Raw genomic sequence first — 55,938 nt, forward strand, 5'->3', positions numbered from 1 at the left:
ACGATGCGCTGGGCGGCCTGGTCCAGCAGCGGTTGGCCGGAGGACTCCAGCACCTGCACTTCATAGAGCGAACCGTCACGGTTGATCGATACCAGCAAACGCAAGTTGCCATAAATCTGCTGACGCCGGGCTTCGTCCGGGTAATTGAGGTTGCCGATGCGCTCGACCTTCTTGCGCCACTCGTCTTTATACCAGGCGCCTTTGTCGCGCATGGTCGACGCGGCGTTCAGGCGGTAGATGCGCGGGCGCTTGGCATACAGCTGTTGTTCGTGGGCCAGTTCGGCTTCCAGGCTGGAAATTTCGTCGGACAGCGTCGAACTGTCGAAGGTTGGCGCGGGCTTCACCGGCTCGGGCTTGGGTTCAGTCCTGGTTTTTTCGCGCTGGGTCGGGGCCTTTTGCGGCTTGGGCGCAACGGTGGTCACGGCGGCCTTGGGCGTTGCCTGCTTGACCTCGGGCTTGGGCACCGGCGGCGGGGTGACCTTATTGACCTTGTTGTCCTGGAAGGGCGCTACTTCAGTGGTCTTGGGCACGGCTTTCTTGTCGAGCGTACCGCTGCCCTGCTGGTTGTCCTGGGCAAGAAAGTCGGCCTTTTCGGGCTTCTTCTCACTTTTGAACGTAGCGAGGGTGATTTCCAGGGTCTTGGTGATCTGCTTGGGCTCGACCATGGTGAAGCCCACGCCCAGCAACAAGGCGAGGTGAATCAATGCGGCGAGAAACAGGGTAAATCCGAGCCGATCAGCCGGGCGCACGCCTCTGTGGGTGAGTTCTGGGGGCAGATCGGACGGGAGTGTCATGACAAGAAAACCAACATCGCGCGTTTCACAGGTGGCGCATGATAACGCAATGTTGGTGTGTGTCCGGCTGTTCTATGTCACTTGGCTTGTAGCTTGCGCTCAATGGCGGCCATCAGCATTTCGCCGATGTTCGTGCCAAATGCATTGTCGATCTCGCGAATACAGGTAGGGCTGGTGACGTTGATTTCCGTGAGGTTCTCACCAATTACGTCGAGTCCGACAAACAGCAGACCTTTTTCGCGCAGGGTCGGGCCAACTTGAGCGGCGATCCAGCGGTCCTTGTCCGACAACGGCCGTGCTTCACCACGACCACCGGCCGCCAGGTTGCCACGGGTCTCGCCCGCTGCCGGGATGCGCGCCAGGCAGTAGTCCACCGGCTCGCCGTCGATCATCAGGATGCGCTTGTCGCCATCCTTGATCGCCGGCAGGTAAGCCTGGCCCATGATCTGCTGGGTGCCCAGCGCAGTCAGGGTTTCGAGGATCACCGACAGGTTCGGGTCGCCAGCGCGGTGGCGGAAGATCGAAGTGCCGCCCATGCCGTCCAGCGGTTTGAGGATCACATCGCCATGCTTGGCAGCGAATTCACGCAGTACATCGGCGCGGCGGCTGACCACGGTCGGCGGCGTGCACTGCGGGAACAGGGTGGCAAACAGCTTTTCATTGCAGTCGCGCAGGCTCTGCGGCTTGTTGACGATCAACACGCCGGCGCATTCGGCCTGTTCCAGCAAGTAGGTGGAGTACACAAACTCCATGTCGAACGGCGGATCCTTGCGCATCAGGATCACATCGAGGTCGCTCAGGGGGCTGTCGATTTCATCCGAAAGCTCGAACCATTTCTCGGGGTTGGCGAATACCTGCAACGGACGCATCCGCGCCCGCGCCTCGCCGTCGCCCTGGTACAGGTCGCGCTGTTCCATATAGAACAACGTCCAGCCGCGGGCCTGGGCGGCCAGGAGCATGGCCAGCGAGCTGTCCTTTTTATAGGAAATGCTGGCGATTGGGTCCATGACAATGCCGACGCGAACGCTCATGGGGGATTTCCTCTAGCAAATTAGGGCGCATAAAAGTGGCGTCAGAGTGGCGCTGTGGTTGTTGTGGGTCAAGGAAAAACCACCGGGTGGGTGCCTCGATAGATTGCGCCCGGAGACTGTGCTAAAAAGACTGCCACGGCGTAGCAGCCCTTGAATTCCAAGGCTTGCGGCGCTCGTCCTGTGCAACATCAGGCAGTACACACCGAAAACCGATTCGCTGTGGCGATGGTAGAGCAGATATGGAACAGCATTCCAACGCCTTGAGAGTGATGGTGATCGACGATTCGAAAACGATCCGCCGCACCGCCGAGACACTGTTGAAGAACATGGGGTGCGAGGTCATCACCGCCATCGACGGTTTCGATGCCCTGGCGCGGATTGTGGATCATCACCCGCACATTATCTTTGTCGACATCATGATGCCGCGCCTGGATGGCTACCAGACCTGCGCCCTGGTGAAGAACAACCCGGCGTTCAAGGCGATCCCGGTGATCATGTTGTCCTCCAGGGATGGCCTGTTCGACAAGGCCAAGGGGCGCATCGTGGGTGTCGATCAATTTTTGACCAAGCCTTTCAGCAAGGAAGAACTGCTGGGTGCGATCAAGGCCTATGTGCCTGCCTTCGCCGCAGTAGAACAAGCACACTGACGCCACCTCACAAGGGCCGGCGCCGACCAATGTAGTGGGGAAAACCATGGCACGTGTTCTGATCGTCGACGACTCGCCGACCGAAATGTACAAACTGACCGGCATGCTGGAAAAGCACGGCCATCAAGTCCTGAAAGCCGAAAACGGCGCGGACGGCGTAGCGCTGGCTCGTCAGGAAAAGCCCGACGCCGTGTTGATGGACATCGTGATGCCGGGCCTCAACGGCTTCCAGGCCACCCGCCAGTTGTCCAAGGAGCCGGAAACCAACGGTATTCCGATCATCATCATCACCACCAAGGACCAGGAAACCGACAAGATCTGGGGTGCACGCCAGGGCGCCAAGGATTACCTGACCAAGCCGGTGGACGAAGACACACTGATCGCCACCCTGAACAAGGTACTGGCCGGCTAAAGGCTCGCGATCATGACCGAGTCGCAAACCGCCTTCGAGCTGCTGCTGGACATCGACCGCCGTTGCCGCCTGCTGGCCGCCGACCTGCCGTCCCAGGAAACCCGCCTGCAACGCTGGAGCGGTATCGGCTTTCGCCTGGGGCCACACTGGTACGTGGCGCCCATGGGCGAGGTCGCCGAGGTGTTGCATGAACCGCGCTGCACCTTGATGCCGGGGGTCAAACCCTGGGTCAAGGGCGTGGCCAACCTGCGCGGGCGCTTGCTGCCGGTGCTGGACCTGGGCGGTTTCCTTGGCCTTGAGTTATCCAAGGCGCGCAAGCAAAGGCGGGTGCTGGTCGTGGAGTTCAATGACGTGTTTGTCGGGCTGCTGGTAGACGAAGTGGTCGGTATGCAGCACTTCCCATTGGATGCCTGGATGGCCAGCACCGCGTCCGGCGCGCCGTTTATCCAGGGCCAGTTCGACGGCGACCCGCAGTGGCAAGTCTTCAGCCCCTTCGCTTTGGCCCAGGCCCCTGGCTTCATGGATGTCGCCGCATGAGCACCGTTACTACGCCCAAACCCCAGGCCGCTTCGCGCAGCCGTTCGCAGATCATTGTGCTGTTTATCGCCTTGATCGTGTTCATCATGTTGCTGTTCGCCAACTTTGCGTACCTCAACACCCAGTCCACCTACGACAAGCAGTACATCGGCCACGCCGGTGAGCTGCGCGTGCTGTCCCAGCGCATTGCCAAGAACGCCACCGAAGCCGCCGCCGGCAAGGCCGCCGCGTTCAAGCTGCTGGGCGAGGCGCGCAACGATTTTGCCCAGCGCTGGGGCTACCTGAAAAAGGGTGATCCGCAAACCGGCTTGCCCGCCGCACCCAGCGCGGTGCGCGCCGAAATGCGTGCCGTGCAGACCGACTGGGAAGCGCTGCTGAAAAACACCGATGCGATCCTCGCCAGCGAGCAGACCGTTCTGTCCCTGCACCAGGTGGCTGCGACCCTGGCCGAAACCGTGCCGCAACTGCAAATGGAGTCGGAAAAAGTCGTCGATATCCTGCTGCAACGCGGCGCCCCGGCCAGCCAGGTGGCGTTGGCCCAGCGCCAGTCGCTGCTGGCCGAACGGATCCTGGGGGCGGTCAACACCGTGCTTGCGGGCGATGAAACCGCCGTGCAGGCTGCCGATGCCTTCGGTCGCGACGCCAACCGTTTTGGCGTGGTGCTCAACGGTATGCTCAACGGCAACCCCGGGCTGCGTATCACTCAGGTCGAAGACCCTGACGCCCGTACGCGGCTGGTGGAGATTGCCGAGCTGTTCGAGTTTGTCTCAGGCTCCGTGGATGAAATCCTCGAAACCTCGCCGCAGTTGTTCCAGGTGCGGGCTTCGGCGAGCCATATCTTCAACCTGTCGCAAACCCTGCTCGATGAAGCCTCGCACCTGGCCACCGGTTTTGAAAACCTCGCCGGCGGGCGCAGTTTCGACACCATCGGCGGCTATCTGCTGGGCCTGCTGGCGCTGGCCTCGATCATCCTGATCGGCTTGGTGATGGTGCGCGAGACCAACCGCCAACTGCGTGAAACCGCCGAGAAGAACGAGCGCAATCAGAACGCGATCATGCGCCTGCTGGATGAAATCGAAGACCTGGCCGACGGCGACCTCACTGTCACCGCCTCGGTTACCGAAGACTTCACCGGCACCATCGCCGATTCGATCAACTATTCCGTGGATCAATTGCGTGACCTGGTCGCCACCATCAACCTGACGGCCGGGCAAGTCGCCGGTGCGGTGCAAGACACTCAGGCCACCGCCATGCACCTGGCCCAGGCGTCGGAACATCAAGCGCAGCAGATTGCCGAAGCGTCTACCGCGATCAACCAGATGGCGCAGTCGATCGACCAGGTATCGGCCAACGCCGCCGAGTCCTCAGCGGTGGCAGAGCGCTCGGTTGAGATCGCCAACAAAGGCAACGAGGTGGTGCACAACACCATCCATGGCATGGACAACATTCGCGAACAGATCCAGGACACCGCCAAGCGCATCAAGCGCCTGGGCGAGTCATCCCAGGAAATTGGCGACATCGTCAGCCTGATCGACGACATTGCCGACCAGACCAATATCCTCGCCCTCAACGCCGCGATCCAGGCCAGCATGGCAGGCGATGCCGGGCGCGGTTTTGCGGTGGTGGCCGATGAGGTGCAACGCCTGGCCGAGCGCTCGTCGGCGGCCACCCGGCAGATCGAAACTCTGGTGCGGGCGATCCAGGCCGACACCAACGAAGCAGTGATCTCCATGGAGCAGACCACCTCCGAGGTGGTGCGCGGCGCACGCCTGGCCCAGGATGCCGGGGTCGCGCTGGAAGAGATCGAAGGCGTGTCGAAAACCCTGGCGGCGCTGATCCAGAGCATTTCCAATGCGGCGCAGCAGCAGACGTCTTCGGCCGGGCAGATTTCCCTGACCATGAATGTGATCCAGCAGATCACCACACAGACGTCGTCGGGGTCGACCGCGACCGCCGAGAGCATTGGTAACCTGGCGAAGATGGCCAGTCAGTTGCGCAGGTCGGTGTCGGGTTTCACCTTGCCGCCACCCAAGCAGGTGGACGATTGAAATACGACCTGAAGAACGCAACAGTCCAATTGTGGGAGCTGGCTTGCCTGCGATAGCGGTCTGTCAAATACAGATGTATTGCTGACCCACCGCTATCGCAGGCAAGCCAGCTCCCACATTGGATCTCCATTGTTTGTGAGATACCAGCAACCCACGAATTCTAAGCGGAGCAGTTATGGTTGATCGGCACGACTACGTGGCCCTCGAATGGGTCAAGGGCGACATTGCCGAAACCCTGAAACAGGCCCGTTCGGCGCTGGACGCTTACGTTGAAACCGGCGACGGCGACACCCTCGACAATTGCCTGGCCGGGATCCACCAGGTGCATGGCGCGCTGCAAATGGTCGAGTTCTACGGCGCGGCGCTGTTGGCCGAAGAGATCGAGGAACTGGCCCTGGCGCTCCAGACCGGTCGCGTCAGCCAGCGCGAAGAAAGCATCCGCCTGCTGCAACAGGCCCTCGGCCAGTTGCCGCTGTACCTGGATCGCGTACACAGCGCCCGCCGCGACCTGCCGCTGGTGGTACTGCCGCTGCTCAACGACCTGCGCACTGCGCGGGGTGAAAGCCTGTTGTCTGAAACCAGCCTGTTCAGCCCGCAACTGCTGTCGATCGCGCCGCTGCCTGATGAAACACTGGCCCAACGAGCAACGCCGCAGTTGCATGAGCAGTTGCGCCAATGGCACCCCTTGCTGCAACAAGCCCTCGCCGGGTTGCTGCGTGAAGACCACGGCCCGAGCAACCTGGAAGATATGGCGCGGGTGTTCGCACGCCTTGAGGCGTTGTGCCAGGGCGCGCCGTTGTTACCGCTGTGGCAGGTGGCGTCGGCACTGGTCGAGGGCATGTTGACCGGCGTGGTCGCCAACAGCCCGGCGCTGCGCAGCCTGCTCAAGGCCAGCGGCAAACAACTCAAGCGCCTGCTGGCCCAGGGCATTGACGGCATCAATCAGCCTGCGCCGGATGAGCTGCTCAAAAGCCTGTTGTTTTACGTGGCCAAAGTCACCCGGCCGACGCCGCGCATGCAAAGCCTTAAAGAGCGCTATGGCCTGGATGAAGCTTTGCCCGACAGCGCCGTGGTCGACGCCGAGCGTGCGCGCATGGCCGGGCCGGACCGCAATGCCATGGGGTCGGTGCTCGGTGCCTTGTGTGAGGAGCTGGTGCGGGTCAAGGAGCGCCTCGATCTGTTCGTACGCAGCGACCGCCAGCACATCGACGAACTCGACGCACTGCTGGCGCCCCTGCGGCAGATCGCCGACACCCTCGCCGTACTGGGTTTTGGCCAGCCGCGCAAAGTGATCATCGACCAGTTGGCCGTCGTGCTGAGCCTGGCCCAGGGGCAACGCGAACCCAATGACGCGGTGCTGATGGACGTGGCAGGCGCGTTGCTCTACGTCGAAGCCACGCTGGCGGGCATGATCGGCACGGTGGAGCCGCAAAGCCGCGAAGAAAGCCGGCTGCCCACCACCGACCTGACCCAGATCCATCAGTTGGTGATTGCTGAATCCTGCCAGTGCCTCAAACAAGCCAAGGAACTGGTGATCGACTGCGTCGAAGCCCATTGGGACCGCCAGCGTCTGGAATCCTTGCCGCAATTGCTGAGCCAGGTGCGTGGCGCGCTGGCGATGATCCCTTTGCCGCGTGCGGCGAGCCTGATGCGCGGCTGCACCGATTATGTCGACGAGCAGTTGATGATCAGCGACGTCGCGCCTTCGCCGGTGCAATTGGAGCAGTTCGCCGATGTGATCAGCAGCCTGGAGTATTACCTGGAACGCATGCTCCAAGACCCTGACGCCGCTGGCGAGCGTGTGCTGGAGCGGGCCACCCAAAGCCTGGCGGCGCTGGGTTATCTGCCGGCCGAAAAACCCTGGCGCCAGGCATTGATCGCGCCCGATGGCGCACTGTCGACCGAACAGGCACCGAGCCAATCCCAATTTGACGCACTGGCAAGCCCCACGTCAGGCCTTAATCCTCCTGCCCTGCAACGCCCCGGCAGTCTGCTGCCACCGCCGGCGGGTGAAGAGCCGATTGACGATGAGCTGCGCGAAGTCTTCCTCGAAGAAACCGACGAAGTTCTCGACGTGCTGCACCGCAACCTGCCCAACAGTGCGGACAAAACCGCCCAGGGCGAAATGCGCCGTGCCTTCCATACGTTGAAGGGCAGCGGTCGCATGGTCCGTGCCCTGGTGCTGGCCGAACTGGCCTGGGCCGTGGAAAACCTGCTCAACCGTGTGTTGGAACGCAGCGTCGCCCTTGGCGCCGAGGTGCAGCAGGTGCTGGATGAGGCCGTGGCTGTGCTGCCGGAATTGATCGCCGATTTTGCCATCGACGACCAACGCCAGCGCGACGAAGTCGACGCCCTGGCCGCCCGCGCCCATGCCTTGGCCAGTGGCGCGGCAACAACCGCTGGCGAGCCCCATGACCCGATGCTGATGGAGATCTTCCGCAACGAAGCCCAGAGCCATCTGGACAGCCTCAACCACTTCCTGCACCACGCCGCCGAACAGGTGCCGTTGCAGGTCAGTGATGAACTGCAACGCGCCCTGCATACGCTCAAGGGCAGTGCCTACATGGCCGGGGTGTTGCCCATCGCGGAACTGGCGCGCCCCCTCGACCACCTGACCCGCGAATACAAGGCCCATCGCTTGCCCCTGGACCTGGACGAAGTAGAGTTGCTGCTGGAAGCCGAAGGGCTGTTCCAGCGTGGCCTGCGCGACCTGGACAGCGATCCCCTGGCACCCATCCAGGGCGCAGCGGATCTGATCAGACGCACCCAAAGCCTGTTGGACCAGCAGCTTGCAGCGCTGCTCGAAGCCCCTGGCAGCGGCCTGCCGATCAAGCGCGATCGGCATCTGATCACCAACTTCCTGGCCCAGGGCATGGACATTCTGCTCGACGCCGACAACCTGTTGCGCCGCTGGCAGCAACATCCCGGCGAACGCCAGGAACTGACCGCCTTGCTGGATGAGCTGACCACGTTGGGGGAGGGCGCGCACATCGCCGACCTGCACGCCATCGACGCGTTGTGCGAGGCCTTGCTCGACCTGTATGGCGCTGTGGAAGAAAGCAGCCTGGCGGTCAGCGAGCGGTTTTTCCATGAGGCGGAACAGGCCCATGAGGCGCTGATCAACATGCTCGACCAACTGGCTGCCGGCCAGGAAATCAGCCCGGCACCTGCGCGGGTACAAGCCTTGCACGCGTTGCTGGATGACGCGCTGGACCCGTCCGCCACCGGCCTGATCAAAAGCGACGGCAGCCGCGCCCTGAGCATTTCGGAACTGGGTGCTGCCACTGCGCAGTTGGATCAGCAAACAGCCATGGATGATGAGATTGTCGACATCTTTCTTGAGGAGGCCGTGGATATCCTCGACAGTGCCGGGCAGTCCCTCAAGCGCTGGTTGCTGGAGCCCGAAAGCGCCGCGCCGTTGTCCTCACTGCAACGGGACCTGCACACCCTCAAGGGCGGTGCGCGCATGGCCGAAATCGACCCGGTGGGTGACTTGGCCCATGAGCTGGAGTGCCTGTACGAGGGCCTGGTGGACCGCCGCTACAGTTACACCCCCGAGCTGTCCCAGGTGCTGATGGCCAGCCACGAACGGTTGGCTTTGCAACTGGAAGAACTGCAACAGCAGCAGCCTTTGAGCGACGCTGCCGAGCTGATCGCCAAACTGCGTGAGCTGCGCCAGAACAGCGCGCCGGCGACTCCGGCTGCGGCGGCGCCGGCCTCAGGTGCAGACCCTGAATTGCTGGATATCTTCCTCGAAGAGGCCGCCGATATCCTCGACAGTTCAGGCAGCGCGTTGCTGCGCTGGCAGGCCGAGCCGGGCAACCGCCAGGAAGTCGAAACCCTGCTGCGTGACCTGCACACCCTCAAGGGCGGGGCGCGCATGGTAGAGATCGGGCCGATTGGCGATTTGGCCCATGAGCTGGAGTTTCTCTACGAGGGGCTATCCGCCGGGTTGCTGGCGCCGACCCCAGAGCTGTTTGCGCTGCTGCAAGGTTGCCATGATCGTTTGGCACAGATGGTCGACGCTGTAGCGGATGGGCTGCCGGTGGGGGCGGTGGACAAACTTATCGAGCGCATCAAAAGCCTGGTGCACCCCAGTGTAGAGCCGGTGGTGCCCGTGGCGTTGCCTGCGGGCAAGGCTGAAGCGGTGGTCGACCCCGCAGCCGACATGGTGAAAATCTCCGCCGAACTGCTCGACGACCTGGTTAACCTCGCCGGTGAAACCTCGATTTTCCGTGGCCGTATCGAGCAGCAAGTCAACGATGCGCGCATTGCATTGAATGAAGTGCAAACCACCATCGAGCGGATGCGCGATCAATTGCGCCGGCTCGACAGCGAAACCCAGGGGCGCCTGCTCAGCCGTCAGCAGGCCGAGGCCGAACGCCTGGGCTACGAAGAGTTTGACCCACTGGAAATGGATCGCCATTCGCAGTTGCAGCAGCTGTCCCGCGCGCTGTCCGAATCGGCCTCCGACCTGCTCGACCTCAAGGACACCCTGGAGCAGCGTCATCAGGATGCCCACGATTTGCTCCAGCAACAGGCGCGCATCAACACCGAATTGCAGGAGGGTCTGATGCGCACGCGCATGGTGCCTTTCGAGCGGATGCTGCCACGCCTCAAGCGCATCGTGCGCCAAGTGGCGCAAGAGCTGGGCAAGGACGTGGAGTTCATCGTCGGCAATGCCGAAGGCGAGATGGACCGCAACGTGCTCGAACGCATGGCGGCGCCACTGGAACATATGCTGCGCAATGCCGTCGACCACGGTCTGGAATCGCGTGAGGTGCGGTTGCAGGCGGGCAAGCCGGAAAAGGGGCGCATTACCCTGGACCTGACCCACGAAGGCGGCGACATCGTCTTCGACATGCGTGACGACGGCGCCGGCGTGCCCCTTGAAGCGGTGCGGCGCAAGGCGATCAAGCGCGGCCTGCTCGGCCCGGATCAAACCATCAGCGACCGCGACGTGCTGCAGTTCATCCTGCAGCCGGGCTTTTCCACGGCAGAAAAAATCACCCAGATCTCCGGGCGCGGCGTGGGCATGGACGTGGTGCACGAAGAAGTGCGTCAGCTCGGCGGCTCGATGGTGATCGACTCGACCCCAGGCGTGGGCGTGCACTTTCGTATTCGCCTGCCGTTTACCGTGTCGGTCAACCGTGCGTTGATGGTGCAATGCGCAGACGACCAGTACGCAATTCCCCTCAACACCCTTGAAGGCCTGGTGCGCGTACTGCCCCACGAACTGGCCGGGCACTACCAGCAAGATCCGCCGCATTATGAATACGCCGGCCAGCGCTACGAGTTGTTTTACCTGGGTGATCTGCTGCACACCGTCAGCCGCCCGAAACTGCTCGGCCAATACCAACCGCTGCCGGTGTTGCTGGTGCATTGCAATGAACGGCGCGTAGCGGTGCATGTGGACGCCATGGCCGGCACCCGCGAGATCGTGGTCAAGGGCCTGGGGCCGCAGTTTGCCGGGGTACAGGGCGTGCCCGGTGCGACCATCCTCGGTGATGGCCGCGTGGTGTTGATCATTGACCTGCTCGCGCATATCCGCGCCCGCCAACCGGCCTTGCCGGCCCAGGCAGTGGATGTGTCACTGGTCCTCAACGACCCGCTGAAAAAACGCCCGCTGCTGGTACTGGTGGTGGACGACTCGGTCACCGTGCGCAAAGTCACCAGCCGCCTGCTGGAGCGCAATGGAATGAACGTGCTTACCGCCAAGGACGGCATTGATGCCCTCGCGGTGCTTGAAGAACACACCCCGGACCTGATGCTGCTCGACATCGAAATGCCGCGCATGGACGGCTTCGAAGTGGCCATCCAGATCCGCAACGACCCGCGCCTGATGCGCCTGCCGATCATCATGATCACCTCGCGCACCGGCCAGAAACACCGCGACCGCGCCATGGCCATTGGCGTCAACGACTACCTCGGCAAGCCGTACCAAGAGTCGGTGCTGCTGGAAAGCATCGCCTACTGGAGCAAGTCCCATGCTTGACCACCGCGCCAGCCAACTCACCGGCCTGCTGCTGCCCCTGGCCGACCGCCACCTGGTGCTGCCCAACGTGGCCATCGCAGAGCTGATCGACTTCCAGCGCGGCGAACCGGCCAGCGATGCACCGCCGTGGTACCTGCGGCAAGTGACCTGGCGTGATCGGCAAATCCCCTTGATCAGCTTTGAAGCCGTGTGCGGTGAAGCCAGCGTGACCGGCGAACGCTCGCGGATCGTGGTGTTGAATGCGTTGGGGGGCAGGCCCACGTTGAAATTCATTGCGCTGGTTATTCAGGGCATTCCCCGCTCGTACAAACTCGATAGCGAGTTGAGCTATGTGGATGTGCCGCTGTGCCCGCTGGAACTGGCGGCAGTGCAGGTAGGGGAGCAGGTGGCGAAGGTGCCGGATTTGATGGGGTTGGAGGCGCTGTTGGTTGAGTCCGGCCTGGCCTGAACATAAGCCTTGTGAAATTCCAATGTGGGAGCTGGCTTGCCTGCGATAGCGGTGGGTCAGCAATACATCTGTATTTGACAGACCGCTATCGCAGGCAAGCCAGCTCCCACACTGAATTGTGCTTGGCCCAAGATCTCAATCAATCCGCGCAAACCGCTCAATTACCGGTTGCTCCCGATGCTCGGCCTGCCATAAGTCGTAGGCACTTTGCATCGACAACCATAACTGGGCTTTACTCACGCCAGCCCGTTCCAACCGAACGGCAAGGTCCGGGCTGATCGGGGCGTGGCCATGCAAGATCCTTGAAAAAGTCTCGCGGGCGAAGCCAAGACGTCGCGCCATCTCGGTAATGGTGATGCCCAAGGCTGGGATAACGTCCTCAAGTAAAATTTCACCTGGGTGAGTTGGGTTGTGCATCGGCATGTTGGTACGTCCTTCGACTATGGGCATTCAACCGCGAAGGCTAGAAGGACCAGTTCCAAGCAACAACCCCAAAACGCTGTATGAAATTTCCTGCGCGCCCTTCGACATAAAAGGCTTCGGATTTTTCCTGCAAGATTTTGGGCCGCGCATGAACTTGTGGTGAGAGGTCCGCACGCCTAGTCTTCGTCCCGTCATCGCAAAAAACGGTGACACGGACGTGCAAGTCCGGTTACATGTCGGCGCACCAACGCCCATAGCCATTCAACGGGCGTTTTTTATGCCTGCTGTACTCGTTATGGCGGCTGTGCGTGGGAGACTCTTCGGAGTCTGCCGGGGTCCGATATGCCCGGTCTTGCACACCTGCGCACAGCTGCCACCTTGATTCGCGTGCAAGCGGAAGAGGGCAGCTTCCATCACATATCGGAGCTGTAAATCATGATCAAACCTACCCCCAATCCACCCCTTTTCACCGTCAACCCCCACCAAACCACCGAAACCCTGCTGGTCAACGCCAGTGAAACCCTGTCCTCCCTCAACGCACTCACCTGCAACCTGGCCTTTGACCTGGACACTTCCCAGCGCGCCATCATGCTCGGGATTCAGCAAATGGCAGAGTTTGGTCAGTTGTTGGTCGATAGGGCACTTGAGCAAATCAGCCATTCGCCGGAATTTTCAAACGGTCCCAAATAGGGACTGATCGGTCCTTGTTTGGGACCGATATCTAACAAGCAACACTGAGCAAATGTGGGAGGGGGCTTGCTCCCGATAGCGGTGTGTCAGTTGACAAACTTATTGCTGACCCACCGCAATCGGGAGCAAGTCGAATCGTCGCACCGCCCCTCCCACATTTTCAGCTTCGTTACTCCAGGCGTAACGGTCTGCCGCTGAGCTTGATTGATAGCACCTAAATTCACTCCTAAGGTACAGCCCCACGACAGCAAACCCCGTGGAGCGACCATGACAACAACCATCACCCCCGACTCGCGCTGGACGCGGCGGCGCGACGAGAAGCAGCGGCGGCTCGGGCTGGTCAAACAGTATGCAGACGGGGCGGTGTTGCCCAGTGACAAGATCGTCGCGGCCCTGGAAGCGCTGATCCTCCCCGGCGACCGCGTGGTGCTGGAGGGCAACAACCAGAAGCAGGCCGACTTTCTCTCGCGCTCCCTGGCCAAGGCTGACCCGGCCAAGCTCCACGATTTGCACATGATCATGCCCAGTGTCGGGCGCGCCGAGCACTTGGACTTGTTCGAGAAAGGCATCGCCCGCAAGCTCGACTTTTCCTTCGCCGGCACTCAATCCCTGCGCATCAGCCAGTTGCTGGAAGACGGGCTGCTGGAAATCGGCGCGATCCATACCTACATCGAACTCTATGCGCGCCTGGTGGTGGACCTGATCCCCAACGTGGTGCTCTCGGCCGGCTTCATGGCCGACCGCGCCGGCAATATCTACACCGGCGCCAGCACCGAAGACACCCCGGCGCTGATCGAACCCGCCGCGTTCAGCGATGGCATCGTCATTGTGCAGGTCAACCAGTTGGTGGACGACGTCACCGACTTGCCCCGTGTGGACATCCCCGCAAGCTGGGTGGATTTCGTGGTGGTGGCCGACAAGCCTTTCTACATCGAACCGCTGTTCACCCGCGACCCGCGCCATATTAAGCCGGTGCATGTGTTGATGGCGATGATGGCGATCCGTGGCATCTACGAAAAACACAATGTGCAGTCGCTCAACCATGGCATCGGCTTCAACACCGCCGCCATCGAATTGATCCTGCCCACCTACGGCGAATCCCTGGGGCTCAAGGGCAAGATCTGCCGCAACTGGACCCTCAACCCACACCCCACGTTGATCCCGGCGATTGAAAGCGGTTGGGTCGAGAGCGTGCATTGCTTCGGCACCGAGCTGGGCATGGAAAACTACATCGCCGCCCGCCCGGATGTGTTCTTCACCGGCCGCGATGGCTCGATGCGCTCCAATCGCATGTTCTGCCAACTGGCCGGCCAGTACGCGGTGGACCTGTTTATCGGCGCCACCCTGCAAGTGGATGGCGATGGGCATTCCAGCACCGTGACCCGTGGCCGCCTTGCCGGTTTCGGTGGTGCGCCGAACATGGGCCACGACCCACGTGGTCGTCGGCACGGCACACCGGCCTGGCTGGATATGCGCCATGACGATGCGCCCGAGGCCTTGCTTGAGCGCGGCAAAAAACTTGTGGTGCAAATGGTCGAGACCTTCCAGGAGGGCGGCAAACCGACCTTTGTCGACACCCTCGACGCAGTAGAAGTGGCCCGCAAAAGCGGCATGCCGCTGGCGCCGATCATGATCTACGGCGACGACGTTACCCACTTGCTCACCGAAGAAGGCATCGCCTACCTCTACAAGGCGCGCTCCCTGGAAGAGCGCCAGGCAATGATCGCTGCCGTCGCCGGGGTGACGGCCATCGGTATGCGCCATAACCCCAAGGACACCGCCCGTATGCGTCGCGAAGGCTTGATCGCCTTGCCCGAAGACTTGGGTATCCGCCGCACCGATGCCACCCGCGAATTGTTGGCCGCCAAGAGTGTGGCCGATCTGGTGGAGTGGTCCGGTGGCTTGTACAACCCGCCCGCCAAATTCAGGAGCTGGTAAATGCGCGCTCTAAAACAGCATGAATTGAGCCTGGCCGATCGCCTGGCGGATATGGCCGTCGACGCGCTGATCGATGAAGCGGATTTGTCGCCTAAACCCGCCTTGGTTGACCGGCGCGGCAACGGCGCCCACAGCGATTTGCACCTGGGCCTGATGCACGCCTCGGCGCTGTCGCTGTGGCCGATGTTCAAGGAAATGGCCGAGGCCGCCCTTGAATTCGGTGAAGTCGGTGTGCCCTTGCGTGAAGCACTCGGCCGTCTTGGCCGCGAAGGCGAGCAAGCGATGCTCATCACTACCAACGGCGTAAATACCCATCGCGGCGCAATCTGGGCTCTTGGTTTGCTCACCGCAGCAGCGGCCCTGCAACCACGCGCCGTAACCCTGACCGCGGCCAAACTAGCTCTGCTCGAAGACCGCTTCGCGCCGCAACCGCTGAGCCACGGCGCACAGGTCGCCCAGCGCTACGGCGCACGCGGTGCCCGTGAAGAAGCGCAACTGGGCTTCCCCGCTGTGATGCAACGCGGCCTGCCGCAACTGCATAAAAGCCGCGGGCAAAACGCCGGTGAGCAAAATGCCCGCCTGGATGCCTTGCTCGCGATCATGACCGAGCTGGCCGACACCTGCGTGCTCTACCGCGCCGGCACTGAAGGCCTCCAAGCCATGCAGCAAGGCGCCCAGGCCGTGCTCGACGCTGGCGGTAGCGCAACCCTCGCGGGCCGTCGCCAACTGCACGCACTGGACCAGCAACTCCTGGCCCTGAATGCCTCCCCTGGCGGCGCTGCCGACTTGCTCGCCGCCTGCCTGTTTATCGACCGCCTCGACGGAGCGTTGTGATGGAAACCTTATCCTTTGAATTCCCCGCGGGCCAGCCGCCAAAAGGCCGCGCGCTGGTGGGTTGCGTCGGTTCGGGCGACCTCGAAGTGCTGCTGGAGCCGGGCACTCCCGGCACGCTGACCATCCAAGTGCAGACCTCGGTCAACGGCGCCGAGCAACGTTGGCAGCACCTGTTCGAACGCATCTTCCAGGAGCAGACGCCACCTGCCTTGAACATCGATATCCACGATTTCGGCGCCACCCCCGGCGTGGTGCGTTTGCGCCTGGAGCAAGGTTTCGAGGAGGTCGGCCATGACTGATTTGCTCAACAAACACAGCTTCGTCGAACTCGGTGCGCGGCAGCGCGCCAAGGCGTTGTTGGATGCTGGCACTTATCGTGAACTGATCGACCCGTTCCAACGGGTCATGTCGCCGTGGCTCAGCCGCCAGGGCGTAGTGCCCCAGGCGGATGACGGTGTGGTGATTGCCAAGGGCAGCATCGGCGGTTTGCCGGTAGTGGTCGCCGCTATCGAGGGCAATTTCCAAGGCGGCAGCCTCGGTGAAGTCGGTGGCGCAAAAATCGCGGGGGCACTGGAACTGGCCGCCGAAGACAACCGCAACGGCATCCCGACCCGCGCCGTGCTGCTGCTGGAGACCGGTGGGGTGCGCTTGCAGGAAGCCAACCTGGGCCTTGCCGCGATTGCCGATATTCACGCGGCGATTGTCGACCTGCGCCAGTATCAGCCGGTGATCGGCGTGGTGGCGGGCAGTGTCGGCTGCTTTGGGGGCATGTCCATCGCGGCCGGGTTGTGCAGCTATTTGGTGGTCACCCGTGAAGCGCGCTTGGGGTTGAACGGGCCGCAGGTGATCGAACAGGAGGCCGGGCTGGAAGAATACGACTCCCGCGACCGCCCGTTTATCTGGAGCCTTACCGGCGGCGAACAACGTTTCAACAGTGGCTTGGCCGACCGTTACGTGGCGGACGATGTGGTGCAGATCCAGCAGACCGTGAGCGCGCTGTTGCAACACGGGGCGCCCGAACAACCCCGCAGCCGGCGCGCTGATTTCTACCTGGCGCGGCTGGCCGAACTCGACACAGCGGCGCAAATCGAGCCCGCGACGGTTCGCGCTCTGTATCAGGGAGAACGCCCATGAGAGGGTTACAGTGGTTCAATGCATTGAGCGCTGGCGCAGCACCCGTAGAGGGCTTGCCGGACTCATTGAAAGTCGCAGACGGCGTATTGGGTGAACAGGCGGTGCGCTTTATCGCCGTGGTCACCGACCCGAATAACCGCTTCCCGCGTGCGCGCAATGGCGAAGTCGGGTTGCTGGAAGGTTGGGGGCTGGCCAAGGCCGTCGATGAAGCCATCGTGACGGGTGACAAACGCCCCATCATCGCCATCGTCGATGTGCCCAGCCAAGCCTATGGTCGCCGTGAAGAAGCCCTCGGCATCCACCAGGCCCTGGCCGCCGCTGCCGACAGCTACGCCCGCGCACGCCTGGCCGGGCACCCGGTGATTGCGTTGCTGGTGGGCAAGGCCATGTCCGGTGCGTTTCTGGCCCACGGTTACCAGGCCAACCGCTTGATCGCCCTGCGCGACCCTGGGGTAATGGTGCACGCCATGGGCAAGGCTTCGGCCGCACGGGTGACCCTGCGCAGCGTCGAAGAACTCGAAGCCTTGGCCGCCAGTGTGCCGCCGATGGCCTATGACATCGACAGTTATGCCAGCCTGGGTTTGCTCTGGGAGACCTTGTCGGTGAGCCAGGTTGAACAGCCGACAACGGACGATGTGGCGCGGGTCAGCGATTGCCTGGTGCAGGCGATCAAAGATGTCGTGCAACCCGATTTAAAAGAACGTCTCGGTGCGACTAATCGCACCGCCTCAAGCCATGTACGCCAACTGCTGCGGGAACAATGGTGAACGCCCATGACTTGCTCTGGGGCATGACCCCGGCGCACCTGCCTGCGGATGCTCCGGCCTGGGTGCGGGACGCGCTGAGCGCCGGCCATCCAGTAGTGGTGCGGCGCGCCATTACCAAAGCAGGTCAAGTGGCGGTTGGCGTACGTGGGCGTCTGCGTGAGCAGCGTTATGGGGCGGTGATGCCTGTTGCTGCGGTGCAACGGCGCGTGGCGCCCGAAGACTTGCGCCAGGTGATCTCGCCACGGGATTTACCGGCGCTGCGGGCGCTCGATCAACTGCGGCCAGTGTTGGCGCAGTATCACTGGGGCGTCAGCGGCAGCGCCGGATTTGAATTGGCGAGCGGCGTCGAAGCGTTGCATGCCATGAGTGATCTGGATTTGATCCTGCGCACCCCCGAACCGCTTGATCGCAACGCGGCGCGTGCATTGCTGGCGAAATTCGACACCGCACCGTGCGCCGTGGACCTGCAACTGCAAACCCCGTTTGGCGCTGTTGCCTTGCGCGAATGGGCCACAGGCTCACGCCGCGTACTGCTCAAAACCACTGGCGGCGCGCACCTTGTACTTGACCCCTGGCAGGCCGTGGCATGAGCAGCTTGTTGGTGTTTCCGGGGCAGGGTGCCCAGCGCGTGGGCATGCTCCAGGCGCTATCGGCCCAGGTTCTGGAAGAAGCCAGTGATGCCTTGGGTGAAGATGTTCGTCGGCTCGATTCGGCGCAAGCCTTGGCGAGCACGCGTGCGGTGCAACTGTGCCTGCTGATCGTCGGCGTTGCCCATGCCCAGCAGTTGCACCATACGCCTGACTACGTGGCGGGCCTGTCCATCGGCGCCTACCCGGCCGCCGTCATCGCCGGCGCCCTGGACTTCGCCGATGCGCTGAAACTGGTCAGCCTGCGTGGCGAGCTGATGCAACAGGCTTATCCACAAGGCTACGGCATGACCGCCCTGATCGGCCCCGATTTATCCACGGTTGAAGCCTTGCTGGCAGATATCCACAGCGCTGCAACTCCGGTGTATCTGGCCAATATCAACGCCGACAACCAGACCGTGATCGCCGGCAGCAATGAAGCGATGCAGCGTGTCGCCGAGCGCATCAAAGGCAACGGCGTCGCCAAGCGTCTGGCAGTGAGCGTGCCGTCCCACTGTGCGCTGCTGGAAGCGCCGGCCAAGGTGCTTGCCCAAGCGTTCGTCCCACTCAAGGCGCCGCGCATCACCTACCTGAGCAGCACACGCGCGCGACCTATCCACAACCCTGAGCAACTGCGCGATGACCTGGCCTTCAACATGTGCCGCGTCGTCGACTGGCGCGGCACCGTGCAAGGCGCCTACGAGCGTGGCGTACGCCTGCAAATCGAACTGCCCCCGGGCGCGGTGCTCACTGGTCTGTCACGCCGCGTGTTCGAACAAGGCACGGTGATCGCCTGCGAAGGCGCACGCCTGGACACCTTGCAGGCCCTGCTGCAAGAGGAGGAGCGCCGCCACCGATAAAGCAACACCCAAGGCTTTCGAAGCACAACAACAACAATTTCGAACGAGCACTTTGAGGACAACAATCATGATTATCTACGGTGTGGCGTTTCTGGCGCTGTGCACGTTGGCCGGCCTGTTTGTCGGTGAACTGCTGGGCAAATGGATGGGTATCCCGGCTAACGTCGGCGGGGTGGGTATCGCCATGTTGCTGCTGATTGGCCTGGGCAGTTACCTCGGCAAGCGTGGCTTGTTTACCGGCAAGTCGGAGCAGGGCGTGAACTTCTGGGCTGCGATTTATATCCCGATTGTGGTGGCGATGGCCGCCCAGCAAAACGTGTATGGCGCCATCAGTGGTGGGCCCATGGCGATTCTGGCCGGGACCCTCGCCGTGGTGCTCGGCTTTGCCCTGGTACCGGTGCTGGTGCGTATCGGTAACCGCGAGCCGGTTGCAGCTGTTCCGACCAAAGACGCCGGGTGATCGCCATGTACGAATCGATGATGAAAGTGATCACCGGGTACGGATTGATCAGTGGTTTTGCCGTGATCGGCCTGACCATGTGGGTTTCCTACTGGATCTCTGACACTTTTACCAAAGGCCGCCTGCATGGCTCGGCCATTGCCATTCTGTTGGGCCTGGTGTTGTCGTATGTGGGAGGCGCTTTTACTGGCGGCTCCAAGGGCGTGGTGGATATTCCACTGTTGTCAGGCATTGGCCTGTTGGGCGGCGCGATGCTGCGGGACTTCGCTATTGTAGCCACGGCGTTTGGCGTGAGTGTCGATGAGTTGAAGCGCGCCGGATACGTCGGCGTGCTGGCTCTGTTTGTCGGTGTGGGCTCGTCGTTTGTTGCCGGGGTAGGGGTGGCAATGGCGTTTGGTTATACCGATGCGGTGAGCCTCACCACCATCGGCGCCGGTGCCGTGACCTATATCGTTGGCCCGGTTACCGGGGCGGCGATTGGGGCCAGTTCCGAGGTGATGGCGCTGTCGATTGCCGCAGGGTTGATCAAGGCTATTTTGGTGATGGTAATGACACCGTTCGTGGCCCCGCTGATCGGGCTGAACAATCCACGTAGTGCGGTGATCTTCGGTGGCTTGATGGGCACTTCCAGCGGCGTGGCGGGCGGGTTGGCGGCGACTGATCCGAAGTTGGTGCCTTATGGGTGTTTGACCGCGGCGTTCTATACAGCGCTGGGGTGTTTGTTGGGGCCGTCGTTGTTGTTTTTGGTGATGAGGGGGTTGGTGGGCTGACTGGGGATTTTCGCTGTCTGGTCTGGCGCAATCGGGGGCAAGTCGAATCGTCGCACCGCCCCTCCCACATTTTGACCGCATTCTCAGGTTGGAATGCGGTCAAGTGTGGGAGGGGCGGTGCGACGATTCGACTTGCCCCCGATGGCATTCTCAAGCCTGGCGATTGGCATACATCCGACACTCCGCCAACAACGCCAGCAGGTTCGGGTCACGCTCCTTGGCCTTCAAGAACACTACGCCGATCTGCTGCTGCAACCGATACCTGGGTTGCAGCGGTATCAGCTTCACGCGGTTCTCATACACCGCCGCAATCCGCCCAGGCAGCAGTGCATAACCCACCCCCGAGCTGACCATGCTCAGCAAGGTAAATATATCGTTCACCTGCATCGCCACCTTCGGTTCGAACCCCGCCTGCTTGAACACCCGGTTGCCGTCCTGGTGCGTGGCGAAGCCCTGAGTGAGGGTGATAAAGGTGGCGTCACGCACGTCGGCCAGGTCGATTTCCTGATGGCGGTCCAGGGGGGAATCGGCCGGTGTGGCAAGGAAGATGTCATCGCTGAACAGCGCGATCTGCTCACAGTCCGGATCGGTGGCGTGATCGTCCAGAGAGATGAGGATCGCATCCACCTCCATGTTCTTGAGCTTGTAGAACAGGTCGAAATTGGAGCCCAGGATCAGGTCGATATTGAGTTCGCTGCGGCGGATCTTCAGGCCCATGATCAGTTGCGGTACGGTCTTGACCGTCAGCGAGTACAGCGAGCCGAGCTTGAAGCGTTCGGCGCAGAAGCCGGCGGCTTCGCGGGTCAGGCGCACTCCCTCGACCACATCGGCTATCAGCTTTTGCGCACGCTCTTCGAGCACGTAGGCGCTTTCCAGCGGGGTGAGGTTGCGCCCTTCATGCTTGAACAGCGGGCAGCGCAAGGCACTTTCCAGGGAGTGGATGGCGCGGTGCACGCTGACGTTGCTGGTTTGCAGTTCGGCGGCGGCGCGGGCCAGGTTGCCGGTGCGCATGAACGCCAGGAAGATTTCCAGCTTCTTGAGGGTGAACTCTTCGTCGATCAGCATGGCCGTGGGCTCTTGTTCGATTGCGCTCGATTGTGCCTGCAAACGCAGCCCTCGTCGCTGGAACGTCACACGCTGCTTGCACTCTTATGCGCAAGGCTGGAGGCTTGCCGCCAGTCGTCAACGATGAGGGGAGGTTAACGATAGATGTATCACGGGGAACGGTTCAACGCCTGGAGCCATTTGCTCGGTGCAGTCGCGGCGTGTATTGGCGCCGTGTGGATGTTGGTGGTGGCGAGCCTGGATGGCAGCCCCTGGAAGATCGTCAGCGTGGCGATTTATGGCTTTACCCTGATGGTGCTGTACAGCGCGTCGACCGTTTACCACAGCGTGCGGGGGCGGCGAAAAGAGATCATGCAAAAGGTCGATCACTTTTCGATCTACCTGTTGATCGCCGGCAGCTACACACCGTTTTGCCTGGTGACTCTGCGCGGGCCGTGGGGCTGGACGCTGTTCGGGATTGTGTGGGGGCTGGCGGTGATCGGCATCCTGCAAGAGATCAAGCCGCGCTCGGAGGCGCGGATTCTGTCCATCGTGATCTACGCGGTGATGGGCTGGATCGTGCTGGTGGCGGTCAAGCCGCTGATAGCGGCGCTGGGCACGGCAGGGTTTATCTGGTTGGCGTCGGGCGGCGTGTTGTACACCGTGGGCATCATCTTTTTTGCCCTGGAAGATCGCCTGCGCCATTCCCATGGGATCTGGCATTTGTTTGTGATTGGCGGCAGCCTCCTGCATTTTGTGGCGATCATGCATTACGTGCTCTGAATGTGGGAGGGGGCTTCGGTGGTATTAGAGACGTGCCAGTAGCTCACAGGCACGAATGCCGAAGATCTGCAGCAGCTTGGCGAGCATATGCGGCGGTGGTTCATCGCCACGGGTCAGGGCGTAGAGGGTGATCGGCAGGGGGGGCGTGAGGGTGCGGATGCAGGTGGTTGCCGTCGATGCGCCGAGGGCGGTAAAGGGGTCAATGACCGTCAAACCGGCGCCGGACTCCACCATCGCCCGGGCCAGGGAATAGGTTTGTACCGAGATGGTCACGCGTGGCGGTGGATCGACGTTCTCCAGGTAGCTGTCCAGCTTGGTCGCCAGCGGATCAGCACTGGAAAGCCCGATCAATGGCGCGCCCGCCAGTTCGCTCAGCGGCAATGGCTGGTTGATTTCAGCCGCCGACCAATAGCCCTTGGACGCCAATGCAACCAGCACGCCATTGGCCAGCACCTGGGTGGTCAACCCAGGATGGCCGGAAAAGTTGAGGGTCAGCGCCAGGTCGATTTCGCGCATCAGCAGCTTCTGGACCAGCTCACGGCTATGGTCGCTGGACAGCTCGCAAGCCATGTCGGGGTATTCGCGCTTCCATTCCAGAATCGCCGGAGGCAGCAGCGACAAGGCCAACGCCGGAATCGCACCAATGCGCACGCTTTGCCCTGGGGCGCGGCGCAGGCTCTTGGCTAGACGCCTTACACCTTGCAAGCTCTCGGTGACTTTCTCGACTTCGCTTTCCAGTGCCAGGGCTTCCGGCGTGGGCTGCAATTTGCCGCGCACCCGCAGAAACAGCGCAAAGCCCAGCTGCAATTCGGCGTGCTGCAACACTTTGGTCACCGCTGGTTGCGAGACGTGCAGCAACTGCGCGGCAGCACTGATCGAGCCAGTCTGGCGAATGGCCTGGAAGATTTCGATATGACGCAAGCGCATGGCAAGTCCATAACCTTTGTTTATAGGTGACCCATCTTTATTCATTGTCGGTGGCCTGTCACCTGCGCCTACGCTTGGTCTTCAGTTAATCAACGGTCGGGGGCTGGGATGGCCAGGCAGGTTTGCATCATCGGTGGTGGGGTTATCGGCTTGGCCAGTGCTTATGCTTTGGTACGGGCTGGCCATGAGGTAACGGTGATCGACGCCCGCGATACCTTGGGCAGCGAAACCAGTTTCGCCAACGGTGGGCAGTTGTCCTATCGCTATGTTGCGCCATTGGCCGACGCGGGCGTGCCGCTGCAAGCGATTGGGTGGCTGTTGCGCGGCGACTCGCCGCTGAAGCTGCGCCCACGGCTTGACCTCCAGCAATGGCGCTGGATGGCCGCGTTCATCGGTGCCTGCCGGGGCTCCGTGAACAAGCGCAACGCTGCCCACTTGCTGCGGCTGGCGAGCCTGAGTCAAGGCACCTTGCAGCAATGGCGTGTCGATGATCGCCTGGACGGCTTCGACTGGCGGCGCAACGGCAAGCTGGTGACCTTTCGCAATGCCGAGACGTTTGAGCGTGTACGCAGCAAGGTCACCGACGTCCTGCAGCAGCAGGTGCTGTCTGCGGTGGATTGTACGCACCTGGAACCGGCGTTGGCGGCAGGTGGGTTTGTCGGCGGCATCTATACCCCGAATGAGGAAGTGGCGGACTGTCATGCTTTTTGCCAACGGCTGGCAGCTCGGTTAAAGGCTTCAGGGCGCTGTACATTTTTGCTGGGTCGCAAGGTTACCGGGATTCGTCACGCCGACGGTGCAGTGCAGGCCATCGAAATGGGCCATGACGTGATGCCGGTCGAACAGTTGGTGCTGGCTGCCGGGCATCGCAGCGCCGAGTTGGCGTTGCCGCGCTTGTCGCTGCCGCTGTACCCGCTCAAGGGCTACAGCCTGAGCGTGCCGATCGACGCGCAGCACAAGGCGCCGAACGTGAGCATCACCGACTATGACCGCAAGATCGTCTACGCGCGCATTGGTGAGCAACTGCGGATCGCGGCCATGGTGGATATTGTCGGCTTTGATGCGCGTCTTGAGCCCAAGCGCCTGGCCTTGATAAAGCGTCAGGCGCTGGAGACGTTTCCCTTGGCCGGTGACTACGCCCACGCGGTCGAGTGGGCCGGTATGCGCCCGGCAACACCGACGGGCGTGCCGTTGATCGGTGCCAGCGCCTACCGCAATTTGTGGTTGAACCTGGGGCATGGCGCGCTTGGTTTTACCCTGGCCTGTGGCAGTGGCCAGCTATTGGCTGAGTTGATCAGCCAGCATGTTCCTTCCATTGATATGCAGGGCCTGGCGCCCCGCGCCGCTTGAGGATGCAGCCATGACTATCACCCGAATCAACAGCAACGAGCGTCTTAGCGCTGCCGTGACCTTCAAGGATTTGGTGTTTCTCTCGGGCCAGGTACCGGGCGATGGCCAGGACGTAGCCAGCCAAACCCGAGAAGTGTTGGCCAGGATCGACGCGCTGTTGGCCGAGGCGGGCAGTGACAAGGATCACCTGCTCAACGCGACGATTTACCTGAAGGACATCAGTACCGGTTTTAAGCCGATGAATGAAGCCTGGTCTGCATGGCTTTCGCCAGGCATGGCGCCCACCCGTACCACCCTGCAAGCAGAGCTGGCGCGACCGAGTGTACTGGTGGAAATCAGCGTGATTGCAGTACGTAAATAACCGATCTACCAACGGAGAATAACAATGAAAAAAATCCTGTTGACCGGCTGCGCTCTTGGACTATTTTTGAGCGCAAACGCCCATGCGACCGAAGCGCCTCTGGAGGGCACCTTGAGCAAGATCGCCAGCGCCAAGGCCATCACCCTGGGGTATCGCGATGCGTCGGTGCCGTTTTCCTACATTGGGGATAACAGTGGCAAGCCGATGGGCTACTCGGTGGACCTGGCGAGCAAGATTGTCGAGCGCATCCAGCAGAAAATCGGGGTGAGTGAGCTCAAGGTGAAATACAACCTGGTGACTTCTCAAACCCGTATTCCGCTGGTGCAGAACGGCACCGTCGACCTGGAGTGCGGCTCCACCGGCGTGACCGCCGAGCGGCAGAAGCAGGTGGCATTTTCCTACGGGTTCATTTACGTGAAGGGGCAGTTGCTAACGGCCAAGGACAGCGGGATCAAAGGCTTTGCCGACCTCAAGGGCAAAAACGTGGTGACCACTGCCGGTACTACCAATGAACGCTTCCTCAAAAGTTACAATGCTGAACACAAAGCCAATATGTTCGTGATCAGCGCCAAAGACCATGGCGAGGCTTTCAAGATGCTCGAGACCGGCCGTGCGGTAGCGTTCTATATGGACGACGCGTTGCTCTATGGTGAGCGTGCCAAAGCCAGGGACCCGCATCATTGGGTGGTAGTGGGCGAGGAGCAATCGAGAGAGATCTACAGCTGCATGGTGCGCAAAGACGACCCGCAGTTTCTCGCCGTGGTCAACGAGACTTTGGGTGATCTGTACCGTTCGGGAGAGATCAACGGGATTTACCAGCGCTGGTTTGAGCAGCCGATCCCGCCGAAGGGCCTGAACCTGGAATTCCCAATGACCAGCGAGTTGAAGGCGATCATTGCCAAGCCGGTGAGTGATCCGGTGGAGTGATCGCTCCGTTTAGAAATCACCCCAGAGTTGCTGGGCGACCGACAGCGCCACCACGGGCGCGGTTTCGGTACGTAATACCCGTGGCCCCAACCGCGCAGCATGGAAGCCAGCGCCTTGGGCGGTGTCGACTTCGCCGTCGGTCAAGCCACCTTCCGGCCCGATCAGAAACGCCAGGCTCGAAGGCTTCGCGTGACTGATCATCGGCTCGGCGACTGGGTGCAGTACCAGTTTCAGGTCGGCTTCAGTTTGCTTCAGCCAGTCGGCCAGCAACACCGGTGCGTGAATCACCGGCACCGTTGAACGCCCACACTGCTCGCACGCGCTGACGGCAACCTGACGCCAGTGCAGCAGGCGTTTGTCGGCGCGTTCGTCCTTGAGGCGCACCTCGCAGCGCTCGCTGAAGATCGGTGTGATCGCATTGACGCCCAGTTCAGTGGCTTTCTGGATCGCCCAATCCATGCGCTCACCCCGGGACAGGCCCTGGCCGAGGTGGATATGCAGCGGCGATTCATCTTGGCCGGCAAAGCTTTGCGTCAGTTGCACGGTGACGCGTTTTTTACCGACTTCCAGCAGCGTGCCACTAAACTCCTGGCCAGAGCCGTCGAACAGCTGCACGGCATCGCCTTCACCCATGCGCAACACACGGCTGATGTAATGCGCCTGGGCTTCAGGAAGTTCATGATCGCCGAGGCTCAGCGGGGTGTCGGTGAAAAAGCGGGACAGTCTCATTTCTGTTCTCTGAAGAGGTGTATGTAGGAGCGAGCTTGCTGTGGCAAGTCGGTTCTTACAGGGGTTGGTATCAACCCGGGTCACGAAAGCCAGGATGGAAATCTTTGGGTACCGCCACACTGACGTTGCTGTTAGTGGCGATATCAATCCCCTCGCTGGCCACTTCGGCCAGGAAGTCGATCTGCTCCGGTGTAATCACATAGGGCGGCAGGAAATACACCACGCTGCCCAGTGGCCGCAACAGCGCGCCACGCTCCAGTGCGTGTTCGAATACCTTCAAGCCACGGCGTTCCTGCCACGGGTAGGCGGCCTTGGTGGCCTTGTCCTGCACCATCTCGATCGCCAGCACCATGCCCGTCTGGCGCACTTCCGAAACGTGAGGATGGTCCACCAGGTGCGCGGTGGCGGTCGCCATGCGCTGGGCCAGGGCCTTGTTGTTTTCGATGACGTTGTCTTCTTCAAAGATATCCAGCGTCGCCAAGGCTGCCGCGCACGCCAGCGGGTTGCCGGTGTAGCTGTGGGAGTGCAGGAAGGCGCGCAGGGTAGGGTAGTCGTCGTAGAAGGCACTGTAGACATCTTCGGTGGTGACCACGGCGGCCAGCGGCAAGTAGCCGCCGGTGAGGGCCTTGGACAGGCACAGGAAGTCCGGGCGGATGCCGGCTTGTTCACAGGCGAACATGCTGCCGGTGCGGCCGAAGCCCACGGCGATTTCGTCGTGGATCAAGTGCACGCCGTAGCGGTCGCAGGCTTCGCGCAGCAGCTTGAGGTACACCGGGTGGTACATCCTCATGCCGCCGGCGCCCTGGATCAGTGGCTCGACGATCACCGCGGCAACGGTATCGTGGTGGTCAGCCAGGGTCTGTTCCATGGCCAGGAACATGGTGCGCGAGTGTTCTTCCCAGCTCATGCCGTCGGGGCGCAGGTAGCAATCGGGGCTTGGCACTTTGATGGTGTCGAGCAGCAGCGCCTTGTAGGTCTCGGTAAACAACGGCACGTCGCCTACCGACATCGCGGCGATGGTTTCGCCGTGGTAGCTGTTGGTCAGGGTGACGAAGCGCTTCTTGTTCGGCAGGCCGCGGTTGAGCCAGTAGTGAAAGCTCATCTTCAATGCGACTTCGATACAGGATGAACCGTTATCGGCGTAGAAGCAGCGCGTCAGGCCTTCAGGCGTCATCTGCACGAGGCGCTCGGACAACTCGATCACTGGCTGGTGGCTGAAACCGGCGAGGATCACATGCTCCAACTGATCGACCTGGTCCTTGATGCGCTGGTTGATGCGCGGGTTGGCGTGGCCGAACACGTTGACCCACCAGGAGCTGACGGCGTCGAGGTAGCGTTTGCCTTCGAAGTCTTCCAGCCATACACCTTCACCGCGCTTGATCGGGACCAGCGGAAGTTGCTGGTGGTCTTTCATCTGGGTGCAGGGATGCCACAGCACCGCGAGGTCGCGTTGCATCCACTGGTTGTTCAAGCCCATCGGTGATCTCCTCGAAGCGATCCTGCGGCGCGCGCAGGCGAAACAATCGCGCAAGCCTATGCAATGGTGGCGCGTGTCACAAGCCATTGTGGGGCAATTGGCGGTAAATGCAGGACGGTCTGTCGCGTTTCTTGGGAATAGTCTTAATCCCTTGTTAATTTATGATACCTAGCCTCTTCATCGTATTTCTCGATATTTCAAAGCGAAATTTTCCGCTTTAATTCGATAGGTAAAACGCTAATCTTGGGCACAGTTCTTACGGGATTAAGTACATGCAGCTACGCAATTCTCCCGCCCGGTACGGCTGGGTCAGCATGGTTCTACACTGGGGCGTCGCCTTGGTGGTGTTTGGTTTATTCGCATTGGGCCTGTGGATGGTCGGCCTCGACTACTACAGTGCCTGGCGCAAAGATGCGCCCGACTTGCACAAGAGCATTGGCATCACGCTGTTTGCCATCATGCTGGTGCGTATCGTCTGGCGTCTGGTCAGCCCGCCGCCACCGCCGCTGGCCAGCTATAGCCGTATGACGCGGATCGGTGCTGCATTTGGCCATGCGTTCCTGTATCTGGGGCTGTTTGCCGTGATGATTGCCGGTTACCTGATTTCCACCGCCGACGGTGTCGGTATTCCGGTGTTTGGCCTGTTTGAAATTCCTGCCGTGGTTTCCGGTCTACCGGACCAGGCAGACACAGCCGGTTGGGTGCATCTGTACCTGGCCTGGGTGTTGGTGGTCTTCGCCGGTTTGCATGGCGTGGCTGCATTGAAACACCACTTTATCGATCGTGATGCGACCCTGACACGAATGCTGGGGCGCAAAGCCTGATGTTCAACCTCGACTCACAAGGAATAGAAAGCATGTTGAAAAAAACACTCGCTGCGCTGGCAATCGGTTCTGCTCTGCTGTCCGCAGGTTCGGCGATGGCCGCTGACTACGTGATCGACAAGGAAGGCCAGCACGCCTTCGTCGATTTCAAGATCAGCCACCTGGGCTACAGCTACATTACTGGTACCTTCAAGGACCTGGACGGCAAGTTCAGCTTTGACGCCGCCAAGCCGGAAGACGCCAAGATTGAAGTTAACGTGCGTACTGCCAGCGTGTTCTCCAACCACGCCGAGCGCGACAAGCACGTCAACAGCAAGGACTTCCTGGAGTCGGGCAAATTCCCTGATGCCAAGTTCGTCTCCACCAGCGTCAAGCCAACTGGCAAAAATGCTGATGGCAAGCTGACTGCTGATGTGACCGGCGACCTGACCTTCCACGGTGTGACCAAGCCGATCCTGGTCAAAGCCACGTTCCTGGGCGAAGGCAAGGATCCATGGGGCGGCTACCGTGCCGGCTTTGAAGGCACCACCAACATCAGCCGCAAGGAATTCAACAAAGACGGTATGGATGTAGGTCCACAGTCTGACAACGTTCAGCTGTACATCACGTTTGAAGGTGTGAAAGCGAAGTAATTTTCGCCGCACATAAAAAATGCCCTGCATCGAAAGATGCGGGGCATTTTTTTGGCTGACGATTCGTGTTGCCTAGCCGGGCCTCATCGCAGGCAAGCCAGCTCCCACACTTGAAATGCATTCCCTTGTGGGAGTGGGCTTGCCCGCGATGGCGTTGTAACAGTCAACGCCTATGGCTTTGGAACTCAGCGGTTGCGGGTCAGCAGCGCCGGTTTCTCACCACGAGGACGGCCTGGCAGTTGGTCCAACTGCTCGGGTGTCGGGAAGCGATCAGCTTTCGACTCCTTGTGGATGATCTTCGGCGCCGGGCCACCACGCGGGTTTTGCACCGCTGGCTCGGACAGACGCGGCTGGTCGTCACGGGCCGGGCGGCGGTTGTTGCTGCGCGAATCTTCGCGACGCGCCTGGCCGTCACGCGGTGCACCATTACGCGGGCCGCTGCGCTTGGCAGGCGGAGTACCGGTGCTGCCGCCGCTGCTGTTGCGCGGGCCGTTCTGACGGCCACCCTGTGGCTGGCCGCCACGGGGAGCACCCGCACCGGCGCCTTGTGCCGGGGCACCTGGACGACGGCCACGGCCCTGGGCCGGCTTGGCCTGGGGCACGTAGTCGACGCGGTTACCGAAGTTATCCACATCGTCGTCGAGGAACTCGTCCGGGGCACGGTCAGCGGCGGCGCGTGGCGGCTGGCTCGGCTGGCGCTGTTCGCGGGCCGGGGTGCCTTCACGTGGCTTTTGCTCACGGGCCGGGCGTTCACCTCGGCTGCTGGTGGCGGACTTTTCCTTGCCCTTGTCCTTGCCTTTGTCGCGACGACCACCGCCACCACCGCCGCCGTTCGGGCCATCGCCCTTCGGACCGCGTGGGTTGCGCGGGTTACGCACATCCGGACGCTCGCGGGCTTCAGGTTTCTCGGCCTCCACGGCGCTGGCATCGAAGCCCATCAGGTCGCCGTCGGCGATTTTTTGCTTGGTCATGCGTTCGATGCTTTTCAGCAGTTTTTCTTCGTCCGGTGCGACCAGGGAAATGGCCTCACCCGAACGACCGGCACGGCCAGTACGGCCGATACGGTGCACATAGTCTTCATCGACGTTCGGCAGCTCGAAGTTGACTACGTGTGGCAACTGGTCGATATCCAGGCCGCGGGCGGCGATATCGGTGGCGACCAGGATGCGCACAGTGCCGGCCTTGAAGTCGGCCAGGGCTTTGGTGCGAGCGTTCTGGCTCTTGTTACCGTGGATGGCAACAGCGGTGAGGCCGTGTTTGTCCAGGTACTCGGCCAGGCGGTTGGCGCCGTGCTTGGTGCGGGTGAAGACCAGCACCTGTTCCCACGCGCCGTGGGTGATCAGGTGCGCCAGCAGCGAGCGCTTGTGGCTGGCGGCGAGGCGGAATACGCGTTGCTCGATACGCTCGACCGTGGTGTTCGGTGGCGTGACTTCGATGCGCTCCGGGTTGTGCAGCAGCTTGCCGGCCAGGGCCGTGATGTCCTGGGAGAACGTTGCCGAAAACAGCAGGTTCTGACGTTTGGCCGGCAGGCGTGCGAGGACCTTTTTCACGTCATGGACAAAGCCCATGTCGAGCATACGGTCGGCTTCGTCCAGCACGAGGATTTCCACGTGGGACAAATCGACACTGCCCTGGCCGCACAGGTCGAGCAAACGACCCGGGCAAGCGACCAGTACGTCAACGCCACGGGACATGGCCTGAACCTGTGGGTTCATGCCGACACCGCCGAAGATGCAGGCGCTGACGAACTTCAGGTCGCGGGCGTACAGCTTGAAGCTGTCGTGGACCTGGGCTGCGAGTTCGCGGGTAGGGGTCAGGACCAGTACACGCGGTTGGCGCGGGCCGTGACGCTGGGATTTGTCCGGGTGACCGTTGGGAAACAACCGCTCCAGAATCGGGAGGGCGAAACCACCGGTTTTACCGGTACCTGTCTGAGCCGCGACCATCAGGTCGCGACCTTGCAACACGGCGGGAATGGCCCGCTGTTGCACCGGAGTAGGCTCGGTATAGCCCGCTGCCTCGATGGCGCGGACTAAAGCCTCGGAGAGACCGAGGGAAGCAAAGGACATGAGTAATCCTGTTTTAGTTAGGGCTTGGCCCAAAGGGATAATCTTGCCGGGCGTGAATGGCGCTTAGGGGAGCGCAATCCCGTCCGGTCCTGCTGTGTCTGGCGGGCACTCCACCGGCTCGCGCGGGCTGCAAAGCTGCGCAGTAGCTGGGTTGGGTGCCTTTTTCAAGACCCGAGCGGCCGGGCGTAAGCCTGGCGGAAAGGCCGGAGTATAACAGAGCAATCACGGCGCGCTGCTTTCCTGCTGCTCAACGGCGTGTCCGGAGGCTGATATCGGGGAGGTTTGAGCCTGCATCCCACCATATTTGGCGCTCAAGGCGGCATAGGCCGGCTCTTGCTTGAAGCGCTTGAGCTCGGCGGCAAAGCGCTGTACCAACAGGTCCATGCCGGCTCCACGGCGCACCGCGAGAAATTGTTGTTGGCGGCTGACCACCACTGCCGCCTGGCTGACTTTGCCCTCAAGGCCCAGCGTCTTGATGATGTGCTGCCCCACTCGCCGGTCAGTCACGACCATGTCGATGCGCCCGAGCATCAGCTTGCCGAAATTGGCTTCATGGCTGGGGGCAGGCTCGCGCTCGAATGCGCTGGACCCACTGAATGTCTCGCCATAGAGGTAGCCGGGCGAGATGCCGACAGTCAGGCCGCGCAGCTCATCGAGGGTTGTGGCGGGGTGAGGGCGATCATTGGCGTAGAACAGGACGAATTCGACTTCCGACAAGGGTTCACTGGGGTAGAGCAACTGGGCGTCGCGTTCATGGCTGTGGAAAATATCCAGCGCGCCATCGGCGTGACCCTGCTCGAGCATCGCCAGACAGCGCTTCCAGGGCAGGAATTGCCATTGCACTTCCACGCCCAGACGTTGGAACACAGTCACTGTGGTTTCGTAATCCAGGCCGGCCCTGGTGCCGTTATCGTCGTAGACATAGGGCGCCCAGGGCTCGGTGACAATGCGCAGTTTCTCGCCATGAGCGACCAGGCTCAGGCAAGAAAAAAGCACGGCGGTCAGTAGCTTGAAAATGGCGGGCATACCTTGAGGTTACGACGCTCCCGACAGAAAGAGAAGCTCTACCACGCGCATTGGCGGGCGGTGTTATTTCGCCGGAGCGTCCAGCAAGTGTTCGTGGATCGCGGCGCGACGCTCGCCCAGTATCAGCCGCACCACGGGGTTGGCGAACCAGTGTTCCAGTTGGTGGGCATCCAGTGGGCGCTTCTGGCGTTCTTCCTGGTTTTGTCGTGCCTTGTCCCACCAAACCGGGCCGCAGGCCTGATCGAATTCGTTTTCGTGCTCGTAGCAACCATAGAGGATTTCACGAATGAACTGTTGCTGGTGCTTGGGCAGCAGCAGGGTGATCAGCTTGTACATCAAGCGCTGCAAGCGCGGCGGGCGCGGCAGGTGCGAGGAGACCTGGCGGGTATCGGCCAGGGCCTGCGCACTGGTTGGGGCACTGGCGTGTTTGGCGATCCACGCCTTGACCTTGGCCCGGAACAGCTGTTTGCGGCTCCAGTAATGGTGGATCAGGTCCGGGCATTCGCGCACGTTGACGGTGCGGTAGGCGGCGATGGACAGGCAGAACTCTTCCAGGGTGTAGGCGCCCTGGGCGTGGGGGAACAGTTCATCCATCAATTCGATGGAGCGGTCGAGGATGTGTGCATCCTGTTGGGTCAGGCCCATGACCCCGGAATTGAGGGTCATCATGTCATCGTCGGCCACGCCCATCTCCAGCAGGCGCTGGTGCAGGGCGGTGTAGAGGATGCTTTCGTGGTTGTCGCCGTACTTGGTGTAGAAGGCGTTGCACAGCAGGGTGCCGGGCTGCACGCGCTCGAACAGGGCCATGGGCGAATGGTGGAAGAACGTGTCGGTGTCGATCAGCAGCGCCACCTCCGACTCTTCCAGTACCTGGCGCAGTACCACGTGTTTGGTGCGGAAATGATAACCGTGGGGCTCGCTCCAGCGTTTGCGAGTGGCCTCGTCCAGTGGGCGCACGCGTACCGGCAGCAGGTGATAAGGCTCGGGATTGTCGGTGAACACCTGAATGTCCACGTTCGCGTCCGGGGTGTCCTGCAGGAACGCCAGTGCGCTGGCGATGCTGAATACCGCTTCCTGGTGGTAGGTCTGGGCACCGAAGACCAGATAGACCAGTTGCGGGCGGGAAGTCGGGGACACTGTATTCATGGACTGCGGGGTTCCGTGGGTCACGTAAAACGACAAAGGCCCTCGTCTGAGGGCCTTGGTACAACCGAACAGACCTCAGCGTGGCAGCTTGAGGTTGTTCCAGACAGCAAGACTGGGTTCAGATTGGTTCAGGGTATAGAAATGCAACCCTGGCGCACCACCCTGCAACAATTGCTCACACATCTCGGTGATGACCTGCTCGCCGAAGGCCTGGATGCTTTTGACGTCGTCGCCATAGGCTTCCAGTTGCTTGCGCACCCAGCGGGGGATTTCGGCACCGCAGGCGTCGGAGAAACGTGCCAGCTTGCTGTAGTTGGTGATCGGCATGATGCCCGGCACGATCGGGATATTCACACCCATCGCTTGTACACGCTCGACGAAGTAGAAGTAGCTGTCGGCGTTGAAGAAGTACTGGGTGATCGCACTGTTGGCGCCGGCATTGGCCTTGCGTACGAAGTTCTGCAAATCGTCTTCGAAATTGCGCGCCTGGGGGTGCATCTCCGGGTAAGCGGCCACTTCGATATGGAAGTGATCGCCGCTTTCTTCGCGGATGAAACTCACCAGGTCATTGGCGTAGCGCAGCTCACCGCTGGCCATGCCCATGCCGGACGGCAGGTCGCCACGCAAGGCGACGATACGCTTGATGCCGGCAGCTTTGTATTGGGTCAGCAGACCACGCAGGTCGGCCTTGCTGTCGCCCACGCACGACAAGTGCGGAGCGGCGGGAATTTTGACTTCGCTTTCCAGCTGCAACACGGTGTTGATCGTGCGGTCGCGGGTCGAACCGCCGGCGCCGTAGGTGCAGGAGAAGAAGTCGGGGTTGTAGCTGGCCAGCACCTTGGCAGTGGCCATCAGCTTTTCATGCCCAGCATCGGTCTTGGTCGGGAAAAACTCGAAGCTGTAGCGACGGTCTTGGGACATGGTCATACCCTTTGAAACCCAGAATTGCGGAGTGTGTACACCGTCGATGTGGGAGGGGGCTTGCTCCCGATGGCGGAGTGTCAGTTAATAAATATATTGACTGACCCACCGCCATCGGGAGCAAGCCCCCTCCCACATTAAAGCCCGTTCCCCCACAGGGAGAGTGGGCAGCAGATGTATCAGTAGCGGTAAGCGTGCGGCTTGAACGGACCTTCAACCGTCACACCGATGTAGTCGGCCTGGGTCTTGGTCAGTTGAGTCACGACGCCGCCGAAGCCGCGGACCATTTCCAGGGCCACTTCTTCGTCGAGTTTCTTGGGCAGTACTTCAACGGTCAGGCGCTCGGCTTTCTGGGCTGGCGACAGGTCGGCGTACTTCTGTTCGAACAGGAAGATCTGCGCCAGTACCTGGTTGGCGAACGAGCCGTCCATGATGCGGCTTGGGTGACCGGTGGCGTTGCCCAGGTTAACCAGGCGGCCTTCGGCCAGCAGGATCAGGTAGTCATCGTTCTGCGGGTCGAAATTGCCGGCGCCGGTACGGTGAACCTTGTGCACCTGCGGTTTCACTTCTTCCCATGCCCAGTTCTTGCGCATGAATGCGGTGTCGATCTCGTTGTCGAAGTGGCCGATGTTGCAGACAACGGCGCGCTTCTTCAGGGCCTTGAGCATGTTCGCATCGCACACATTCACGTTACCGGTGGTGGTGACGATCAGGTCGATCTTGCCCAGCAGGGCCTTGTCGATGCTTGCTTCGGTACCGTCGTTGATACCGTCGATGAATGGCGAAACCACTTCGAAACCGTCCATGCAGGCTTGCATGGCGCAGATCGGGTCAACTTCGGAGACCTTGACGATCATGCCTTCCTGACGCAGGGACTGGGACGAACCCTTGCCCACGTCACCGTAGCCGATCACCAGGGCTTGCTTGCCCGACAGCAGGTGGTCTGTGCCACGCTTGATTGCATCGTTCAGGCTGTGACGGCAGCCGTACTTGTTGTCGTTCTTGCTCTTGGTCACCGAGTCGTTGACGTTGATGGCCGGGATCTTCAGCTCGCCCTTGGCCAGCATATCCAGCAGGCGGTGCACGCCCGTGGTGGTTTCTTCGGTCACGCCGTGGACGCGGTCGAGGATCTGCGGGTACTTCTTGTGCAGCAGTTCGGTCAGGTCGCCGCCGTCGTCGAGGATCATGTTGGCATCCCATGGCGCGCCATCCTTGAGGATGGTTTGCTCCAGGCACCACTCGTACTCTTCTTCGGTTTCGCCCTTCCAGGCAAATACCGGGATACCGGCGGCAGCGATAGCGGCGGCAGCCTGGTCCTGAGTCGAGAAGATGTTGCACGAGGACCAACGCACTTCGGCACCCAGGGCAACCAGGGTTTCGATCAGTACGGCGGTCTGGATGGTCATGTGGATGCAGCCCAGAATCTTCGCGCCCTTGAGCGGCTGTTCAGCGGCGTACTTGCGACGCAGGCCCATCAGGGCCGGCATTTCGGATTCGGCGATAAAGGTTTCGCGACGGCCCCAGGCAGCGAGGGACATGTCGGCGACTTTGTAGTCGTTGAAATCTGCAGGCGTCATTACAGCGCTCATAGAGAGCCTCCATTCGTAGTGTGCGAATGGGCGCCGTTGTGCGTTTAGTATCAGGCCAGGGCAACCAGGCCGGACAACGCCCCATCCGAGCCTGACAGGTTGAACCTGCTGCAGCGCCCCTCGGACAGGTGGCGGGAGAACGGTATCAATCGAAGATGACCGTTTTGAAACGGAGGCGATTATAGCCGTGTATGTGGCACTTCCCAAGCCTTTCTGTCGGCGGCATGAAGATCGCGCATGGGGGCGATAGGCAATGGCTCATAGAGCTTGGGCCCTGGCTCTGCCATGATGTTGCCCATCATTTGGCAAGACGCTTTGGAGTGATCATGAACTTCCACACCCGCAAATGGGTAAAACCCGAAGACCTCAACCCCAACGGCACCCTGTTCGGTGGCAGCCTGCTGCGCTGGATCGATGAAGAAGCAGCCATTTACGCGATTGTCCAATTGGGCAACCAGCGCGTGGTGACCAAATACATCTCCGAAATCAACTTTGTCAGCGCCTCGCGCCAGGGCGACATCATTGAACTGGGTATCACCGCCACTGAGTTCGGCCGCACCTCCATCACTCTGACCTGTGAAGTGCGCAACAAGATCACCCGCAAAAGTATCCTGACGGTGGAAAAAATGGTCTTCGTCAACCTGGGCGAAGACGGTTTGCCGGCGCCCCATGGCCGTACCGAAATCAAGTATGTGAAGGACCAGTTCCAGGACGACGGTCTTTCTGAGTAACACCTGCGCGACGTGATTTGCGTTACCAAATCATTCCGTGTGGATCCTTCCGAGGCTCTCTCATCACTCAGGCCTACACCCTGTAGAGAGAGCCTCATGTATGAAAGTCTCCAGTTCTGTTGTAGAAAATAAGCCTCTTTCGTCTCAAACCTTCAGCCAGGACGTGAAGACGCCTTTGGTCAAGGGCGTGGGCGAGCGCAACCTGAGTATTTATCGGCATAGCGATGGCCGCGTCGAGGTGGTGCTGTCACCGCCGCCGCCCGCTCACTTGGTGCTCAGTGGCGGTGGCGCCAAGGGCATTGCCTTTCCCGGGATGGTGCAGGCGCTTGAAGACGCCGACAAACTCAAAGGCGTCAAGGTGGTGTCGGGCTCGTCTGCCGGTGCGATTTCTGCAGCGTTACTCGCCAGTGGCATGGACGCGAAGGCGTTCACGCAGTTGTCGAACAGCCTCGACTTGCCCAGCCTGCTCAATAGCAAAGATCCGATCCTGGCCTGGCTGCAGGATGCAAGTTCCAAACTTGGCAAGCTTGCGGGCAATCTACCTGGCCCGGGCGGCAATATTTCGCAACTGCTGCTGACCCTGCTGCCGCGCCTGCAAACCGAGGGGCAGCCCCTGGAAGAATTGATTCGCAACCAGTCACGTCAATCGATTCTTGCCCATATCGAGCGTATGCCCAAGGCGGACCGCCCGCCTGAAGTCACGCAAATCGCCGACCGGCTCAAAGCCGGAGCCGGGCCCACCTTTCGCGACCTGGAGGTGTTGAGCCGCCATATTCCGGCGATCAAGCAACTGAACATCACGGGCACAGGCATGTTCGACGGTCGTCCACAGTTGGTGGTGTTCAATGCCAGCCTGACGCCAGATATGGACATCGCCCGTGCTGCGCTTATTTCGGGGGCGTTGCCGGGCCTGTTCAAGAGCCCGTCCGAACAGGGCCATGGGTTTCAGGCGGATGCAGAGGTTACGGCGTTTCAAGACGGAGGGCTGCTCCTCAATACCCCCGCCCCCGGTGTCATTGAACGTTCGTTTCCGGAGAGCCCTTTGGGCAAGGACGAATCGCTGATCGTCAAGTTCGAATCCGAGCAGAGTTCACCACCGCGCCAGAGCGGTGGCTTTTTCAGCCATTTGGCTGACAAGTTCACAGGCACGCCGCATACCGCGGCTGAAACCTACCAAGATGACCGGCTCAAGGCGTTTTCGGATCAAACGGTGACATTGCCGTTGAGCTCGAACAAAGGCGATTTTCGCGGCCTGCTCAACGGCACCGTCAACTTCACCATGACGCTTGAACAGAAACAGCATTTGCAGGCCCAGGCTCGCCAATCGGTGTCGAGCCACCTGCAAAAGCGTGAACTGACACGTGAGCGCCATGAGTTCGCCTCCCTGGACGATGCTGTGTTGGCGATGGATGATCAAATGCTTGCCAGCGTGCAGGGTGAATTGCGCAAGGACCCCGCCAGCGCAGACGCACTGCGGTTTCGCGATGAGGCGAAACAGGCGTTGGAGGCGTTGGACAGTGCAATTACCGAAGCCAACCAATCCGACACGTCCCTGAAGATTACTCCGAAGATTGCTGCGGCCTTACGCAACCTGGACTCTCTCGCCAGCAGGCCCGAGCACATCGAGTGGTTGGGCAAACGTCTGAATAAGCCGGGCCAGCGTAATTTCCAGCAGCTTTTACAGGTGGGCGCCAAGCAAAAATCGGGCAGTGTGCCAAGTATGTCCAAGGTATTGAGCAGTGCGGTCGCCGAGATGCAAAGTCGGGATATCGGGGTGAAAGCTGAAAATTTTACGCGGGAGGTCATCTACCCATCGCTGTACCGTCCTGGCCAGCCGGCATCCAACGTTGAGTTGCTGCAACGTGCGGTGCGTGACTTAAAAGAGGCGAAGACGCCACAAGACTTCAATAGCGTGCTCGATGGCATCATCAAATACTATCAAGCGCGCAATAAACCCTGGAGCAAACCCGTGAGTTCCACCACCGTGGAACAGGCCAAGGCGTGGCGCATTCCGGTTTAATTGCCGGGCCATTGAACAGCCATCGTCGCGGCATGTCGTAGCTTCAGGCACCCCTCGGACTTTGGTACATCATGGCCACTCAAGCAGACGGCAAGACCCCCAACCTGTCGCAGGAAGAGCAGCAGGACGTCGACAAGAACCAGCCGCCCCGTGCGGCGGTTCTTCACGAAATCATCCGTACCCAGGGCGACCAGGAGCTGGAGCGCAGTGTCGCCGCCTTATGGTGGTCGGCACTGGCCGCCGGACTCACCATGGGCCTGTCGTTGATGGCGATGGGTTTGCTCAATTCACGCCTGCCGGACGCCGAGGGCTTCAAGGTGATAGCCAGTTTTGGCTATTGCGCGGGGTTTCTGGCGGTGATCCTCGCACGCCAGCAACTGTTCACCGAAAACACCCTGACCGCGGTGCTGCCGGTCATGAGCAAGCCCACTCTGGGCAATGCTGCACGTCTGCTACGACTATGGACAGTCGTGCTGGTAGGCAATCTGTGCGGCACTTTGCTGGTGGCTTATGTGATGTTGCATTTACCGATTTTCGATACCAAGACCGACCTGGCCTTTCTTGAAATCGGACGCAAGATCATGGAGAACGACTCTGGCCAGATGTTTGCCAAGGGCATCGTTTCCGGCTGGATGATCGCCACCATGGTGTGGATGATCCCATCAATGGAAAGCGCCAAGATGTGGATCATTATCCTGATCACATACCTGATGGCCCTGGGTGACTTCACGCATATCGTCGTCGGTTCGGCGGAAGTGTCTTACCTGGTGTTTGCCGGCGAGCTGCCGTGGAAGGATTTCTGGCTGGTGTTTGCCGGACCGACCCTGGCGGGCAATATCATCGGCGGCAGTTTTATCTTCGCCCTGATCAGCCATGCGCAGATTCGCAGTGAGGGCAGCCTGCCAGGCAAAGCTGCTGCGGACCCTCGGCATCCGCAGCCGACTAGAAAAGATCAGTGATGTTCAGGCGTGGCCTGGGGTTCGCCCCGGGTCACGTGTTTGACCAGCTTGCCGATGCTCAACCCCTGCAACAGGATCGATGACAGCACCACGATGTAGGTGATGCTCAGCAACAAGTCGCGCTCCGGACCCAAGGGCAGCGCCAAGGCCAAGGCCACCGAGACACCGCCACGCAAACCACCCCAGGTCAGGATGCGGATAGTACCGCGCGGTACCGTGCGCCAGCGCCGCAGCAGCAAGATCGCCGGGGCCACCGTCAACAGGCGCGAGAGCAGGATCGCCACGGCGAGCAAACTGGCCGCGAATACGTGCAGCCAGTTGAATGGCAACAGCAGCAATTCCATGCCGATCAGCGCAAACAGCAAGGCGTTGAGCATGTCATCAAGCAGTTCCCAGAAACCATCCAGGTAGCGACGCGTCATGTCGTTCATCGCCAGCTTGCGCCCCAGGTTGCCGATGATCAGCCCCGCGACCACCATTGCAATCGGCGCGGACACGTGCAGTTGCGAAGCCATGGCCGAACCGCCGATCACCAGGGCAAGGGTCAACATCACTTCGATCTGGTGCTGTTCGATACTCTTGATCATCAGGTACACGAGGTAGCCGGTCAGCCCGCCGAATAGCACGCCGCCTATGGCCTCGTGGGCAAACAGCAGGGCAGTGGCGCCCGCGGTAGGCGTCTCGCCCAACTGCGCGATACCCAACAGCACGGTAAACACCACCACGGCGGTGCCATCATTGAACAGCGACTCGCCGACAATGGTGGTCTTCAGTGGTTTCGACGCATTGGCGGTACGCAGCACGCCGAGCACCGCAATCGGGTCTGTAGGCGAAATCAGCGCGCCGAACAGCAGGCAGTAGAGGAAGCTCACGTGCCAGCCGAACAGGGCGAAGATGTAATAGGCCAGGCTGCCGATCACCACGGTGGCGATCAACACGCCAAAGGTGGCCAGCAGGCCGATGGGCCAGCGGTAACTGCGCAAGTCGTTCAAGTTGACATGCAAGGCGCCAGCGAACAGCAGGAACGAGAGCATCCAGTTCATCAGCAAGTCGCCGAAGTCGATCTGGCCGATCAGTTGCTGGATGCGCTCTTCCAGGCCGGGATAGCCGATAAAGCTCAGGCCCTGCAGGATCAGGGAAAAAAGCAGCGCAGTGACCATTACACCGATGGTCGGTGGCAGGCCGATAAAGCGGTAGTTCACATAGGTGAGCAGGGTGGTGAGGCAAATGAAGGCGGCGACAAGTTCGAGCATCCGGGGTCCTTGGAGCAGGGAAATGTAGGCGCATGGGGGGCGCCGAGGTGGCGTTTAGTATAAACAGGTGAAGTTACATCACGAATCAATTGAGGAGGTTCTGGTGGTAGCGACAGCCCTGGTGCTGGTCGCACCCGCTGGATTACCTGGTGTGGCTGACATTGATCAGTGCCTGGCCATTTCCGTTGCTGGCGCTGGTGCGCAAGCGTGCGGCCTTCAGCCTGTTCTGGCGCACTCAATGGCGGTTGGGCCTGAGCGTGGGATTGTGCGTGTTGTTGAGCTACGCTTTGGTGCTTTGGGCCATGCAGTTGGACTCGATTGCCGAGGCGGTGGCGTTGCGGGAAGTCAGCGTGATCCTGGTGGTGCTGTTCGGCATGTGTTACTTGAAAGAACCTTTTGGCCGTCCACGGCTCATAGCTTGTGGGTTGGTGCTGATCGGCATGTTCGTGATGAAACTCTAACCGTCGGATAAATCCAAAAAAGGAATGAGTGATGACAGTCGCTTTCTGGTGTGTGTTGATCGCAATTTTTCTGCCCTATCTATGCACGGGTGTCGCCAAGTTCAGCACGGGCAAGTTCGGAGCTCGGCACAACCACGACCCGCGTGCTTTCCTCGATACCGTTGAGGGCGTCGCCAAGCGCGCCAACAATGCGCAACTCAACAGCTTTGAAGTGACCCCGGCGTTTGCCGCGGCGGTGGTCATTGCGCACATGGCCGGCAACGCCGAACTGGTGACGATCAATGTGCTGGCGGTGCTGTTTATCACCAGCCGCCTGCTGTACATCATTTGCTACCTGGCCGATTGGGCGATTTTGCGTTCGCTGGTGTGGGCCGTGGGAATGGCGTTGATTGCGAGTTTTTTCTTTGTCTCGATCTAACGCCTGATGCAAATCCTTTGTGGCAGGGGGCAAGGCGAATCGTCGCACCGCCCCTCCCACATTTCATTATAAGCGTCTGTCAGGTGCCGGCGGGTGCATCCGGTACTTGCGGCAGCGCCGCGCCTTTGGGCCACAGCATCCAGATTTGCCCTTGTTGTTTCATATTTCCTGCCAGCTCTCCTGCCGCATCACCTGTGCCCCAGAACAAGTCTGCCCGTACTTCGCCGGTGATTGCGCCGCCGGTGTCCTGGGCCGCGACAGGTCTGGTGATCGGTGAACCATCGGGTTTGGTGGTCGACAACCACAACAGGCTACCCAGCGGGATGACCTTGCGGTCCACTGCCACGCTGTAGCCGGCGGTCAATGGCACGTTCAGCGAACCGCGTGGGCCTTCGTTGCTGTCGGGGCGTGCGCTGAAGAATACGTAGCTGGGGTTGCTCGCCAGCAGTTCAGGAATGCGCTGCGGATGTGCCTTGGCCCAGGCGCTGATGGCGCCCATGGTCACCTCTTCTTTTTTCAGCTCGCCTTGCTCTACCAGCCAACGGCCGATTGGGCGGTACGGGTAGCCGTTCTGGTCGCCGTAACCTACGCGCAGTTGGCGCCCGCCTGCCAGTTGAATACGCCCTGAGCCCTGGATTTGCAGGAATTGCAGGTCCATTGGGTCGGTCAGCCAGGCGATCGGCTTGGCAGTGGAGCCCTGGCTGTTGACGGTGCTGGCGTCGTCATAAGGCTTGAGCACCCGACCTTCCAGGCGTCCACGCAGGCGTTTGCCTTTAAGCTCCGGGTAGATGCTTTCGAGGTTGACGATAATCAAGTCATCCGGCACGCCGTAGACCGGCACATGGGCGGTAGCGGTTTTGGTCAGGCTGCCGGGGTAGACCGGCTCGTAATAACCGGTGATCAAACCATTGGGTGTGTTGTTGGCCGAACGCAAGCCGAAGACATCGAGGTGTTCCTTGAGAAAGCCGCGAACCGCCACGGCATTGCCCGGTACGCTGGCCGCTGCCGCGCAGGTGGTGCCCCATACCGGGTCGGCTTTGAGGCGCTGGCAGGCGCTGCGCCAGGATTCAAAACCGGCCAGCAAATCGCTGTCGGAGACCACCGGCAAGGCTTCCCAGGGTGCGCTCACATAGGTGGCGACCGCATGGGGTTTGGCTTCTTCTTTGGCGACCTCTTTGCCGGCATCTTTACCTGCATCGCAGCCGGCCAGCAGTGCGATCATTGGCAGAGCCCACGCGAGTCGGCGGCTCCAGGGTTTCGCGGTGATATTCATGTAAGCATTTCCTGAAGCGATTACCCATGCTTCATTGCATTCGGGCAACCCTTATTATTAATAGGGCTATTGGTCTTTGCGGGCGGGGCGAGGATACTGGCCGCCGTTTCCCGTGACCTGAAGCCATCATGATTCTAAAAAAACTGACCGTTGTACTGCTGGCCTGCCTGGCCTTGTCCGCCTGTGGCGGTGTTGACCCCAATTCCCCACTGGGCCAACGCAAGGCGATCTTCAAGCAGATGCTCAAGACCGGCGAAGACCTGGGCGGGATGTTGCGCGGGCGTATCCCGTTCGACGGTGCCAGGTTTGCAGAAGGCGCGGTCAAGCTGGATGCGTTGTCCCATGAGCCGTGGAAGCACTTCCCAAGCGTGCGCGAAGAAGATCACACGAGCGCCAGGGACGACGTGTGGCAGAAACAGGCGCAGTTCCAGCAACTGGCCCGCGACCTTGAGGCGGCCACCGGTGAATTGGTGATCGCCAGCCAAGTGCAACCCTACAAGGCCAGTAACCTTCAGCCGGCGGTGCAAAAAGTCGAAGACGCCTGTAGCGCCTGCCATAAACAGTTCCGCGATCACTGATCGTTTTTACTGGTCGAGTTCTTCCACCGCGTCCTGTAGTTCTTTGCGCGACTCGGCCAGTTTGTCCTTACGCTTGTTGATCTTGTCCGGATCGCCTTTTTTCATGGCCTTGTCGAGGTCGGCCTGACGGCGGGAGACTTCGTGCTTGGCGTCGAGCACTTTGTTTTCACGTTCTTTTTTCAAGGTGGCGTCGGTGCAGTTGGCGGTGACTTCGCTCAGGGCTTTTTCCAGGCCGGCCTGTTGGGCGCTGTTACCGTGGGCCTTGGCTTGTTCGATCTGGCTGCTGATGGCCTGGCGCTTGGCGGCGCAGCCGGTGAGCGGTTGCGCTTCTTCGGCGGCCAGCAGTGGCATGGTTGTGAAACTTGCGAGGGTCAGCAAGGCAAAGGGGGCGAGAAATTTCATCTATAAAGCTCCAAGGTCGCAATCAGGTGGCCGGGTGGCGTTCAAAACCCATCTATCCCGGCCTCGCGTAATGTTTCAGCCAAGGCTTGCACCTGCGGGTCGCGAAAAAACGCGCTCAGTTGCGCTGCACGACCCGGGCCGATGCCGTCTGAGGCCAGCCAGGCTTGGGTGTCTTTGGCGGCCAGCGTCTGCCAGTCGCCCTCCAGGTTGTTGCGCGCCGCTGGCGGTACGCCCAAGGCCTTGAGCCATTGTGAAAAAGGGCGTTGCCGGGCGTTGTTAAAACTGTCGAGCACTCGCTCACGAGTGCGATCACCGAAGCCCTCAATGGTAGCAAGCTGCGCCGCATCCAGGGTTAACCAATCGAGAAAGCCTGCGATTAGACCGGCCTGGATCAATATGTTCCAGGTTTCACGGCCCATATGTGGCAAGGCCAGGCCCTGTTTGCCGCTCAGCCAGGTGAGGCGGGCGAGTAATTGATCTTCGCAGCCGGGCTCCATTTGCCAGCAACTCAGGGCGTGAAAATCGCGAGGGTTGGGTAGCTGCATGTCCACACGGGTTTCGTTGCGCAGGATCACCTCGTCCAGTCGGGGAATGACCTGGCCCGCCAGGCTGATCGACACATGGTCGCCGGGGCGGATATCCAGGGCTTGCCAGCGTTTCAGGGAGCCGGCGCTGACCCGGCTGATCTGCCGATCATCCAGCCACACGGGTTCCAGTTCGAGGATGGGGGTGATGCGCCCGGTGCGACCGATCCTGAATTGCACCTTGCGCACCAGTGCCAGGGCTTTGATGGCTGGGTACTTCCAGGCGACCATCCAATAAGGCGCACTGGCTTGCCAGCGCTCGGCGGGTGCCCGTGCAGCCTGGTGCAGCACCACGCCATCGCTGGCGAAGGGCAGCGGTGCGTTGTACCAATGCGTGCGCCAATGAGTGGCTTCGCTGATGTGCGCAATGGGGTGGCTATAACGCTGTGTATCGCTGAAGCCCCAGCGCGTCAGGGTGGCCAGGCGCTCGGTGAAGTCCGCCGGACCGTCAGGCCAGGCCCAGACGAACAAGCCGATGCCTGCCGCCTCAGCGTCGCTCAATTGTCGCCGGTTCATCAGGCCGGCCACTTTGCTGCGCGCATTGAGCCCACCGTTTATCGCTTGCACATGGTGATCAAGGCGCCAGTAAAGTTCGCCTTGCAGCACCACATCAATCGCGTCTGGCAGCTGTTGGACGATACCGGGGATCCTGGCGGCCGAGGCCGACCAATCGTGGCCCAGCACGCCATCGCCTCGGCTGATGAGTTGCTGCAAGCGGCCCTCGCGATAGACGAGCGTCACCGCCACCCCGTCGACTTTGGGTTGGATCCATACGTCCTGGCGGGTGCTGAGCCACTCCTTGACTGCCGGTTCGTCCGGCAGCTTTTCCAGGCCGGTGTGCGCGACTGGGTGCCGTAACGTGCCGCGTGAACTGGCCAGCGGGTTGTCCGCTTTCGGCGTGGCTTGGCGTGTGCATTCACGCCATTGCGCCAGGCGCTGGCGGGCCTGGTCGTAGAGTTCGTCACTGATGGGGGATTGGCCCTGGCGGTGGTAACTGTCGTCCCACTGGCTGATCTGCCTGGCCAAGCTGTCGAGTTGCAGGTGAGCGTGATCGGGGCACGTTTCTGCCCACGTCCAGCTGGATAAAACACTGAGAAAAAAAGCCATGAACATATGCATCATGAGCATCCTTGCTCGAAAAGGGAGCCCAGCCTAAGTCATCCAGGCGCCCACAAAAAAGCCCCGATTGCTCGGGGCTTTTTACCGGGTGTTTCTGTATACAGCGCGAACGCTTACAGGCCGGCAGCGATACGCAGGTCGTTGGCTCGGTCGGTTTTTTCCCAGGTGAAGGTGCTGAAGGTGTCATCGCCAACAGTCTTCTGCGCAGGGGTACGGCCGAAGTGGCCGTAGGCTGCGGTTTCCTGATACATCGGGTGCAGCAGGTCGAGCATGGTGGTGATTGCGTAGGGGCGCAGGTCGAAGATTTCACGCACCAGCTTGACGATTTTCTCGTCGCTGATCTTGCCGGTGCCGAAGGTGTTCAGCGAGATCGACGTAGGCTGCGCCACGCCAATAGCGTAGGAAACCTGAATTTCGCAGCGCTCGGCCAGGCCGGCAGCCACGATGTTCTTGGCCACATAACGACCGGCATAAGCGGCCGAACGGTCAACCTTGGACGGGTCTTTACCCGAGAACGCGCCACCGCCGTGACGGGCCATGCCGCCGTAACTGTCGACGATGATCTTGCGACCAGTCAGGCCGCAGTCGCCCACGGGGCCGCCGATGATGAACTGTCCGGTCGGGTTGATGTGGAACTGGGTGTCCTTGGTCAGCAACTCGGCAGGCAGCACGTGCTTGACGATCAGCTCCATCACGCCTTCGCGCAGGTCGGCGTAGGACACGTCCGGGTTGTGCTGTGTCGACAGCACAACGGCGTCGATACCCACGACTTTGCCGCCTTCGTAACGGCAGGTCACCTGGGACTTGGCGTCCGGGCGCAGCCAAGGCAATACCCCGGATTTACGTGCTTCGGCCTGGCGTTGCACCAACTGGTGCGAGAAGGTGATCGGCGCCGGCATCAGCACGTCGGTTTCATTGCTGGCGTAGCCGAACATCAGGCCCTGGTCGCCGGCGCCCTGATCTTCAGGCTTGGCACGGTCTACACCCTGGTTGATGTCAGGCGATTGCTTGCCGATGATGTTCATCACGCCGCAGGTCGCGCCGTCGAAGCCGACGTCGGAGCTGTTGTAGCCAATGTCGGTGATCACGTCACGAACGATCTGCTCCAGGTCGACCCAGGCGGTGGTGGTGACTTCGCCGGCGATGATCGCCACGCCCGTTTTCACCAGCGTCTCGCACGCCACACGGGCGAACTTGTCTTCAGCGATGATAGCGTCCAGCACCGCGTCAGAAATCTGGTCGGCGATTTTGTCCGGATGCCCTTCAGACACGGACTCGGAGGTGAAAAGGGAGTATTCGCTCATCTCGATGTTTTCCTGATATTTACCGATGGTGAGTGTCGCCAGCCGGCCGCTGAAAATGGCGGACCTGAATCTGGAAACCATTACGTAAACCTACATAGAGGCTTTCCCCGGGAACGAGTCCCGCAGCGGTGGCCCAACGGGCCAGATCGTCCTGTTCAAAACCCAGCCAGAGATCACCGCAGGCCTCCTTGGCCCAATTCTGGTTGTGGCTGCATAAATCCGTAACCAGCAGGCTACCGCCGGGGTGCAGTAACCCGGCCATTTGCTTGAGGGCGTCGGCGGGGGCGGCGAAATGGTGCAAGACCATGTTCAGCACCACGCAATCGGCCCGCAGGCTGGTGTCATTCAAGGCGTCAGCCAACTGCAGGCGCACATTGCCCAGGGCTTCGCGTTCACAGAGTTGGCGCGCCAGTTCAAGCATTGCCGGGCTGTTGTCCAGCGCCGTCACCTGCCCGAAACGCCGTGCCAGGTCCGGCAGAAAGCCGCCATCGCCAGGGCCGACTTCCACGGCCGTTGCCTCAGTACTGAAGCTCAGCTTGTCCAACAGCGCCAGTACGCTTTCGCGGTATTGGGGCAAGCCGGCGATCAGGTCCTGCTGGGCGCGAAACTTGTCGGCAACCCGGGAGAAAAAGTCCTGGCTGGCGGCGGCGCGTTGCCCGTGGACCTGGCCGATGCGCGACTGTACGTCGCTCGGCAGGCCCAGGTTATCCACTTCCTCAAGCAAGGCGGCGTGCAGTTTGCCGCCCAGCTGTTCGGTATGGGGCAGGGCGCGGCGGTAAAAAATCGCATTACCTTCGCGGCGCGTGGCGACCAGGTCGGCCTGGGCCAGCACCTTCAAGTGGTGGCTCATGCCGGATTGGCCGATGGCGAAGATCTGCGCCAGTTCCAGCACCCCGAACGAATCGTTGGCCAGTGCGCGCAATACGTTCAGGCGCAACGGATCACCTGCAGCCTTGCAAAGGGCTGCCAGTTCATCGCCGTCGTCAGGACGCAGGGAGGGCACGGGTAGGTTCATAAGGCCAGCAGTCTAGTGACGGGTGTAAATCCCTGCAAGGTCAATATCAAAAAGTTTTGATATTGATCGATAAGTGGCGGTTATAAGCCGCCGCTATAACCTTTAGACGAACCAGTTAAAGGTTTCTGCAACCTATTGCCGTCCAAACCACAGGAAAAACACCCTCAAGTGACTATCTGTCATTGCCCGCAGGCGGTGGCTGAGGGAAAATGCCGGTCCTTTTTTCCGTTTCTTTATAAGTAAACTCCAGGAGATCAGCGATGCCCAGCCGTCGTGAGCGTGCCAACGCCATTCGTGCCCTCAGCATGGATGCCGTGCAAAAAGCCAACAGCGGCCATCCCGGTGCCCCGATGGGCATGGCGGATATCGCCGAGGTACTTTGGCGTGACTACCTGAAACACAACCCGAGCAATCCGTCGTTCGCCGACCGTGACCGCTTCGTGCTGTCCAACGGCCACGGCTCGATGCTGATCTACTCGCTGCTGCACCTGACCGGCTACGACGTCACCATCGACGACCTCAAGAGCTTCCGTCAGCTGCACAGCCGCACCCCGGGCCACCCGGAATTCGGCTACACCCCAGGCGTGGAGACCACTACCGGTCCCCTGGGTCAGGGCCTGGCCAACGCTGTCGGCTTCGCGCTGGCTGAAAAAGTTCTGGGCGCGCAATTCAACCGCCCTGGCCACGACATCGTCGACCACCACACCTATGTGTTCCTGGGTGATGGCTGCATGATGGAAGGCATCTCCCACGAAGTCGCCTCCCTGGCCGGCACCCTTGGCCTGGGCAAGCTGATTGCCTTCTACGATGACAACGGCATTTCCATCGACGGCGAAGTCGAAGGCTGGTTCACCGACGACACCCCCAAGCGTTTCGAAGCCTACAACTGGCAGGTGATCCGCAACGTCGACGGCCACGATCCGGAAGAAATCAAGATCGCCATCGACACCGCTCGCAAGAGCGCGCAGCCAACCCTGATCTGCTGCAAGACCACCATCGGTTTCGGCTCGCCGAACAAGCAAGGTAAAGAAGACTGCCACGGCGCCCCACTGGGTGACGCGGAAATCGCCCTGACCCGTGAAGCGCTGAAGTGGAACCACGGCCCGTTTGAAATCCCGGCCGACATCTATGCCGAATGGGACGCCAAGGAAAAAGGCCTGGCCACCGAAGCCGAATGGGACCAGCGTTTCGCTGCCTACTCCGCCGAATTCCCGGAGCTTGCCAACGAGCTGGTTCGTCGCCTGGCCGGTGACCTGCCTGCCGACTTCTCGGCAAAAGCCTCGGCCTACATCGCCGAAGTCGCGGCCAAGGGCGAGACCATCGCCAGCCGTAAAGCCAGCCAGAACACCCTGAACGCCTTTGGCCCGCTGCTGCCTGAGATCCTCGGCGGTTCGGCCGACCTGGCCGGTTCCAACCTGACCCTGTGGAAAGGCTGCAAAGGTGTCTCGGCCGAAGACGCCAGCGGCAACTACATGTACTACGGCGTGCGCGAGTTCGGCATGAGCGCCATCATGAACGGCGTGTCCTTGCACGGCGGCCTGGTGCCTTACGGCGCGACCTTCCTGATGTTCATGGAGTACGCACGTAACGCCGTACGTATGGCTGCGCTGATGAAGAAGCGTGTGATCCATGTGTACACCCACGACTCCATCGGCCTGGGTGAAGACGGCCCGACGCACCAGCCGGTCGAGCAACTGACCAGCCTGCGTACCACGCCGAACCTGGACTGCTGGCGCCCAGCCGACGCGGTCGAATCCGCCGTGGCCTGGAAGCACGCCATCGAGCGCAAGGACGGCCCTTCGGCGCTGATCTTCTCGCGTCAGAACCTGCAACACCAGGTGCGTACCGACGCGCAGATCGCCGACATCAGCCGTGGTGGTTATGTGCTCAAGGACTGCATCGGCGAGCCGGAGCTGATCCTGATCTCCACCGGTTCCGAAGTGGGCCTGACCGTTCAGGCCTACGACAAGCTGACCGCCCAGGGCCGCAACGTTCGCGTTGTATCCATGCCATGCACCAGCGTGTTCGAAGCCCAGGACGCCGGCTACAAGCAGTCGGTGTTGCCTTTGCAGGTCAGCGCGCGTATCGCGATCGAAGCGGCTCACGCTGACTACTGGTACAAGTACGTGGGCCTGGAAGGCCGCGTGATCGGCATGACCACCTATGGTGAGTCGGCGCCGGCGCCAGCGTTGTTCGAAGAGTTCGGTTTCACCCTGGAAAACATCCTGGGTCAGGCTGAAGAGTTGCTGGAAGACTAAGTCAGTCTGCGTTGTCTGCACTGGCGCTATCGCGGGCAAGCCCGCTCCCACATTTGGATCGCGGTCTAATGTGGGAGTGGGCTTGCCCGCGATGGCGTCAGAACATTCAACACCGAACTAACCTTGATCGAGAACCCCATGCCCCAACCGCGTCCCTACAAAGTTGCACTCAACGGCTACGGCCGCATTGGTCGTTGCGTCTTGCGTGCTCTGTTCGAGCGAGGGGCGGCAGCCGGGTTTGAAATTGTTGCAATCAACGATCTGGCCGACATGGCCAGCATCGAATACCTGACACGCTTTGACTCCACCCACGGCCGCTTTCCCGGCGAAGTGCGAGTCGACGGCGATTGTCTGCATATCAATGGCAACTGCGTACAAGTGTTGCGCAGTGCCACCCCCGAAGGCATCGACTGGAAAGCACTGGGCGTCGACCTGGTGCTGGAATGCTCCGGTGTCTATCACACCCGTGCCGATGGCCAGCGTTTTCTCGACGCCGGTGCGCCGCGTGTGCTGTTTTCCCAACCGATGGCCAGCGAGGCGGATGTCGACGCCACCATTGTCTATGGCATCAACCAGGATTGCCTGACCGGTGATGAGCTGCTGGTGTCCAACGCTTCGTGTACCACCAACTGCAGCGTGCCATTGTTGCGCCTGCTGGATCAGGCGATCGGCCTGGATTATGTGTCGATCACCACGATTCACTCGGCGATGAACGACCAGCCGGTGATCGACGCCTATCACCACGAAGACCTGCGCCGCACGCGTTCGGCGTTCCAGTCAGTGATTCCGGTGTCCACAGGCTTAGCTCGCGGCATCGAGCGGCTGTTGCCGGAACTTGCCGGGCGAATCCAGGCCAAAGCCGTACGGGTGCCGACGGTGAATGTGTCTTGCCTGGATATCACCATGCAAACCGTCAGCGACACCGATGCGACGGAGGTCAACCGGATACTGCGTGACGCCGCCACCAGCGGCCCGCTCAAAGGCCTGCTGGCCTACACCGAGTTGCCCCACGCCAGTTGCGATTTCAACCATGACCCGCATTCGGCGATTGTCGATGCCAGCCAGACCCGCGTTTCCGGCCCCAGGCTGGTGAACATCCTGGCCTGGTTCGACAACGAATGGGGTTTTGCCAACCGAATGCTGGATGTTGCGGAACATTATCTGCACATCGCCTCTAAACAACCTCAACAGTAATTCAGGAACTGCGACCCATGACCGTGTTGAAGATGACCGACCTCGATCTGCAAGGTAAACGCGTACTGATCCGCGAAGACCTCAACGTCCCAGTCAAGGACGGTGTTGTCACCAGCGATGCGCGAATCCTGGCCTCGCTGCCGACCATCAAGCTGGCCCTGGAAAAAGGCGCGGCCGTGATGGTCTGCTCCCACCTGGGTCGCCCGACCGAAGGTGAGTTCTCTGCCGAAAACAGCCTCAAGCCTGTCGCCGAGTACCTGAGCAAGGCCCTGGGCCGTGACGTGCCACTGGTCGCAGACTACCTGGGCGGCGTGGACGTGAAAGCCGGTGACATCGTGCTGTTCGAAAACGTGCGCTTCAACAAGGGCGAGAAAAAGAACAGCGACGAACTGGCCCAGCAATATGCCGCCTTGTGCGATGTGTTCGTGATGGACGCTTTCGGCACTGCTCACCGCGCTGAAGGTTCGACCCACGGTGTGGCCAAGTTCGCCAAGGTTGCCGCTGCCGGCCCACTGCTGGCTGCTGAGCTGGATGCGTTGGGCAAGGCCCTGGGCGCTCCGGCCCAGCCAATGGCGGCCATCGTTGCCGGCTCCAAGGTCTCCACCAAGCTGGATGTACTCAATAGCCTCAGCCAGATCTGCAACCAGTTGATCGTCGGCGGCGGCATCGCCAACACCTTCCTGGCCGCAGCCGGCCACCCGGTGGGCAAGTCCCTGTACGAACCGGACCTGCTGGATACCGCGCGCGCCATCGCCGCCAAAGTCAGCGTGCCATTGCCGGTGGACGTGGTCGTTGCCAAAGAGTTCGCTGAAAGCGCCGAAGCCACCGTCAAGCTCATCGCTGACGTGGCCGCTGACGACATGATCCTGGACATCGGCCCGCAAACTGCGGCCAACTTCGCCGAACTGCTCAAGGCATCCCAGACTATCCTGTGGAATGGCCCGGTAGGCGTGTTCGAGTTCGACCAGTTCGGCAACGGCACCAAAGTGCTGGCCAAAGCTATTGCTGAAAGCTCGGCCTTCTCCATCGCCGGCGGCGGTGACACCTTGGCGGCCATCGATAAATATGGCGTTGCTGATCAGATCTCCTACATTTCTACCGGTGGCGGCGCCTTCCTCGAATTCGTCGAGGGCAAGGTTTTGCCAGCCGTGGAAGTGCTGGAAACCCGAGCCAAGGGCTAAGGCTCGCGTGATCAGGAAAAGGAGTGTTCCCATGATCAAGTCGTTGGCACTGGTGATCGCAGCGGGCTTGTTGGCCGGCTGCAGCGGCACACCCAGCGCGGCGCCGGAGGCGGACAACGCCAAGGCTCCGTTGAACAAAAGCTGTTACCAGGCTGACTGGCAAGCCGAGACCATGCCGGTGATCAACAAGCGCATCGGCAACGAACGGCTGGAGAAATACGACTCCGCGCCCAACGGTCAGGAACAGGGTTGCCCTTGACGGGTCTGATCCACTAACCAACAGCAACGGCGGCCCCAGGTCGCCCTGCGAGGATTGGCAATGAAAGGCGTTTTCGCCCTGGCAGCCCTGGCCCTGTTGGCCGGTTGCAGCAGCATGAACATGTTCAGCAAGGCCGCAGAGTCTGCCGACAAGTGGACCACCTGGACCTGCGATAGCAAGGCCGAGCTCAACTGGCGCTTCGCCAACCAGGCCCGTTCCGAAGTGGATGTACGCCTCGGCGGCTCGGACCAGGTTTACCGTCTCAAGCAAGAGGTAGCCGCCTCGGGCGTGCTGTACAGCGACGGCCAGCTGGCGTTTCACACCAAAGGTGAGGAAGGCCTGGTGTACTGGGTTGCCACCGATGATTTGATTGGGCGCGGCTGCAAAGCCAACTGAACCCAACAGCAATAACGATTCAGCAGCTCAAGCTTAACCCCTTGATCTGCAATAACTTGAATAGCAGCCGCCGCTACGGCAGGCTTGCACGATTAACGACCCTCGACCGGGAGAGACAACACAATGGCACTTATCAGCATGCGTCAAATGCTGGACCACGCAGCCGAGTTCGGCTACGGCGTCCCAGCCTTTAACGTCAACAACCTTGAGCAGATGCGCGCCATCATGGAAGCCGCTGACAAGACCGACTCCCCTGTGATCGTCCAGGCTTCGGCCGGTGCGCGCAAATACGCCGGTGCCCCGTTCCTGCGTCACCTGATCCTTGCGGCCATCGAAGAATTCCCACATATCCCGGTGTGCATGCACCAGGACCACGGCACCAGCCCTGACGTGTGCCAGCGCTCCATCCAGCTGGGCTTCAGCTCGGTGATGATGGATGGCTCCCTCGGCGAAGACGGCAAGACCCCAACCGACTACGAGTACAACGTACGCGTCACCCAACAAACTGTGGCCATGGCTCATGCCTGCGGCGTGTCGGTCGAAGGCGAGCTGGGCTGCCTGGGTTCGCTTGAAACCGGCATGGCCGGCGAAGAAGACGGCATCGGCGCCGAAGGCGTGCTGGATCACAGCCAGATGCTGACCGACCCGGAAGAAGCGGCCGACTTCGTCAAGAAGACCCAGGTCGACGCCTTGGCCATCGCCATCGGCACCAGCCACGGCGCCTACAAGTTCACCAAGCCACCTACCGGCGACGTGCTGGCTATCGACCGCATCAAGGAAATCCACAAGCGCATCCCCAACACCCACCTGGTGATGCACGGCTCTTCCTCGGTCCCGCAAGAGTGGCTGGCGATCATCAACCAGTACGGCGGCGACATCAAAGAAACCTACGGCGTACCGGTTGAAGAAATCGTCGAAGGCATCAAGTACGGCGTGCGCAAGGTCAACATCGACACCGACCTGCGCCTGGCCTCTACTGGCGCAATGCGTCGCCTGATGGCCACCAACCCGAGCGAGTTCGACCCACGTAAATTCTTCGGTGCCACCGTGACCGCAATGCGCGACGTGTGTATTGCTCGCTACGAAGCGTTTGGTACTGCGGGTAATGCTTCGAAGATCAAGCCGATCTCGTTGGAAGCGATGTACCAGCGGTATTTGAAGGGTGAGTTGAACGCTAAGGTCAATTAAGTCCGGGCGTTTATAAAAAACCCGCAGCAATGCGGGTTTTTTATTTATATTTATTGTCTTAATAATTCAACATGACCTTAAAAGGTTAACTGTATCCAGCATCTATGCCGATAACTTCTAATTTGAGTTTGGCGAGTTAAGAGATCGTCACGGGACTGGTGAGGCTCCAGTCCGAATAGGTGCTATTGTCCTTAGTCTCTCTTACTTGTACGTTAATGGTTTGTTTGCTGTAGTTTTTCAGAATCGCTTCTTGGGTGGTAAAGGAGTACGTGCCGTTTGAGCCAACAAGCCCGCTTCCTAGAAGCGCTCCCGTGCCGGCTTGATGCAAGTAAACCCGATAACCAGGCGTGCCCCTCCCTGAAACTGCAATTTGAGCGGCTCCGCCTTTGGCGCTATCAATATAGGCAGCCATGATAAATATCCTTCTTAAGTGGTCGTCGGGAATCGACGACGTGATGAAACTCTAGTGATGCATCAGGTATGTGGCTACCTCTTAGAAATCACAGTTCCGACGAATGGCTGTAGGTAAAGACGGCGCATTTAGCTGGATACTCACTAAGTGCGCACTTATGTGTGTATGTCTGAGCGGGACTGGATTTGTAACAACTCCCCCCCCCCCACAACCTTGGGTTTGGTTAAGGCCATGATTTTCACCATTCTGTGGAAATATTTAAAGTAGGCTGGACATGTGTCTTCGGCCAATCTCGATTGTTTATTTGGTGCTCTGAGAGAATAATCATTTAGCTATTGAAATTGCTGTGCTTATTCCTAATGTTTATTTAAAACTGTCAATGTTGACAGTATTTCTCGTTAATGAATTTGCGCATGCTGCAGAGGATTACTCCAATAAGGGAATACAGGCTATGTCACAGGTGCATTTATTAAAAACGCTTCAATGCTTTACTGCTATTGGGGGATTAGCGCTGATGGGTAATGCCTATGCAGCCCCGCTGTCTTGTCCAGACGTCTCAAGTATTAAGGCAGTGAGTATTCACTTCTCAGGCGGGGTGCAGGAGTGGAGTGGTGAGCAGCTTGTCGAGGATAGCTCGATGGTTGAGGGGTTCAGCTTTTCAGGCGCGGCGATCAAGCAGGGAACAGACAGCGAGACGAAGTTGCCTTATAACTA

At 60.6% G+C, this 55,938-nt stretch carries 53 protein-coding genes, 1 pseudogene and 1 riboswitch (2 of these 55 only partly in view); of the genes and pseudogenes, 35 read left to right on the forward strand and 19 right to left on the reverse strand.

The features are described from left to right. A protein-coding gene (locus E3O56_RS05415; RefSeq protein ID WP_032878937.1) for an energy transducer TonB crosses the window boundary here: on the reverse strand, positions 1-794 show its 5' portion. Its footprint begins 112 nt before the window's first position; the window shows 794 of its 906 coding nt (coding positions 1-794); the start codon lies at positions 792-794; the stop codon falls past the left edge of the window. Between the two features lie 77 nt (positions 795-871). Further along, positions 872-1,825 carry a glutathione synthase gene (gshB, locus tag E3O56_RS05420; protein ID WP_248127952.1) on the reverse strand — a complete coding sequence of 318 codons (954 nt, stop codon included), beginning with the start codon at positions 1,823-1,825 and terminating at the stop codon, positions 872-874. A 239-nt stretch (positions 1,826-2,064) separates the two neighbouring features. Here gshB and pilG point away from each other — a divergent pair, with 239 nt between their 5' ends. The 6 genes from pilG to E3O56_RS05450 all read left to right on the forward strand — a co-directional run bounded on the left by pilG (position 2,065) and on the right by E3O56_RS05450 (position 11,912). Continuing rightward, a complete protein-coding gene (gene pilG / locus E3O56_RS05425; RefSeq protein ID WP_005792254.1) occupies positions 2,065-2,472 on the forward strand; it encodes a twitching motility response regulator PilG in 408 nt (135 codons plus the stop codon). A gap of 46 nt (positions 2,473-2,518) precedes the next feature. Beyond that, the gene (gene pilH / locus E3O56_RS05430) at positions 2,519-2,884 is read left to right on the forward strand and encodes a twitching motility response regulator PilH (RefSeq protein ID WP_003234583.1); all 366 of its coding nucleotides are present in this window, start codon (positions 2,519-2,521) and stop codon (positions 2,882-2,884) included. A gap of 12 nt (positions 2,885-2,896) precedes the next feature. Continuing rightward, positions 2,897-3,421, forward strand: a complete 525-nt coding sequence (locus E3O56_RS05435) for a chemotaxis protein CheW (protein WP_032878938.1) — start codon at positions 2,897-2,899, stop codon at positions 3,419-3,421. Beyond that, entirely contained in the window at positions 3,418-5,469 is a 2,052-nt protein-coding gene (locus tag E3O56_RS05440; RefSeq protein ID WP_248127953.1) for a methyl-accepting chemotaxis protein, read from the forward strand. The genes E3O56_RS05435 and E3O56_RS05440 overlap by 4 nt, the downstream gene beginning before the upstream one ends. Before the next feature lie 175 nt (positions 5,470-5,644). Continuing rightward, positions 5,645-11,464, forward strand: a complete 5,820-nt coding sequence (locus tag E3O56_RS05445) for an Hpt domain-containing protein (protein ID WP_248127954.1) — start codon at positions 5,645-5,647, stop codon at positions 11,462-11,464. Then, positions 11,457-11,912, forward strand: coding sequence for a chemotaxis protein CheW (locus E3O56_RS05450; protein WP_005792246.1), 456 nt, complete (start codon positions 11,457-11,459; stop codon positions 11,910-11,912). Before E3O56_RS05445 ends, E3O56_RS05450 begins: the two co-directional genes overlap by 8 nt. 135 nt (positions 11,913-12,047) lie before the next feature. On the opposite strand, the gene E3O56_RS05455 is transcribed toward E3O56_RS05450, so the two are convergent. Then, on the reverse strand, positions 12,048-12,335 hold the full coding sequence (locus E3O56_RS05455; protein ID WP_148854559.1) for a HigA family addiction module antitoxin: 288 nt from the start codon (positions 12,333-12,335) through the stop codon (positions 12,048-12,050). A gap of 435 nt (positions 12,336-12,770) precedes the next feature. Between E3O56_RS05455 and E3O56_RS05460 the strand changes: the two genes are divergently transcribed. From E3O56_RS05460 to madM, 10 genes are all read left to right on the forward strand, one after another. Continuing rightward, entirely contained in the window at positions 12,771-13,025 is a 255-nt protein-coding gene (locus tag E3O56_RS05460; RefSeq protein ID WP_103734239.1) for a DUF6124 family protein, read from the forward strand. A gap of 267 nt (positions 13,026-13,292) precedes the next feature. After that, the gene (mdcA, locus tag E3O56_RS05465; protein ID WP_248127955.1) at positions 13,293-14,963 is read left to right on the forward strand and encodes a malonate decarboxylase subunit alpha; all 1,671 of its coding nucleotides are present in this window, start codon (positions 13,293-13,295) and stop codon (positions 14,961-14,963) included. Next, the gene (locus tag E3O56_RS05470) at positions 14,964-15,797 is read left to right on the forward strand and encodes a triphosphoribosyl-dephospho-CoA synthase (protein WP_248127956.1); all 834 of its coding nucleotides are present in this window, start codon (positions 14,964-14,966) and stop codon (positions 15,795-15,797) included. Beyond that, positions 15,797-16,096, forward strand: coding sequence for a malonate decarboxylase subunit delta (locus tag E3O56_RS05475; RefSeq protein ID WP_025857695.1), 300 nt, complete (start codon positions 15,797-15,799; stop codon positions 16,094-16,096). Before E3O56_RS05470 ends, E3O56_RS05475 begins: the two co-directional genes overlap by 1 nt. Further along, a complete protein-coding gene (locus E3O56_RS05480; RefSeq protein WP_248127957.1) occupies positions 16,089-16,931 on the forward strand; it encodes a biotin-independent malonate decarboxylase subunit beta in 843 nt (280 codons plus the stop codon). Before E3O56_RS05475 ends, E3O56_RS05480 begins: the two co-directional genes overlap by 8 nt. Further along, entirely contained in the window at positions 16,928-17,698 is a 771-nt protein-coding gene (gene mdcE, locus E3O56_RS05485) for a biotin-independent malonate decarboxylase subunit gamma (RefSeq protein WP_248089926.1), read from the forward strand. The genes E3O56_RS05480 and mdcE overlap by 4 nt, the downstream gene beginning before the upstream one ends. After that, complete coding sequence (locus E3O56_RS05490) at positions 17,692-18,288, forward strand: malonate decarboxylase holo-ACP synthase (RefSeq protein WP_248127958.1); 597 nt, start codon at positions 17,692-17,694, stop codon at positions 18,286-18,288. Before mdcE ends, E3O56_RS05490 begins: the two co-directional genes overlap by 7 nt. Continuing rightward, the gene (gene mdcH, locus E3O56_RS05495; protein WP_032878955.1) at positions 18,285-19,184 is read left to right on the forward strand and encodes a malonate decarboxylase subunit epsilon; all 900 of its coding nucleotides are present in this window, start codon (positions 18,285-18,287) and stop codon (positions 19,182-19,184) included. The genes E3O56_RS05490 and mdcH overlap by 4 nt, the downstream gene beginning before the upstream one ends. Before the next feature lie 67 nt (positions 19,185-19,251). Then, the gene (gene madL / locus E3O56_RS05500) at positions 19,252-19,644 is read left to right on the forward strand and encodes a malonate transporter subunit MadL (RefSeq protein ID WP_248127959.1); all 393 of its coding nucleotides are present in this window, start codon (positions 19,252-19,254) and stop codon (positions 19,642-19,644) included. 5 nt (positions 19,645-19,649) lie between these two features. Continuing rightward, complete coding sequence (gene madM / locus E3O56_RS05505) at positions 19,650-20,414, forward strand: malonate transporter subunit MadM (protein WP_032881185.1); 765 nt, start codon at positions 19,650-19,652, stop codon at positions 20,412-20,414. A gap of 150 nt (positions 20,415-20,564) precedes the next feature. On the opposite strand, the gene E3O56_RS05510 is transcribed toward madM, so the two are convergent. Next, positions 20,565-21,479, reverse strand: coding sequence for a LysR substrate-binding domain-containing protein (locus E3O56_RS05510; protein ID WP_032878959.1), 915 nt, complete (start codon positions 21,477-21,479; stop codon positions 20,565-20,567). A gap of 144 nt (positions 21,480-21,623) precedes the next feature. Between E3O56_RS05510 and E3O56_RS05515 the strand changes: the two genes are divergently transcribed. Next, positions 21,624-22,241, forward strand: coding sequence for a hemolysin III family protein (locus E3O56_RS05515; protein ID WP_005792233.1), 618 nt, complete (start codon positions 21,624-21,626; stop codon positions 22,239-22,241). Between the two features lie 24 nt (positions 22,242-22,265). Here E3O56_RS05515 and E3O56_RS05520 read toward each other — a convergent pair whose 3' ends face one another. Continuing rightward, positions 22,266-23,168 carry a LysR family transcriptional regulator gene (locus tag E3O56_RS05520; protein WP_032878961.1) on the reverse strand — a complete coding sequence of 301 codons (903 nt, stop codon included), beginning with the start codon at positions 23,166-23,168 and terminating at the stop codon, positions 22,266-22,268. Between the two features lie 108 nt (positions 23,169-23,276). Here E3O56_RS05520 and E3O56_RS05525 point away from each other — a divergent pair, with 108 nt between their 5' ends. From E3O56_RS05525 to E3O56_RS05535, 3 genes are read left to right on the forward strand one after another with little or no spacing between them, the layout of a single operon-like run. Further along, positions 23,277-24,518: a D-amino acid dehydrogenase gene (locus E3O56_RS05525; RefSeq protein ID WP_248127960.1), complete on the forward strand. Its 1,242-nt coding sequence runs from the start codon at positions 23,277-23,279 to the stop codon at positions 24,516-24,518. A 10-nt stretch (positions 24,519-24,528) separates the two neighbouring features. Next, positions 24,529-24,879, forward strand: a complete 351-nt coding sequence (locus E3O56_RS05530; RefSeq protein ID WP_248127961.1) for a RidA family protein — start codon at positions 24,529-24,531, stop codon at positions 24,877-24,879. Between the two features lie 24 nt (positions 24,880-24,903). Next, the gene (locus tag E3O56_RS05535) at positions 24,904-25,806 is read left to right on the forward strand and encodes a transporter substrate-binding domain-containing protein (protein WP_078822546.1); all 903 of its coding nucleotides are present in this window, start codon (positions 24,904-24,906) and stop codon (positions 25,804-25,806) included. Positions 25,807-25,815: 9 nt separating this feature from the next. On the opposite strand, the gene E3O56_RS05540 is transcribed toward E3O56_RS05535, so the two are convergent. Together E3O56_RS05540 and E3O56_RS05545 are read right to left on the reverse strand one after the other, a co-directional pair. Continuing rightward, complete coding sequence (locus E3O56_RS05540) at positions 25,816-26,535, reverse strand: 16S rRNA (uracil(1498)-N(3))-methyltransferase (protein ID WP_078822545.1); 720 nt, start codon at positions 26,533-26,535, stop codon at positions 25,816-25,818. 70 nt (positions 26,536-26,605) lie between these two features. Further along, entirely contained in the window at positions 26,606-28,012 is a 1,407-nt protein-coding gene (locus E3O56_RS05545; protein ID WP_248089931.1) for an adenosylmethionine--8-amino-7-oxononanoate transaminase, read from the reverse strand. Positions 28,013-28,284: 272 nt separating this feature from the next. Here E3O56_RS05545 and E3O56_RS05550 point away from each other — a divergent pair, with 272 nt between their 5' ends. Both E3O56_RS05550 and E3O56_RS05555 read left to right on the forward strand, forming a co-directional pair. Further along, positions 28,285-28,836: a cytochrome b gene (locus tag E3O56_RS05550; protein WP_032878972.1), complete on the forward strand. Its 552-nt coding sequence runs from the start codon at positions 28,285-28,287 to the stop codon at positions 28,834-28,836. Between the two features lie 32 nt (positions 28,837-28,868). Then, on the forward strand, positions 28,869-29,468 hold the full coding sequence (locus tag E3O56_RS05555; RefSeq protein WP_014720298.1) for a YceI family protein: 600 nt from the start codon (positions 28,869-28,871) through the stop codon (positions 29,466-29,468). Positions 29,469-29,653: 185 nt separating this feature from the next. Here E3O56_RS05555 and E3O56_RS05560 read toward each other — a convergent pair whose 3' ends face one another. The 5 genes from E3O56_RS05560 to ahcY all read right to left on the reverse strand — a co-directional run bounded on the left by E3O56_RS05560 (position 29,654) and on the right by ahcY (position 36,219). Further along, entirely contained in the window at positions 29,654-31,537 is a 1,884-nt protein-coding gene (locus E3O56_RS05560; protein WP_032878973.1) for a DEAD/DEAH box helicase, read from the reverse strand. A 222-nt stretch (positions 31,538-31,759) separates the two neighbouring features. Then, on the reverse strand, positions 31,760-32,563 hold the full coding sequence (locus E3O56_RS05565; protein ID WP_103734248.1) for a transporter substrate-binding domain-containing protein: 804 nt from the start codon (positions 32,561-32,563) through the stop codon (positions 31,760-31,762). Between the two features lie 63 nt (positions 32,564-32,626). After that, positions 32,627-33,709 (reverse strand): hypothetical protein, encoded by a 1,083-nt coding sequence (locus E3O56_RS05570; protein ID WP_032878976.1) that lies wholly within the window; start codon positions 33,707-33,709, stop codon positions 32,627-32,629. 75 nt (positions 33,710-33,784) lie between these two features. Further along, positions 33,785-34,630, reverse strand: coding sequence for a methylenetetrahydrofolate reductase [NAD(P)H] (metF, locus tag E3O56_RS05575; protein ID WP_005792219.1), 846 nt, complete (start codon positions 34,628-34,630; stop codon positions 33,785-33,787). Between the two features lie 179 nt (positions 34,631-34,809). Next, a complete protein-coding gene (gene ahcY / locus E3O56_RS05580) occupies positions 34,810-36,219 on the reverse strand; it encodes an adenosylhomocysteinase (RefSeq protein ID WP_005792218.1) in 1,410 nt (469 codons plus the stop codon). Between the two features lie 21 nt (positions 36,220-36,240). Further along, a riboswitch (S-adenosyl-L-homocysteine riboswitch) is annotated at positions 36,241-36,347 on the reverse strand. A 198-nt stretch (positions 36,348-36,545) separates the two neighbouring features. Between ahcY and E3O56_RS05585 the strand changes: the two genes are divergently transcribed. The 3 genes from E3O56_RS05585 (at position 36,546) to E3O56_RS05595 (ending at position 39,929) form a co-directional block, all read left to right on the forward strand. Then, complete coding sequence (locus E3O56_RS05585; protein WP_032878978.1) at positions 36,546-36,950, forward strand: hotdog domain-containing protein; 405 nt, start codon at positions 36,546-36,548, stop codon at positions 36,948-36,950. Between the two features lie 100 nt (positions 36,951-37,050). Further along, positions 37,051-38,970, forward strand: a complete 1,920-nt coding sequence (locus E3O56_RS05590) for a patatin-like phospholipase family protein (protein WP_248127962.1) — start codon at positions 37,051-37,053, stop codon at positions 38,968-38,970. Between the two features lie 71 nt (positions 38,971-39,041). Then, positions 39,042-39,929, forward strand: coding sequence for a formate/nitrite transporter family protein (locus E3O56_RS05595; protein ID WP_248127963.1), 888 nt, complete (start codon positions 39,042-39,044; stop codon positions 39,927-39,929). Here E3O56_RS05595 and E3O56_RS05600 read toward each other — a convergent pair. After that, positions 39,923-41,182: a sodium:proton antiporter gene (locus E3O56_RS05600; RefSeq protein WP_228309069.1), complete on the reverse strand. Its 1,260-nt coding sequence runs from the start codon at positions 41,180-41,182 to the stop codon at positions 39,923-39,925. The genes E3O56_RS05595 and E3O56_RS05600 overlap by 7 nt on opposite strands. Before the next feature lie 125 nt (positions 41,183-41,307). Between E3O56_RS05600 and E3O56_RS05605 the strand changes: the two are divergent. Continuing rightward, a pseudogene (locus E3O56_RS05605) lies at positions 41,308-41,643 on the forward strand (EamA family transporter); the annotation flags it as partial. Positions 41,644-41,674: 31 nt separating this feature from the next. Continuing rightward, positions 41,675-42,061 (forward strand): MAPEG family protein, encoded by a 387-nt coding sequence (locus E3O56_RS05610; protein WP_032878985.1) that lies wholly within the window; start codon positions 41,675-41,677, stop codon positions 42,059-42,061. Positions 42,062-42,140: 79 nt separating this feature from the next. On the opposite strand, the gene E3O56_RS05615 is transcribed toward E3O56_RS05610, so the two are convergent. Beyond that, on the reverse strand, positions 42,141-43,334 hold the full coding sequence (locus tag E3O56_RS05615; RefSeq protein WP_228309068.1) for an MltA domain-containing protein: 1,194 nt from the start codon (positions 43,332-43,334) through the stop codon (positions 42,141-42,143). Positions 43,335-43,462: 128 nt separating this feature from the next. On the opposite strand from E3O56_RS05615, the gene E3O56_RS05620 reads away from it, so the two are divergent. Continuing rightward, complete coding sequence (locus E3O56_RS05620) at positions 43,463-43,912, forward strand: cytochrome c (protein WP_032878990.1); 450 nt, start codon at positions 43,463-43,465, stop codon at positions 43,910-43,912. 6 nt (positions 43,913-43,918) lie between these two features. Here E3O56_RS05620 and E3O56_RS05625 read toward each other — a convergent pair whose 3' ends face one another. The 4 genes from E3O56_RS05625 to E3O56_RS05640 all read right to left on the reverse strand — a co-directional run bounded on the left by E3O56_RS05625 (position 43,919) and on the right by E3O56_RS05640 (position 48,336). Then, complete coding sequence (locus E3O56_RS05625) at positions 43,919-44,314, reverse strand: DUF1090 domain-containing protein (RefSeq protein WP_103734251.1); 396 nt, start codon at positions 44,312-44,314, stop codon at positions 43,919-43,921. A 41-nt stretch (positions 44,315-44,355) separates the two neighbouring features. Further along, positions 44,356-46,020, reverse strand: a complete 1,665-nt coding sequence (ligB, locus tag E3O56_RS05630; RefSeq protein ID WP_248127964.1) for an NAD-dependent DNA ligase LigB — start codon at positions 46,018-46,020, stop codon at positions 44,356-44,358. Positions 46,021-46,130: 110 nt separating this feature from the next. Then, complete coding sequence (gene metK, locus E3O56_RS05635) at positions 46,131-47,321, reverse strand: methionine adenosyltransferase (protein WP_032878996.1); 1,191 nt, start codon at positions 47,319-47,321, stop codon at positions 46,131-46,133. Between the two features lie 19 nt (positions 47,322-47,340). Further along, the gene (locus E3O56_RS05640; protein WP_032878998.1) at positions 47,341-48,336 is read right to left on the reverse strand and encodes a metalloregulator ArsR/SmtB family transcription factor; all 996 of its coding nucleotides are present in this window, start codon (positions 48,334-48,336) and stop codon (positions 47,341-47,343) included. Positions 48,337-48,596: 260 nt separating this feature from the next. Here E3O56_RS05640 and tkt point away from each other — a divergent pair, with 260 nt between their 5' ends. The 6 genes from tkt (at position 48,597) to fba (ending at position 54,812) form a co-directional block, all read left to right on the forward strand. Continuing rightward, on the forward strand, positions 48,597-50,594 hold the full coding sequence (gene tkt / locus E3O56_RS05645; RefSeq protein ID WP_005792201.1) for a transketolase: 1,998 nt from the start codon (positions 48,597-48,599) through the stop codon (positions 50,592-50,594). 138 nt (positions 50,595-50,732) lie between these two features. After that, on the forward strand, positions 50,733-51,788 hold the full coding sequence (epd, locus tag E3O56_RS05650; protein ID WP_032879002.1) for an erythrose-4-phosphate dehydrogenase: 1,056 nt from the start codon (positions 50,733-50,735) through the stop codon (positions 51,786-51,788). Between the two features lie 17 nt (positions 51,789-51,805). Continuing rightward, positions 51,806-52,969, forward strand: a complete 1,164-nt coding sequence (locus E3O56_RS05655; protein WP_032879003.1) for a phosphoglycerate kinase — start codon at positions 51,806-51,808, stop codon at positions 52,967-52,969. Positions 52,970-53,000: 31 nt separating this feature from the next. After that, entirely contained in the window at positions 53,001-53,228 is a 228-nt protein-coding gene (locus tag E3O56_RS05660) for a hypothetical protein (protein WP_005792197.1), read from the forward strand. Positions 53,229-53,288: 60 nt separating this feature from the next. Then, on the forward strand, positions 53,289-53,624 hold the full coding sequence (locus tag E3O56_RS05665; protein ID WP_248127965.1) for an MliC family protein: 336 nt from the start codon (positions 53,289-53,291) through the stop codon (positions 53,622-53,624). 123 nt (positions 53,625-53,747) lie between these two features. Further along, complete coding sequence (gene fba, locus E3O56_RS05670; protein WP_003177554.1) at positions 53,748-54,812, forward strand: class II fructose-bisphosphate aldolase; 1,065 nt, start codon at positions 53,748-53,750, stop codon at positions 54,810-54,812. A gap of 136 nt (positions 54,813-54,948) precedes the next feature. Here fba and E3O56_RS05675 read toward each other — a convergent pair whose 3' ends face one another. Further along, positions 54,949-55,224 carry a hypothetical protein gene (locus tag E3O56_RS05675; protein WP_216090417.1) on the reverse strand — a complete coding sequence of 92 codons (276 nt, stop codon included), beginning with the start codon at positions 55,222-55,224 and terminating at the stop codon, positions 54,949-54,951. Positions 55,225-55,570: 346 nt separating this feature from the next. Here E3O56_RS05675 and E3O56_RS05680 point away from each other — a divergent pair, with 346 nt between their 5' ends. Further along, positions 55,571-55,938 carry the 5' portion of a DUF3757 domain-containing protein gene (locus E3O56_RS05680; protein ID WP_248127966.1) on the forward strand. It continues 193 nt past the right edge of the window, so 368 of the gene's 561 nt are visible here — the first part of the coding sequence; it begins with the start codon at positions 55,571-55,573; the stop codon falls past the right edge of the window.

The sequence above is a fragment of the Pseudomonas sp. W2Aug9 genome (assembly GCF_023127755.1).
In the GTDB taxonomy this organism is placed as follows: domain Bacteria; phylum Pseudomonadota; class Gammaproteobacteria; order Pseudomonadales; family Pseudomonadaceae; genus Aquipseudomonas; species Aquipseudomonas synxantha_A.

What these genes read in the sequence shown, in the direction of transcription:
- gshB (WP_248127952.1), bottom strand. Translation starts at nt 1,825, where the DNA reads ATGAGCGTTCGCGTCGGCATTGTCATGGACCCAATCGCCAGCATTTCC.
- pilG (WP_005792254.1), top strand. Translation starts at nt 2,065, where the DNA reads ATGGAACAGCATTCCAACGCCTTGAGAGTGATGGTGATCGACGATTCG.
- pilH (WP_003234583.1), top strand. Translation starts at nt 2,519, where the DNA reads ATGGCACGTGTTCTGATCGTCGACGACTCGCCGACCGAAATGTACAAA.
- E3O56_RS05435 (WP_032878938.1), top strand. Translation starts at nt 2,897, where the DNA reads ATGACCGAGTCGCAAACCGCCTTCGAGCTGCTGCTGGACATCGACCGC.
- E3O56_RS05440 (WP_248127953.1), top strand. Translation starts at nt 3,418, where the DNA reads ATGAGCACCGTTACTACGCCCAAACCCCAGGCCGCTTCGCGCAGCCGT.
- E3O56_RS05445 (WP_248127954.1), top strand. Translation starts at nt 5,645, where the DNA reads ATGGTTGATCGGCACGACTACGTGGCCCTCGAATGGGTCAAGGGCGAC.
- E3O56_RS05450 (WP_005792246.1), top strand. Translation starts at nt 11,457, where the DNA reads ATGCTTGACCACCGCGCCAGCCAACTCACCGGCCTGCTGCTGCCCCTG.
- E3O56_RS05455 (WP_148854559.1), bottom strand. Translation starts at nt 12,335, where the DNA reads ATGCCGATGCACAACCCAACTCACCCAGGTGAAATTTTACTTGAGGAC.
- E3O56_RS05460 (WP_103734239.1), top strand. Translation starts at nt 12,771, where the DNA reads ATGATCAAACCTACCCCCAATCCACCCCTTTTCACCGTCAACCCCCAC.
- mdcA (WP_248127955.1), top strand. Translation starts at nt 13,293, where the DNA reads ATGACAACAACCATCACCCCCGACTCGCGCTGGACGCGGCGGCGCGAC.
- E3O56_RS05470 (WP_248127956.1), top strand. Translation starts at nt 14,964, where the DNA reads ATGCGCGCTCTAAAACAGCATGAATTGAGCCTGGCCGATCGCCTGGCG.
- E3O56_RS05475 (WP_025857695.1), top strand. Translation starts at nt 15,797, where the DNA reads ATGGAAACCTTATCCTTTGAATTCCCCGCGGGCCAGCCGCCAAAAGGC.
- E3O56_RS05480 (WP_248127957.1), top strand. Translation starts at nt 16,089, where the DNA reads ATGACTGATTTGCTCAACAAACACAGCTTCGTCGAACTCGGTGCGCGG.
- mdcE (WP_248089926.1), top strand. Translation starts at nt 16,928, where the DNA reads ATGAGAGGGTTACAGTGGTTCAATGCATTGAGCGCTGGCGCAGCACCC.
- E3O56_RS05490 (WP_248127958.1), top strand. Translation starts at nt 17,692, where the DNA reads ATGGTGAACGCCCATGACTTGCTCTGGGGCATGACCCCGGCGCACCTG.
- mdcH (WP_032878955.1), top strand. Translation starts at nt 18,285, where the DNA reads ATGAGCAGCTTGTTGGTGTTTCCGGGGCAGGGTGCCCAGCGCGTGGGC.
- madL (WP_248127959.1), top strand. Translation starts at nt 19,252, where the DNA reads ATGATTATCTACGGTGTGGCGTTTCTGGCGCTGTGCACGTTGGCCGGC.
- madM (WP_032881185.1), top strand. Translation starts at nt 19,650, where the DNA reads ATGTACGAATCGATGATGAAAGTGATCACCGGGTACGGATTGATCAGT.
- E3O56_RS05510 (WP_032878959.1), bottom strand. Translation starts at nt 21,479, where the DNA reads ATGCTGATCGACGAAGAGTTCACCCTCAAGAAGCTGGAAATCTTCCTG.
- E3O56_RS05515 (WP_005792233.1), top strand. Translation starts at nt 21,624, where the DNA reads ATGTATCACGGGGAACGGTTCAACGCCTGGAGCCATTTGCTCGGTGCA.
- E3O56_RS05520 (WP_032878961.1), bottom strand. Translation starts at nt 23,168, where the DNA reads ATGCGCTTGCGTCATATCGAAATCTTCCAGGCCATTCGCCAGACTGGC.
- E3O56_RS05525 (WP_248127960.1), top strand. Translation starts at nt 23,277, where the DNA reads ATGGCCAGGCAGGTTTGCATCATCGGTGGTGGGGTTATCGGCTTGGCC.
- E3O56_RS05530 (WP_248127961.1), top strand. Translation starts at nt 24,529, where the DNA reads ATGACTATCACCCGAATCAACAGCAACGAGCGTCTTAGCGCTGCCGTG.
- E3O56_RS05535 (WP_078822546.1), top strand. Translation starts at nt 24,904, where the DNA reads ATGAAAAAAATCCTGTTGACCGGCTGCGCTCTTGGACTATTTTTGAGC.
- E3O56_RS05540 (WP_078822545.1), bottom strand. Translation starts at nt 26,535, where the DNA reads ATGAGACTGTCCCGCTTTTTCACCGACACCCCGCTGAGCCTCGGCGAT.
- E3O56_RS05545 (WP_248089931.1), bottom strand. Translation starts at nt 28,012, where the DNA reads ATGGGCTTGAACAACCAGTGGATGCAACGCGACCTCGCGGTGCTGTGG.
- E3O56_RS05550 (WP_032878972.1), top strand. Translation starts at nt 28,285, where the DNA reads ATGCAGCTACGCAATTCTCCCGCCCGGTACGGCTGGGTCAGCATGGTT.
- E3O56_RS05555 (WP_014720298.1), top strand. Translation starts at nt 28,869, where the DNA reads ATGTTGAAAAAAACACTCGCTGCGCTGGCAATCGGTTCTGCTCTGCTG.
- E3O56_RS05560 (WP_032878973.1), bottom strand. Translation starts at nt 31,537, where the DNA reads ATGTCCTTTGCTTCCCTCGGTCTCTCCGAGGCTTTAGTCCGCGCCATC.
- E3O56_RS05565 (WP_103734248.1), bottom strand. Translation starts at nt 32,563, where the DNA reads ATGCCCGCCATTTTCAAGCTACTGACCGCCGTGCTTTTTTCTTGCCTG.
- E3O56_RS05570 (WP_032878976.1), bottom strand. Translation starts at nt 33,709, where the DNA reads ATGAATACAGTGTCCCCGACTTCCCGCCCGCAACTGGTCTATCTGGTC.
- metF (WP_005792219.1), bottom strand. Translation starts at nt 34,630, where the DNA reads ATGTCCCAAGACCGTCGCTACAGCTTCGAGTTTTTCCCGACCAAGACC.
- ahcY (WP_005792218.1), bottom strand. Translation starts at nt 36,219, where the DNA reads ATGAGCGCTGTAATGACGCCTGCAGATTTCAACGACTACAAAGTCGCC.
- E3O56_RS05585 (WP_032878978.1), top strand. Translation starts at nt 36,546, where the DNA reads ATGAACTTCCACACCCGCAAATGGGTAAAACCCGAAGACCTCAACCCC.
- E3O56_RS05590 (WP_248127962.1), top strand. Translation starts at nt 37,051, where the DNA reads ATGAAAGTCTCCAGTTCTGTTGTAGAAAATAAGCCTCTTTCGTCTCAA.
- E3O56_RS05595 (WP_248127963.1), top strand. Translation starts at nt 39,042, where the DNA reads ATGGCCACTCAAGCAGACGGCAAGACCCCCAACCTGTCGCAGGAAGAG.
- E3O56_RS05600 (WP_228309069.1), bottom strand. Translation starts at nt 41,182, where the DNA reads ATGCTCGAACTTGTCGCCGCCTTCATTTGCCTCACCACCCTGCTCACC.
- E3O56_RS05610 (WP_032878985.1), top strand. Translation starts at nt 41,675, where the DNA reads ATGACAGTCGCTTTCTGGTGTGTGTTGATCGCAATTTTTCTGCCCTAT.
- E3O56_RS05615 (WP_228309068.1), bottom strand. Translation starts at nt 43,334, where the DNA reads ATGAATATCACCGCGAAACCCTGGAGCCGCCGACTCGCGTGGGCTCTG.
- E3O56_RS05620 (WP_032878990.1), top strand. Translation starts at nt 43,463, where the DNA reads ATGATTCTAAAAAAACTGACCGTTGTACTGCTGGCCTGCCTGGCCTTG.
- E3O56_RS05625 (WP_103734251.1), bottom strand. Translation starts at nt 44,314, where the DNA reads ATGAAATTTCTCGCCCCCTTTGCCTTGCTGACCCTCGCAAGTTTCACA.
- ligB (WP_248127964.1), bottom strand. Translation starts at nt 46,020, where the DNA reads ATGATGCATATGTTCATGGCTTTTTTTCTCAGTGTTTTATCCAGCTGG.
- metK (WP_032878996.1), bottom strand. Translation starts at nt 47,321, where the DNA reads ATGAGCGAATACTCCCTTTTCACCTCCGAGTCCGTGTCTGAAGGGCAT.
- E3O56_RS05640 (WP_032878998.1), bottom strand. Translation starts at nt 48,336, where the DNA reads ATGAACCTACCCGTGCCCTCCCTGCGTCCTGACGACGGCGATGAACTG.
- tkt (WP_005792201.1), top strand. Translation starts at nt 48,597, where the DNA reads ATGCCCAGCCGTCGTGAGCGTGCCAACGCCATTCGTGCCCTCAGCATG.
- epd (WP_032879002.1), top strand. Translation starts at nt 50,733, where the DNA reads ATGCCCCAACCGCGTCCCTACAAAGTTGCACTCAACGGCTACGGCCGC.
- E3O56_RS05655 (WP_032879003.1), top strand. Translation starts at nt 51,806, where the DNA reads ATGACCGTGTTGAAGATGACCGACCTCGATCTGCAAGGTAAACGCGTA.
- E3O56_RS05660 (WP_005792197.1), top strand. Translation starts at nt 53,001, where the DNA reads ATGATCAAGTCGTTGGCACTGGTGATCGCAGCGGGCTTGTTGGCCGGC.
- E3O56_RS05665 (WP_248127965.1), top strand. Translation starts at nt 53,289, where the DNA reads ATGAAAGGCGTTTTCGCCCTGGCAGCCCTGGCCCTGTTGGCCGGTTGC.
- fba (WP_003177554.1), top strand. Translation starts at nt 53,748, where the DNA reads ATGGCACTTATCAGCATGCGTCAAATGCTGGACCACGCAGCCGAGTTC.
- E3O56_RS05675 (WP_216090417.1), bottom strand. Translation starts at nt 55,224, where the DNA reads ATGGCTGCCTATATTGATAGCGCCAAAGGCGGAGCCGCTCAAATTGCA.